The sequence below is a fragment of the Herbihabitans rhizosphaerae genome (genome assembly GCF_004216555.1).
Classification (GTDB): domain Bacteria; phylum Actinomycetota; class Actinomycetes; order Mycobacteriales; family Pseudonocardiaceae; genus Herbihabitans; species Herbihabitans rhizosphaerae.
Genome location: NZ_SGWQ01000004.1, coordinates 1 through 56083, shown reverse-complemented (window position 1 = coordinate 56083; position 56083 = coordinate 1). Strand labels below are relative to the sequence as shown.

The following is a 56083-nucleotide window of genomic DNA, read 5'->3' as shown; positions in this document are numbered from 1 at the left end:
GCGCTGCTGGGGCCGACGCTGGCGATCGCCGCCGCGATCCTGCTGCTCGGCTGGACCGTGCTGGCCTGGCGGCGCGGACAGCGCGAACTGGCCGGCGTGCTGGTGCGCGTGCTGGTGCTGCTCGGGGTGTGCCGCGCGGTGTCGCTGTTCAAGGAGGTGTACGAGCGCGTCCGGCCGCAGGACTACCCCGGCTGGAGCTTCCCGAGCGGGCATGTGGTGTCGGTGGCCGCCGTCGCGGTGACCGCCTGCGTGCTGTGCCGAAGGCTGTGGCCGCACCGGTTCGGCACCGCGGTCGTCGTGTGGTCGTCGGTGGCGATCGCGCTGGCCGCGCTGTGCCGGCTGGTGCTGGACGTGCACTGGCTCACCGACACCGTCGGCGCCACGATCGGCGTGCTCGGAGTCGGCTTGCTCACGTCCGTCGCACTGCGCCTGCTCCCGGCGTAATCTCGCGGCGTGAGCTCCTGTCGTGCCACCGCCGACCCCGTGACCGTCCGGGAACTGGGGACCATCGAGTACACCGCCGCCTGGGAACTGCAGCGCGAGATCGCCGCCACCCGGGCCGACGAGGCCGGACCGGACACGCTGCTGCTGCTGGAGCACCCGTCGGTGTACACCGCCGGCAAGCGCACCGAGGAGCAGGAGCGGCCGACCGACGGCACGCCGGTGATCGACGTCGACCGCGGCGGCAAGATCACCTGGCACGGGCCGGGCCAACTGGTCGGCTATCCGATCGTCAAGCTCGACGATCCGGTGGACGTGGTGGCCTACGTGCGCCGCCTCGAGGAAGCGCTGATCACCGTGTGCGACAAGCTCGGCCTGCGCACCGGTCGGGTCGAGGGGCGCAGCGGCGTGTGGCTCGCGGCCGGCGAGCAGCGCCCGGAACGCAAGATCGCCGCGATCGGCATCCGGGTACAGCGTGGCGTGACCATGCACGGCTTCGAGATCAACTGCGACGCCGACCTGAGCGCGTTCGACCGGATCGTGCCGTGCGGGATCGCCGACGCCGGTGTCACCTCGCTGTCCGAGGAACTGGGGCGGGACGTGCCGGTGGCCGAGGTGCTGCCGCTGGCCCGCGACGCCGTACTCGCGGCGCTGGAGGGCGACCTGCCGATCACCGACCGGTGGGTGTCGCGGGCCGAGCCGGAGAGCCCCGGCGTCACGTTCGCGGTGCGGACCTAGTCGTCCTTCTTGATCCGCAGACCGGTGAGCACCTGGGTGATCGCGTTGGACACTTCCGCACTGGCCTTCTTCGGGTCCGTGGCGTTGGCCAGGAAGGTAGCGCCCGAGGACAGCGCGCCGAACAGCATCCGCGCGGTGACCTCGACCGGTAGCTCGACGATCTCCTTCGCCTCGATCAGACTCTGGATCACCGTCCGGATGAGGCCGTAGCTGAAATGGTCCTCCGCCTCGCGCCAGCGCTCCCAGCCCATCACGACCGGGCCCTCGTGGATCACGATTCGCTGGTACGCGGGTTCGAGGCAGGCCTGCACGTAGGCCTCGACACCGCGCATCGCCCGGTCCCACGGCGAGCCGGGCCCGGCGACGGCGACCTCGCCGAGGCGCTTCAACACCGCCGTCTCCACCGCGCTGAACGCGGCCTCGAACAGCGCCTGCTTGCCGCTGAAGTGGTGGTACAGCGCGCCCTTGGTGACCCGCGCGCGCTTGGTCACGGCATCCAGCGACGTGGCCGCGTAGCCGCGCTTGGTGAACAGCTCTACCGCCGAGTCCACCAATGCCTGTCTGGTGGACTCGGAGTAGTCCGCTCGCCGCGACCGCAATGTCACCACGCTCACAACCGTACGACATACCGCCGGTACGTACCGATGGTACGTTGGCCTTGTCGGACCGTACCGACGGTATGCCGCAAACCGGCGGTATCACCAGAACTGCGGAGGGGAGGCAAGCCATGAGCTGGAACGACTACTACCGACGGCGCGACGCGCTCGACGCCGTCATTCAGCACGCCACCCGCAACCCGGGTGGTGGGCTGCCGTTCGACGAGGTACCAGGGGTTTCCGAGATCTTCAGTGGGCCGGACGAGCTGCTCGCCGCGCTGCACTACCGGTGGACGTTGAAGCTCACCGCGCGTGTCGACATGGCGCTGGCCGAGGCCGACCGCGACTCGTCGATCGACCGGGTCGAAGCGGTGACCGAGGCGTGGCACAAGGCCGCGGACGAGAACTCGGCACTGCGGGCGATCCTGGACACGAACTCCGACCGCGTCGGCGGCACGTTCGGCCGGGCGGTGCGCGCCGAGCAGCGGATGCTCGCGCTGACCGCGGGACTCGCCGAGATCACCGAGCCAGACGAGGAGATCACCCGGGTCGGCGTGGCGTTCAACGCGTTGCTGCACAGCGTGCCGCAGCGGCCCGCCCGACGTCGAAACCCGGTCGAGCAACTGCTGCGTCGGCTCGTGCCCAGCGCCTGATCGGCTCTACGATCTTCGGTATGACGCGCTGGAGCGAGGCCGACATCCCGGACCAGACCGGCAAGACCGTCCTGATCACCGGGGCCAACTCCGGGCTCGGCCTGCGCAGCGCGATCGTGCTGGCCGGCAAGGGCGCGAAGGTGCTGCTCGCCTGCCGGTCGCCCGAGCGCGGCGAGGACGCCGTGCACCAGGTACGTGACATCGGCGGCGAGGCCGAGCTGATCCAGCTCGACCTCGCCGACCTGTCGTCCGTGCGCGCGGCCGCCGCCGAGGTGCGCGACAAGACCGGCGACACGCTGCACGTGCTGATGAACAACGCCGGCGTGATGGCCACCCCGAACCGCAAGACCGCGGACGGGTTCGAGCTGCAGCTGGGCACCAACCACCTCGGGCACGCGGCACTCACCTGGCTGCTCGCGCCCGCGCTGCGTGCCACTCCTGGCGCGCGGGTGGTGACACTGTCCAGCGTCGCGCACCGCGGCGGCGGCTTGGACGTGGACGACCTGAACTTCGAGCGCCGCCGCTACACGTCCGGCAGCGCGTACAGCCAGAGCAAGATGGCCAACCTGCTGTTCGCCTTCGAGCTGGACCGGCGGGCCCGTGCCGCTGAGCTCGACCTGGCCAGCATCGCCGCGCACCCCGGTGTCACCGACACCGAGCTGGCCGCCAACTCGATGCGCTCGCGCGGCACCGGCATGGTCAACAACGTGCTGACCATGGCTTTCGACTTCGGCTACAAAGTGGTCAGCCAGTCGGTCAAGCGCGGCGCGCTCCCCCAGCTCTATGCCGCCACCGTGGCCGACGTGCGGGGTGGCGACTTCATCGGGCCGACCGGGCCTGGAGAGTTCTTCGGCACGCCCGGCCACGTCAAGGCGCGCCGCGCGGCCACCAGCACCGAGCTGGCCGGCACGCTCTGGGACCGCACCGCCGAACTCACCGGGATCACCCCCGACCCGGCGTGACGTGTGAGCCCGGACACTCAGGCCCTGGGCGTAACGTGACAGGCGTGACGGTGACCCCGGAGGGGCGGAAGTTGCTGCGGCTCGAGGTCCGCAACAGCGAGACGCCCATCGAGCGAAAGCCCTCGTGGATCAAGACCCGGGCCAAGATGGGGCCCGAGTACACCGAACTGAAGAGCCTGGTCAAACGCGAAGGCCTGCACACGGTGTGCGAGGAGGCGGGCTGTCCGAACATCTTCGAATGTTGGGAAGACCGCGAGGCGACGTTCCTCATCGGCGGTGACCAGTGCACCCGCCGGTGCGACTTCTGCCAGATCGACACCGGCAAGCCGGCGGCGCTGGACCGCACCGAGCCGCGCAAGGTCGCCGAGTCGGTCCAGGCGATGGGCCTGCGGTACTCCACGGTCACCGGTGTGGCCCGGGACGACCTGGCCGACGGCGGCGCGTGGCTGTACGCCGAGACCGTCCGCCAGATCCACGAGCTGAACCCGGGCACCGGCGTCGAGTTGCTGATCCCGGACTTCAACGCCGACCCCGACCAGCTCGCCGAGGTGTTCGGCTCGCGGCCGGAGGTGCTCGCGCACAACCTGGAGACCGTGCCGCGGATCTTCAAGCGGATCCGGCCGGGATTCCGGTACGAGCGCTCGCTGGACGTGATCACGCGCGCCCGCGAGTTCGGTCTGGTCACCAAGTCCAACCTGATCCTCGGCATGGGCGAGACGCCCGACGAGGTCACCGAGGCGCTGCAGGACCTGCACGACGCCGGCACCGACATCATCACGATCACCCAGTACCTGCGCCCGAGCCTGCGGCACCACCCGATCGACCGCTGGGTGAAGCCGGAGGAGTTCGTGCGGCACAAGGAGTCCGCCGAGAAGATCGGCTTCGCCGGCGTGATGGCCGGGCCGCTGGTGCGCTCGTCGTACCGGGCCGGGCGGCTGTACGCGCAGGCGAAGGCCCACCGCGGCGAGGAGGTGCCGGAGAACCTGCGGCACCTCGTCGAGTCGGGACCGGCACGCCAGGAGATCGGCTCGATCCTCAGCCGCTAGTCTGACCGCGAAATCAGGCCGTAGGGGGATCCGGGCGGGAACCGCAACGTGCGACGCTTCCTCCAACGACCGATGGCTTGACGGTCCGCCGCCGCGTGCGGCGACAACGGGGAGGATCAGACGGTGTCCGTGGTTGCCGATGTGTTGAACTGGCTCAGGGAGCTCCCGCCGGCGGGGGTGACCGCGGCCGCGGGTGTGCTCGTGTTCGGCGAGTGCACGCTCGGGTTGGGGTTCATCGCGCCAGGTGAGACCGGCCTGTTCATCCTCGGCACCACCGTGGACAGCACGCCGAAGTTCCTGATCATGTGGCTGGTCACGTCGATCTGCGCGATCGCCGGCCAGTCCGTCGGGTTCTTCATCGGCAAGTTCTTCGGGCCCAAGATCCGCAAGTCCAAGCTCGTGGAGAAACACGGCGCGAACGGCTGGGACAAGGCCACCGACGTACTGCGCAGGCGCGGCTCGTGGGCCGTGCTGATCGCGATCTTCCTACCGGTGATGCGAACGCTCGTGCCCGCGGCGGCGGGTGCGTCCGGGCTGCCGTTCCGCAAGTTCTTCCCCGCCGTGGCGGTCGGCGCGACGGCGTGGTGCGCCCTGCACATCGGTATCGGCGCCGCCGCCGGTGAGGCCGCCGAGCAGGTGGAGAAGGCGGTCGGCAACGCCAGTTGGATCATCCTCGGCGTGATCGCGGTGCTGGTTATCCTGTTCATCCTGCGCAAGCGGAAGAAGGCCAAGGCCGCCGAGGAGAACGACCAGACGCCCACCGGGGACGCGGCCGACGTCCCCACCGGTGGCGGCGCCGTGGTCGCGGCCACCGCCGCCGGCGAGGAATCCGACCCGAAGTTGAAGCCGACCCCGTAGCCGGTCAGCCGACCGTCACGCCGTCCAGCCCGCGCACGAAGTCCGCGCCGAACGCGCTGGACGGCGTGTGCGCGCCGGCCGGGGTCCCGCCCTTGCCGAGCCGCTCGACGACACGCACCACGGCGTCCGCGGTGAACGTGTAGGTGTTCGGCACGACCAGCGTCCTGGACACCGACCGGCCGTTCGCGTCACGTACCCGACCCCACAGCTCGGTGCGGCTGCCCGCCCTGCGCTTCTCGCTCGGGCCGGGTATCCGGCCGACCAGGTTCTTCGCGACCCGCTGGCCGGCCGACGAGCGCATGATCGGGCCGAAGAGCCGCTGACCGGCCGCGATGGCCTTGGGCGGGGCGGGCACCCTGGTGAACGTCGTGATGTTCGGGATGCCGGTGGACCGGTACGCGGTGGCCAGGTCGCCCCACGGGATCGACACCACGGTCTTCGGGCCGGACGGCAGCTCGGCGACCGTGCTGCGGTGCGCGACCGGCACGGTGACGAGCTTGCCGTCGACCCGCGCGCGACCGCCGGTGCCCATGCCCTCGACGGTGGTGCGCAGGGTGCCGGGGCTGATCCCGCCGCCGGCCACGAACGCCAGGTCCAGCTCGGTCGCGTCGGGCAACTCGCCGGCCAGCATCGCGGCGAGACAGTCGCTCGGCACCACGTCGAAGCCGGCACCCGGCAGCAGCACCACGCCGGCCCGCTCGGCGTCGGCGTTCCTGGCGAAGATCGCCTCGAACACGTCGACCTCGCCGGTGATGTCCACGTAGTGGGTGCCGGCGGCCAGGCAGCCGTCCACCATCGGCGCCGCCGTCGCGGAGAACGGGCCGGCGCAGTGCGCCACGGTCGTCATCCCGTCCAGCCCGTCGCGCACCGCGGTCGGGTCGCCCAGATCGAAGATCCGGTACTCCAGCCCCAGCTCGTCGGCCAGCGGAGCCACCTTCGCGGCCGTGCGCCCCGCCAGGACCGGCAGCTCGCCGCGCTTCACCGCCAGCTCCGCGACCAGCTTGCCCGTGTACCCGTTCGCCCCATACACCATCCACGCCATGTCCAAGAGCTTGCCTGACGCGAGGGTGAGTTACCAGTCGGTAGCACAAGCGGTTTTCCTAAACCGTTTAGCGGAAGGTGCCATAAACGGTGGTCATCGGCGGTGGCACATATATTGGAATCGGCGAAACCGGCGAATCAGCGAAAGTATGAGGACACATTCAGGTCACAGCCCAGGACCACGTACCCGTTGTGCGCGAAGGGCTTGAGCGGCGGCGAGCCCGGGAGAAAGACAACTCTGGCAGGTCACGACGGAATCGAGGAATGGTCGTGGTAGGCACGCACGGACGTAACGCTCCGCCGCCCTATTGGGAAACTAGACGTGGAGTATCGGTATCGCTCACGAGAGGAGAAGGTCCCGTGGCTCGACCAGTGGGGGTGGCAACCGTGCAGGACCGTTTCCATACCGAATCGAGACCGATCAGGATCGTCATCCTCGAGCGGATGGACCTGCTGCGGGCCGCGCTGGTCAGCCTGCTGTCCGACGAGGACGACATCGAGGTCGTCGCCGACGTCAAGCACCTCGACACGGTGATGCCCGTGGCGAGGCGGCTGCGGCCGGACGTCGCGGTGCTGGCCGACCTGCCGCATCCGCAGTGCCTGTCCACCGTTCGCGGGCTGCGCGACGAGGTGCCGGAGTGCGGGATCGTGGCGCTGATCGTGACCAAGCCGCCGGACCTGGTCAGCCACCTGATCGAGCTGGAGGTCGGTGGGCTGATCGACAAGGACGCGCCGCCCGTGCGGCTGCTGCAGGCCATCCGCAAGGTCGCCGACGGCGAATCGATGATCGACACGAATCTGGTGGTGGCCGCGCTGTCGGCGACCCGCAACCCGCTCACGCCCCGGGAGCGGCAGACGCTCCAGTTGGCCGCGGACGGCGCGAGCGGACCGGAGATCGCCAAGAGCCTGGCGTTGTCGCCGGGGACGGTGCGCAACTACCTGTCCAAGGCGATGTGCAAGACCGGCGGCCGGACCAGGATCCAGGCGATCCAGATCGCGACCGACGCCGGCTGGCTGTAACACGGGTAGCTAGGACACCACGATGTCCTGCGGCCGGCCCGCCACCCAGTGGCCCACGAGATCCCGGTACAGCGCCGAGGACGCCACCAGCGTCGTGTGGTCGCCGACCGTCCCCTCGGTCCCGTCGAGTACCAGGATCCGGTCGGCCCGCAGCGCCGAGCTGACCCGGTGCGCGATGACCACCAGCGTGCCGCCCCGGCGGGCGAACGCCTCCTCCACGGTCCGCTCGGCGATCGGGTCGAGGTGGCAGGTGGCCTCGTCCAGCACCACCAGCGGCGCCGCGGCCAGGTAGGCGCGCACCAGCGCGAACAGTTGCCGTTCGCCCGCGGACAGCTCGGCCGGCCGCACGTTCGCCGAGTAGCCGCCGAGCCTGGTCAGCAGCGCCGTCGCGCCGAGCGCCTCGACCGCGTCGTCGACCTGGCCGGTGGTCGCGTCGGGCGACAGGTAGGTCAGGTTCGCCCAGCAGGTGCCGGCGAACACGTACGCCTCCTGCGGGATCAGCACGCGCGCCGCCGGCGAGACCGCGTCGGCCGGGAGGCCGCCGTGCCGCACGGTCCCCTCATCCGGGCGGACCAGCCCGCACATCAGCGCGGCCAGGGTGGACTTGCCGATGCCGCTCGGGCCCACGACCGCGAGGTGCTCCCCCGGCGACACGGTCAGGCTCAGGTCGTGGACCACCGGCTCGGCGTGCGGGCCGTAGGCGAAGGTCACGCCGCGCAGTTCCACGTCGTGGCCGGCCGGGACACCGTGACCGGCGCGCGTGTCGGGCGGCGGTGCGCTCGCGTCGAGCAGCCGGCCGAGGGTCACCACGAACCGCAGCCCGCTGCCGCCCACGACGCCGACGAAGTTCTGCAGTGCCGGCTGGAGTCCGAACAGGACATACGTCAAGCCGCCCAGGATCGCGCCCGCGGTGAGCCCCTGACCGGCCAGCCACGGACCGGCGAACAGCAGGACCAGCAGCGGGCCCCAGCCGCCGATCACGAAACACGCGGTGCGCAACGCCGCGACGCCGGCGAGCGCGCGTTCGGCGGCGGCCTGCTCGGCGACCGCCTCGGCCACCATCCCCGAGGCGTGCCGTTCGCGGCCGGTGGCGACGACGTCGCGGGTGCCGCGCAGCACCGCCTGGGCGACGTCGGCCAGCCGTTCGTCCGCGAGTACCGACGCGCGCTGGCGGTTGGCGGCGAACCCCAGCGTGGCCAGGAACGCGACCAGGCCGAGCAGGAACGGCGGCAGGATCAGCAAAGCGACCGAAGGAGCGATCGACAGCAGGCCGACGAGCACGCCGATCGCGGTGACCACGAACCCGCGCACCGCGACCAGCAGTCCGGCATAGGTGTCCCGCACGATCTCGACCTGGCGGGTCAGCCTGGCCAGCGCACCCTGGTCGGCCCGCCCGGCGACACCGTTGCGCAGCGCGCCGCCCACCACCCGGCGCACCAGGTCGTCCCGGAACGGTTCGGTGAGATCGCCGAGCCGGTGGAACACCGCCCGAGTGCCGACCGCGCCGACCGCGGCGGTGACCAGCAGCACGCCGAGCCAGGCCAGCCCGGTGCCCGGCGCTCCGGCGAGGAAACCCTGATCGACCGCGCGGGCCACGACCAGCCCGGACACCGCGGCCGGCAACGCCTCGGGAACCGACGCGGCCACCAGCGCGAGCAGTGGGCGCCGCCGCAGCGACCTGGCCGCGACCCGCAGCTCCCGCCTCATCCGAAGACCTCCCGGTAGTCCGGCTCGTCACGCAACTGTTCGTGGGTACCGACCGCGCGCACCCGCCCGCCCGCCAGCCACACCACGAGATCGGCCCGCGCCGCGGTGGACGCCCGGTGGGTCACGACCAGCCGGGTGCGCCCGCCGTCTCCGATCAGGGTCTGGCCGATGCGCATCTCGGTCACGGTGTCCAGGCTGGACGTGGCGTCGTCGAGCACCAGCAGCCGCTCGGCCCGCCAGGCCCGGGCGAGCCCCAGCCGCTGCAGCTCGCCGCCGGACATCGGCGCGTCGGTCAGCGGGGTCGCGTAGCGGTGCGGCAGCCGGCTGACGAAGTCGTGCGAGTACGTGGCGCGGGCGGCGGCCTCGACCTGCTCGGGCGACCACCGCGACCCGATCGCGTCCGCCACGGTCGCGCCGACCAGCACCGGCCGGTCGAACGCGCAGCCGACGGCGGTGCGCAGCGCCTCGTGACACAGCTCGTCCAGCGGCACCCCGTCCAGCAGCACGGTTCCCTCGTCCGGGTCGCACAGCCGGGCGGCGACCGCCGTCAGCACGGACTTCCCGGCGCCGGATGGCCCGACCACGGCGACCGTCGAGCCGCCGGGCACCACGAGATCGACACCGTCCAGCAGCGGAACGTCGCCGGCGCGAACCGTCACGCCCCGAAACTCCAGCCGGCCGGTGCCCTCCGGGAGGGTCCGGCCGCCGTGCCGCACCGGGTCGAGATCCAGCACCTCGCCGACCCTGGCGGCACCCGCCTTGGACCTGGCCAGCCTGCCGAACATGCCGGTGAGACCGCCGAGCCCGGCACCGATCACCGCGTACTGACTCGCCGCGAACAACTCCCCCGGACTGATCCGGCCGGCACTGAGCGCGACACCGCCGGTGGCCAGCACGGCGACCAGCACCAGCGGCCCCACCACGGCGGCCTGCGCGCTCGACCGGGACAACACCCGCCAGCTCCGCACGCCCTGCCGGTGCAACTCGGGCAGGTGCTCCAGCACCCGCCGCTCCTCCAGCTCGACGGTGCCGGCGGCGGCGATCGTGCGGACACCGGCCAGCGACTCGGACAGCCGGCCGGCGATGCGCCCCTGGGCACGCAGATAAGCGGAGACGACCTCGGCGGTTTGCCGGGTGAACACCCGCAGGATCACGGCGACGAGTACGAGCCCGGCCAGGAAGGCGACCGCGAGCCACAGATCGATGAGGGCGAGCAGCACCAAACTGCCCACCGGTGGCAGCACCGCGGCGACGACGGCCACCACGCTCGGCCCGGCCTGTGCCGCCTCGGCCGCGTTGCCGGACACCCGGCTCACCAGGTCGCCGGTGTCGAGCCGGCGGCCACCGTGCGGGCCGACCGCCAGCACATGGCCGACCAGCCGGTCACGCAGCCACGCCGTCGTGCCGGCGACACACGCCGCACCCGCGTACGCGTCGATCAGGTCGGCCGCGACGCCGACGCCGATCAGCGCCGCGGCCAGCGCCAGCCAGCGAAGACTGTCCGCATTGGACACGATCGCGTCGACCGTGTTGCCGAGCACCACCGGCAGGGCCAGCAGGCTCAACGTTCCGGCCAACGCGGACAAACCGAGCAACGGGAGCCAGGAACCTGCCCGTCGAGCCGTCGCGCGGAAGGTGGACACGATTTACGCTCCTCATTAGGGGTGCGGCCCCGGACGACTACAGATCGTCCGGGACCGCGTCCCGCCTATCGCGGGTATCAGTGGCAGATCAGCAGGCTCAGGCCGCTGGTGCCGCCACACAGCGTCACGCTCAGGTTGCTCGGGCAGCTGTGGCCGCTGGCGCTGCTTCCGCCACCGTGACCGTGCTGCGGTGCAGCATCCATGCCCTGCAGGTCGAGAAGTGCCATCGTCGCTCCCTAGAACTGTCTTTCCAAACCCACGACGGTCGCCGTGGGCGTCTTGGGCGCGGGATCCCGCGCGAGGGTGAGCAAGGGCGCCCGCACCGGCTGGTCGTGCAGGGCGGCGCCCATGGCGAGCAGTACGCCGGCGGTGCCGGTGGCGAGGTCCATCGACAGCCGCAGCAGCGCGGTGCCCGGGAACGCCATGCCGCCGCCGTAGGGCAACGCGTGCCACGCGAGCGCGCGCACCTGCTTGGCCACCAGCGGATCGGTCACCGGTGACGGCGAACGGCCGGCCAGGTAGAGCACGACGCCGGCGCGTCCGGTGAACAGGCCCGGCAGGATGTACATGGTCGAGCGCGCGGCCATCTCGACGCCGCGGTTCGCCAGCGCGAAGTGTTCGTCCGGGCACCGGCGAAGGTACTCGTCGAGCACCATCCCGATCCCGATACTGCCGCCGTCGAGGTACGGCATGGTCCGCCAGCCCTCGTTCACCTCGAGCACGCCGTTGTCCCGCAGCACACAGCAGCGCAGGTCCTGCCGCAGGGCCACCCGGGCCCGCTCGAGGTAGGCGGTGTCGCCGGTGTCGTCGTAGAGGCGCAGCAGCAACAGCGCCGAGCCGGCCCGCCCGCGCAGCAGCCCCGCGAGTGGACTCCCGCCACCGCTGATCTCCGCGGAACTGTCCGACTGGAACTCGTAGTCCGGTACGTCGTCCGGCATGTCAGGGCTCAGCCGGTCGGCCACCCGCTCCGCCGCCCGGTGCGCGGCCTCGCGCAGCGCCGGCTCTCCGGTGCGATCGGCCAGGTGCAGCAGGTTCAGCCCCATGCCGGGCAGGCCGCCGACCAGATCCGAGCCGAGCGTCGTCCAGTTCTCCCGGAGGCAGATGTCCACCACGTCCAGCGCCTCCTGGCGGCGGCCGAGGTGTTCCAGGGCGAACGCGACGCCGTGCAGGCCGTCGTAGAGACCCAGCCGGCTGCCGGTCGGCGGGTTCGTCGCGTGACGCACCAGCCAGTCCTCCAGCTCCGGGTAGCGGCCCGCACCGGTGACCGACAGCGCGTGCAGCACACCGGCCGCGCCGTAGGCGAGCCCGAGCCCGCCGACCGCGAACTGTTGGGGGTCGCCGGGGAACAGCCGGTCCTCGCGTAACGGTGTCGCGCTGGCGACGATCGCGTCGGCCAGCTCGTTCCGCAGTGCGGGCCAGCCGTCCGAGTCCGGTTCCGTCTTCGGGCTCGGCGTGGACGGGGTGTTCGACGGCACGATCACGTCGACGGCGCGGGCGAGGAAGTCGGGCTCCACCGGGAAGTGCGTGGCGATGATCTCGGCGAAGTGCCGCGCCTTCACCCGGTGCAGGCCCAGCAGGTTGGTCATCGGCAGGAACAGCGCCAGCCGCAGACAGGCCAGCGCGTACCGGTCGATGTCGAAGCCGGTGGCCGAGCGCGGCGCGGCGAAGCCGGGGTTGCCGAGGCCAGGGCGTGTGGACTCGTCGACCGGCGCGGCCACCTCGAAGTCCACCAGTGCGGCCGTGCCGTCCGGGCGGACCATGACGTTGAACAGGTGCAGGTCGCCGTAGACGATGCCACGCTCGTGCACCGCGGCGATGGTCTCCTCGACCTGGCGGTGGATGTCGGTGGCCCAGTCGGTGAACTCGGCGAACCGCGCGGGGCCGGCGGCGGGATCGATCAGCGGGTAGCGCGTGACGAGCGCCTTGCCGAGCACGTCCCCGTCGACGTAGTCCATCACGAGGAACCTGTGCTCCCCCAACCAGAACAGGTCGTGCACGCGGGGAATCCCCGGGATGCCGGCCAGCCGCGTCAGCGTCTCGTACTCGCGCTCGAGGCGCCGCACCGCGTCGTGCCCCCAGGCGTCCAGCCCGGCATGCGGGCGGCCCTCCTTGAGTACGACGTCCTCGCCGGTGCGCTGATCCTTGCCGACGTAGATGCCGCCGCCGTTGGAGAAGTGCAGCACCCGTTCGATGGAGTACGGCAACTCGCCGACCGTGGTCGCGTTGCGCGCGGCCAGGTGTGGCGCCAGAAAGTCCGGCAGCGTGACCCACGACGGCACGTGGAAGACGGGATCGCGGCGGTCCGCGACAAGATTGCCGTCCGGGTCGGCGATGGCCTCCACCACCTCGCCGCTGTCGTTCACCGTGTACCGGTTGGCGAACGCACCGTAGCGCACGTACAGCGGGCCCTTCCCCCAACGGAGATCGCTGAGGATGTACGGGCTCTCCTGGCCGTCGAGCCGTCCACCCAACTCCCGCAAGATCGTCTCGCAGGCGGTGTCGTCGGCCGGGTAGATCGTCACCAGCTTGCCGCTGTAGCCGCGCGGGGCGTACTTCGCCACCCGTGCGGTGAGCGCGGACGGCGATCGGAGGAACTTGAACTCGATGCCCCGGGGTACGCAGTACTCCCACACGGCGTCCAGCACCACGCTCGCGTTGCCGGTGGTGGCCGAGGCGTGGATCTTCCAGCCCTGCAACGGAATCTGGTGCCCGTCCGGCGGGTCGACGACCAGCCAGTCGTCCTGCTCGCGCAGCCGCCAGCCGTCCGGCAGCGGGCGCCGGGCGGTCGGGAACGACTCGCCGGCGGTGTCCTCGGAATGCATCGCGTCGTAGAACGAGGGATCCGCTAGACAGAAAGGTTGATACTCCTGCTCCATCTGCCACCCCGAGGTTCGATCAACAGGCCGCAGTCATCCTGCGTCGAAGACCGGTGTGCCAGTCAGAGCACAACGTCACCGACCAGCCACGCACCTGTCATCACGCACCCGGTGACAAACGCTTGGCCGGGACGGGCGAGACGTGCCGCGGCGGAATCGAACGAGGCAGACGAGGCGACGCGCACACTCGTGATGAACGAACTCTGGAGTGGGCGCTGTAGGAATCGAACCTACGACCGCTCGGGTGTAAACCGAGTGCTCTCCCGCTGAGCTAAGCGCCCGAGGTGCGCCGGCGGCGGTGGCGGCGCACCGACAAGATCAAGCCGACAACGCGGTGACCGCCTTCTTCCAGGCCTCCTGGTCACGGGCCTCGCCGGGCTGGTTGATCTCGGCGAACCGGACAACGCCCTCGGTGTCGATCAGGAACGTGCCGCGGTTCGCGAGACCGGCGGCCTCGTTGAACACGCCGTACTCCTGGGCGACCTTGCCGTGCGGCCAGAAGTCGCTGAGCAGCGGGAACTCGTAGCCCTGCTGCTCAGCCCACGCCTTGAGGCTGAACGGGGTGTCCACGGACACGCCGACGACCTGGACGTTGTTGTCCGTGTAGGACGCCAGCTCGTCACGCACCTGGCACAGCTCGCCCTGGCAGATGCCGCTGAACGCGAACGGGTAGAACACGAGCAGCACGTTCTTGTCGCCCTGGTAGGACGACAGCGTCACCTGCTGCTTGTTGTAGTCGTTGAGGGTGAAATCCGGGGCCTTCGAACCGACCTCGACCGCCATTGCGCGTGCTCCTCCTGGGTGTCAGCTTGCCTGCGAATCACGCGGCCTCGCCGACAACCAGCGAGCCACCGCGACCCCAGCCTATGTCACCCGGACGCGCAGGGTCAGCGACGGCTCTTGGCGGATTTCGGTGCCACCAGCCGGGTTCCCGACCAGTCGTCGCCCACGTTGACGTTGGATGTCTGAGACAGTCCGGCGGTCGGCACGGCCTCGGCGATGTCCCGCGGCTCGACGTGCCCGTCACGGCCCGTCTTCGGGGTCAACACCCAGATCACGCCATCCTCGGCCAACGGCGGCCGGATGTTGATCAGCGTGTCGACAAGGTCTCCGTCGTCGTCCCGCCACCACAGCAGGATGACGTCCACCACCTCATCCGCGTCCTCGTCGAGCAGCTCTGCTCCACTGCGCTCCTCGATCGCGGTGCGGAGGTCGTCATCGACGTCCTCGTCCCACCCGACCTCCTGGACCACCATGCCCGGGTTGATTCCGAGCGTCTCGGCGACGCCGGTCTTTTCGGCGTCTCCCGCGGCGACCACGACTTCACTCCTCCAATGGGTTGACGCGGCCCCGCTCAACAGTGGCCGCGTGCCAACTACCGGTCCTTGGGTGGTAAGCGAACACTGGCGGTACCCACCTGCGCAACCGTGTGCAGCGCGACACGCCGGAACTTCGACCGCAACGTGGCTACTGACCAGTAAGGATGACGTCGACGGTGATCACGACGACGATGGTTCTACGGTGGTTGTGTACACCCACACGAGTCGTCAATGACCGACCAGTTGGCCAGGAGATCCCTTGTCCTCGAATCCAGGCACCGGCCCAGCTCAGCCCGAGCGCGTGCGGGTCATCCGCGACGGCATGGCCGCCCACCTTCCGGACATCGATCCGGACGAGACCGCCGAGTGGCTGGACTCCTTCGACGGTGCACTCGCCACCGGCGGCCAGCAGCGCGCCCGCTATCTGATGCTGCGGCTGCTCGAGCGCGCACGGGAGAGCCGGGTCGGCGTCCCGTCGCTGACCAGCACCGACTATGTCAACACGATCCCCACCGAGCAGGAGCCCTGGTTCCCCGGTGACGAGGAGACCGAGCGCCGGTTCCGCGCCTGGATCAGGTGGAACGCGGCGATGACCGTGCACCGCGCGCAGCGCCCCGGGGTCGGGGTCGGCGGGCACATCTCCACCTACGCCTCCTCCGCGGCGCTCTACGAGGTCGGCTTCAACCACTTCTTCCGTGGAAAAGATCACCCCGGCGGGGGTGACCAGATCTACGTGCAGGGCCACGCCTCCCCCGGCATCTACGCACGCGCGTTCCTCGAGGGACGGCTGTCGGCCGAGCAACTGGACGGCTTCCGGCAGGAGTACTCGCACGCCGGACCGGGCGGCGGGCTGCCTTCCTACCCGCACCCGAGGCTGATGCCGGGCTTCTGGGAATTTCCCACGGTGTCCATGGGCCTCGGCCCGATGAACGCGATCTACCAGGCGCGATTCAACCGGTACCTGCACGCCCGCGGCATCGCCGACACCACCGACCAGCACGTGTGGGCCTTCCTCGGCGACGGCGAGATGGACGAGCCGGAGTCGCGCGGGCTGATCCACGTGGCCGCGAACGAGGGCCTGGACAACCTCACCTTCGTGATCAACTGCAACCTGCAGCGGCTGGACGGCCCGGTGCGCGGCAACGGCAAGATCATCCAGGAGCTGGAGGCGTTCTTCCGCGGCGCGGGCTGGAACGTGATCAAGGTCATCTGGGGCCGCGAGTGGGACAAGCTGTTCCACGCCGACCGCGACGGCGCGCTGGTCAACCTGATGAACACCACGCCGGACGGCGACTTCCAGACCTACAAGGCCAACGACGGCGCGTTCGTGCGCGAGCACTTCTTCGGGCGCGATCCGCGCACCAAGGAGCTCGTCAAGCCGATGAGCGACCCGGAGATCTGGAACCTCAAGCGCGGCGGCCACGACTACCGCAAGGTGTACGCGGCCTACCAGGCGGCCACCGAGCACCACGGCCAGCCGACCGTGATCCTGGCCAAGACGATCAAGGGCTACAACCTCGGCCCGCACTTCGAGGCACGCAACGCCACGCACCAGATGAAGAAGATGACCCTGGATGACCTCAAGCTCTTCCGGGACACCCTGCGCGTGCCGATCAGCGACGAGGACCTGGAGCGCGACCCGTACCTGCCGCCGTACTACCACCCCGGCAAGGACGCGCCGGAGATCCAGTACATGCACGAGCGCCGGCGCACGCTCGGCGGGTTCGTCCCGGAGCGGCGCGGCAAGTCCAAGGCGCTGGTGCTGCCCGGCGACAAGGTCTACGACGTGATCCGGCGCGGATCGGGCAAGCAGGAGGTCGCCACCACGATGGCCTTCGTGCGCCTGGTGCGCGACCTCGCCAAGGACTCCGAGATCGGACCGCGGCTGGTGCCGATCATCCCGGACGAGGCGCGCACGTTCGGCATGGACTCGATGTTCCCGACGCAGAAGATCTACAACCCGCTCGGGCAGACCTACACCTCGGTGGACGCCGAACTCATGTTGTCCTACAAGGAAAGCGAGCAGGGGCAGATCCTGCACGAGGGCATCAACGAGGCCGGCTCGACCGCGTCGTTCACCGCCGCCGGCACGTCGTACGCCACGCACGGCGAGCCGATGATCCCGATCTACATCTTCTACTCGATGTTCGGGTTCCAGCGCACCGGCGACGGGCTGTGGGCGGCCGGCGACCAGATGGCCCGCGGGTTCATCCTGGGCGCGACGGCCGGCCGCACCACGCTGACCGGAGAGGGCCTGCAGCACGCCGACGGGCACTCGCTGCTGCTGGCGGCGAGCAACCCGGCGGTGATCTCCTACGACCCGTCGTGGTCGTTCGAGATCGCGCATATCGTCAAGGACGGCCTGCGCCGGATGTACGGCGAGAACGCCGAGGACATCTTCTACTACCTGACCATCTACAACGAGCCGTACCGGCAGCCCGCCGAGCCGGAAGACCTTGACGTGGAAGGACTTCTGCGCGGGCTGTACCGCTACCAGGTGGCACCGGAGGGGCCGGGCGCGCGGGCGCAGATCCTGGTCTCCGGCGTGACCATGCCGGACGCGCTGCGGGCGCAGGAGCTGCTGGCCGAGGACTGGGGCGTGCGGGCCGACGTGTGGTCGGCGACGTCGTGGGCGGAGCTGCGGCGCGACGCGGTGGAGGTCGACCGGCACAACTTGCTGAACCCGGACGCCGAGCCGCGGGTGCCGTACGTGACCGAGGCGCTGTCCGAGGCGGCCGGCCCGGTAGTGGCGGTGTCGGACTGGATGCGCGCGGTGCCGGACCTGATCCGCCCATGGGTGCCGACCGACATGTACTCGCTGGGCACGGACGGGTTCGGGTTCTCCGACACGCGTCCGGCTGCGCGGCGGCACTTCCTGGTGGACGCCCAGTCGATCGCGGTCGGCACGCTGGCCGCACTGGCCGCGCGTGGCGAGATCCAGAAGTCGCTGGTGTCCGAGGCGGCACGCAAGTACCGCATCGACGACGTCCAGGCAGCCGGCCCGCAAACCAGCGACTCCGGCTCGGCGTAATCGCGAGTTCCGCGCTCAGACACGGTGAGTCCCGCGCCCTGCATCGTGCAGGACGCGGGACTCGCCGGTGCAGGGCGCGGAACTCGCGGGTTCACGGGTGCAACGTCGCGCCCTTGAGGACCTTGTCGACGGCGTTGCGCTTGCCGTGCACGGCAATCCCGACCAGGTCCAGAGAATCGGTCGGAACGGCGCGCACGGCGGCGCGATTGTCGTCGTCGTTGCCCGTGGCGAACAGGTCGTGCGTGTAGATCGACATGGCCATGCCGCGGTCCAGCGCGCGCCGGCGCGCGTCGGCGAGCACGTCCTTGCCGCCGGTGAACACCAGCACGGGCTGCCGGAACATCGGCAGGTACTCCGCGCCGTCACCGTCCACATAGGACTCGCCGATCAGCTCGGCGTTCGTGGCGATCCCACTGACCAGGAACGCGGTCACGTTCAGCCGCTGCCAGCTCTCCAGGTCGTCCCGCAACACGACGGCGATCTTGGTGTCGAAGCGCATGTGCTCCAGCGTGCGCCCGCCGCCCGCCCCCGTCTTGTACGTTCTTGACATGGGCGCCGACGTTCGCGCGTGGCGGGTGGACGTTCCGGGCGTGGCCGAGGTGTTCCACGCCCGGTACACCGAGCACGCCTACCCGAGCCACACGCACGACGTATGGACGCTGCTGATCGTGGACGACGGCATGATCGGCTACGGACTGGAGCACGACGAGCACGACTCCACCCCGAACACCGTCACACTGCTGCCGCCGCACGTGGCGCACGACGGCAGAACCGTGACCTCCCAAGGGTTTCGCAAGCGCGTGCTGTACCTGGACGACACCGTGCTCGGCGACGAGCTGGTCGGCGCCGCGGTGGACCGGCCGACGCTCGCCGATCCACTGCTGCGCCGCCGGGTCGACCAGCTGCACCACGTGCTGACGCACCCCGGCGAGGCGTTGGCCGGCGAGTCCCGGCTGGCGCTGGTCGGCGAGGCGCTGCGGGACCGGCTCGGGCGGGCCGAGCACCCGCGGCCGCCCGACGACGGCGTGGCCGACGCGCTGCGCCAACTCCTCGACGAGCACGTGGTGGACGGGATCACGCTGGCCGACGCGGCCGGCTCGCTCGACACGCATCCGACGCACCTGGTGCGCTCGTTCGGCCGCGCCTACGGGCTGCCGCCGCACCGCTACCTGACCGGGCGCCGGGTCGAACTGGCACGGCGGCTGCTGCTCGCCGGTCAGCCGGCCGCCGACGTGGCGATCACCGCCGGCTTCTACGACCAGTCGCACCTCAACCGGCACTTCACCCGGATGCTCGGAACCACCCCCGCCAGGTACGCCGGCCTGGCACGCTGATCACATGGGGTCGATCGCGCTGTACTACCCGTGGATGCACTTCCAGTCCGACGACTGGGTGAAGCTCGCACTGCTCACCTGGGACGGCATCGTGCTGACCCGGCCGCCCGAGTTGCCGTCGCGGGACAGCGAGCTGGTGCGCCAGGTGCGCGCCGAGTCCGACCTGATCACCGACGCGACGCCGAGCGCGGCCGACCTGGACCTCGTCGGCGACACCTTCGGCTCGGTGCTCGACGCGCACAGCAAGGCGATGGTCGAACGCTTCGGCACGCAGGCCGCCCGGCCGGCGCGCAGCTACGGCAATCCGGCCAGCAACGCCGGCGGCTTCTATGCGCCGGCCGAGCCGGCGACGCCCGACGACCCGCGCACCTTCTGGGTCCACCACGACAGGTCCGCGCCGTCCGTAGGCAAGATGTCCGCCGAGCTGAGCACCCGGTTGATCAAGGCCAAGCTGGCCGTGGCCGAGCCGAACGGACGGCCGTGGCTGGGCATGCGGCCGGAGCTGGGGTCGATCTACCTCGCCGTGCTCGCCGACGCGATGAGCGCGAACAACGCGCTGTCCCCCGTGACCGACGACCTCCGGATGCACCACGCGCTCGGCGCGTTGGATCAGGTGGAAGGGCTGCTGCTCGGCGGACCCGACCGCACGCCCGCACTGGCGGACGCCGAAGCCGCGTACGTGCACCTCGCGCTGCGGGTGGTGATCGAGCCGGAGCGCCTCGCCCACGTCCCCACGGACAAGCTGATCAAGTTCCGAGCCGAGCACGGCGCGGAGCTGACCGCGTTCCGGGCGCACGTGGCGGGGCTCGGCGACGAGCTGCGCGCGATCGCCGCGGTGGAGAACGTCGAGGTGGCGCACGCTCATCTCAAGGCGCTGTACGAACGAGAGACCAAGCCGAAGCTCGACGACCTGCGCAAGGGCCTACGCGCGCTCGGCGTCGAGTCGGTCGCCGGGCCGCTCGCGCTCAAAGTCGACGCCGCGGCGGGCACCGTACTCGGCGGTCTCGCCGCCGCCGGTGGTCAACTGGCGGTGGCGGGCGCCGCCGTCGCGGTGACCGTGGTGCCGTACCTCGCCGGCAAGCACAAGGCGCGCCGCGAGCAGAAGAAGGGCTCACCTGTCGCGTACCTGCTGGCCGCCGATCGTCGCCTGGCCGGCGCGTCCCTGCTACGCCGCCGCTAGCTCACCCGCGGCACGCTGCTGCGCCGCCGCCCGGTACCAGCTGATCCACCCGTGGATCACCAACCCGGCGAACACCACGTAGACCACCGCGCTGAACCACAGGCCGGAGGAGATCTGCAGCGGCACGCCGACCGCGTCCACGATCAGCCACACCAGCCAGAACTCGACCAGCCCGATGCCCTGCAGCGCGAACGCAAGCACGGTGCCGATGAAGATCGCCGCGTCCGGCCACGGTGCCCAGGACGCGTCGGTGGCGTCCAGCAGCAGCGCGAACCCGATCGTGCCGGCGACCAGGAACACGCCGGCGATGATCAGCTCGCGCGGACCGGCGCGGCGGACGGCGACCCCGAACACCGGATCACGCCGACGCCTCCAGGCCCACCAGCCGTACACCGCGATCAGGCCGATCACCACCTGACGGATCGCCAGCCCGCCCAGGTGCGCCGAGGTGTAGACCGCGAACAGCAGCACCACGGAGGCGAGCTGCACCGGCCAGGTCCACAGCGTCCTTCGCTGCGCCAGGAACACCACGGCCAGCGCGAACACCTGGCCGAACAGCTCGGCGAAGCTGATCTTCTGCCCGAACAGCGTGAGACCGTTCTCCATCAGAACGTGCATCGCGTCCTCCGTCGCGCCGGCGCACACTCATCGGGCGCGACGGGAAGAACGCAGGCGCCAGCACGCGGCCGGCGGCGTACGCGTCCTCCCATCCGGACTGTCACCGTCGGCACCGGAGTTCCACCGGTTCAACCGCCTGCCGTGGCAGACGGGTCGCGGGCTTTCACCGCCGGTTCGGAATTTCACCGACCCCGGAGCGCACTTCTCCTTGCTGTGGCACAACAGTGCACCCGCCGATCATGTTCCCGGGCGGGTTTGTGACCAACCAGACGCGAGCGGGCCCGGCGGGGTGATCACCCCCACCGGGCCCGTCGAATCGTCGATCAGATCACCGCTGCGTGCGCGGCGCCTCCGCCTGCCGAACGGCACCGGGAGCCTGCTCGGCGCGCGGCTTGGGCGCGCCCATCTGGCCCTGGAACCGGTCGATCCAGCCGCCCCACCGCTCCTGCATCGGGCGGATCAGGCCGCCTCCGAAGCCGACGATGATCACACCGCCGACCGTGGCGAGCACGGTGATCAGCACCGGCATGGTCACCGTGGTGGCGATGTTGACCTGGTTCAGCGCCGCGATGATGCCGATGGCGATCAGGAACGCGTACGCGATGGTGCCGAGCATCGGCGCGAACGGCCGGTTGCCCAGCGAACTCGTGATCAGGTCCCGGACCACCTTGGCCACCGCGGCCGCCACGATCACCAGCACGACCGCGACCACGATGCGCGGCAGGAAGGCGATCACGTCGTTCAGCAGCACGCTGACCGGGTTGCTCGGCCCGAACACGCCGAACGCGAGCTGCAGGCCGATCAGCAGGATGAAGTAGTACGCGAGCTTGACGATGATGCCGCCGGCGTCCACTCCGGACCCGCGCAGCATGTTCGTCAGCCCGGTCTTCTCCATCATGCGATTGAATCCGAGCTTGTTGAGCACCATCGACAATCCCTTGGCGACTGCCTTGGCGATCAACCATCCGATGAACAGAATAATCAGGAATCCGAGCAGCTTCGGCACAAACGTGGCAATCAGCGCCCACGCCTGCCCGAGGCCTTCCTTCAGCTGGTCGCCCACGTTGCCTCCTAGGTCCAGCGACTGATGTTCAAGTCGCGACGAGCGTTTCTCAGGTTCTGATTGCCCGCAACTCGAAGGTGATGCCACGAATGGGGGATATCGCTGGCGAGAGGCTCGCGGACCGTCCATAGTGGAGGGACCGGTGGGGACCGGGGAACGGGCCGCCTGGCATCGCACACTTCCTCGAGGTGTCAGGCGGCCCTCCTTCTGCGCTATTCTCGCTGACCTTGGGGTACCCGTTCCGAGTGATTATCGGCGCATTCACCAGAATGAGGAGCACACGACGGCGTTCTCGAGTGGCGCGTATTTACCGGCTGTCGCACAATGAACGGTCCGTCCGTAGTCGCGGCACCGTTTCGCCGGCGACCGGGTCGACGTGCGATTCTGGCGGTATGAGCAGCGGGAGATCCGGCGAGCGGAGTGGTCGGCACAGCGGCCTGTCCGACAAGACGCTGGCCGCGCTCGACCGCGCGTCCGGCAAACTCGCCTCGGCCAGCATCGCCGCGATGGACGCCGAGTTCGCCTGGTTCGGCCGCATGCCGGCGGACCAGCGCGCGAGCGTCCTGCTGATCACCCAGAACGGAGTCTCCGGCTTCGCGGCCTGGCTGCGCGACGAGCGCGAGGCCCTGCGGCTGACCACCGACGTGTTCCGCGCCGCCCCACGCGACCTCGCCCGCTGGATCAGCCTGCGGCAGACCGTCGAACTGGTGCGGGTCGCGCTGCAGGTGTTCGAGCGGCAGGTGCCCGATCTGGCCGCCGACGACAAGGAGCGCGACATCCTGGCCGAGGCGGTGCTGCGGTACAGCCGCGAGGTCGCGTTCGCCTCGGCGATGTCCTACGCGTCGGCCGCCGAGAGCAGGGGTGCCTGGGACGCCCGGCTGGAAGCTCTGGTCGTGGACGGGATCGTGCGCGGCGAGGCCGAGGAGTCGGTGTTCTCCCGCGCGGCCGCACTCGGCTGGGACCCGGCCGCCCAGGCCACCGTGCTGGTGGGCAACTCGCCGTCCGACGACCCGCCGACCGTGGTGTTCGAGGTGCGCAGCCGCGCGGCGCGGCTGGCCAGGCCGGCGCTGCTCGGCGTGCAGGGCTCCCGGCTGGTCATCGTGCTCGCCGGACCGGCCGCGGACGGGCCGGACGAGCAGGTGCTGAGCCGGATCGCCTCGGCCTTCGGGGACGGCCCGGTGGTGGCCGGCCCGACCGTGGCCAGCCTCGCCGAGGCGCACCGCAGCGCGGCGGACGCGCTGTCCGGCCTGCGTGCCGTGGTCGGGTGGCCGACCGCGCCGCGCCCGGTCCGGTCGCACGATCTGCTGCCGGAACGCGCGTTGGCCGGTGATCCGGAGGCGGAATGGCAGCTGATCGACCGGATCGCCAAGCCACTGGAGGACGCCGGTGGCGCGCTGCTCGCGACGGTGGAGGCGTATCTGGAGGCCGGCGGCGTGCTGGAGAACTGCGCCCGCACGCTGTTCGTGCACCCGAACACGGTGCGGTACCGGCTGCGCAAGATCGGCGAGCTGACCGGACGGGACGCCACCGACCCGCGCGACTCGCACGTGTTGCGCACCGCGTTGACCGTGGGGCGCCTGGCCCGGTCACGCGGCCTGTGGTGAGCGGCACACCGCGTGACGAGTAGTGACAAACACTCGGATCGGACAACGATTCCCCCGGTGGAGGGGCCATCCGGCGGCAACGTTTGTAGGTGTTCCACAAACCAGCTCGGCCGACTTCGTCGGTCCCGGCATGCGTGCGCGCGGCCTTGACGGTGTTCAGTAGACCTGTGATCGCGCTTCTTGCCCCTGGCCAGGGCTCACAGACTCCCGGCATGCTCACTCCGTGGCTCGAGCTCGACGGGGCAGCGGACAGAATCGCGGCGTGGTCCGACGCGATCGAGCTCGACCTGAGCCGGCTCGGCACCACCGCCGAGGCCGACGAGATCAAGGACACCGCGGTCACCCAGCCGCTGGTCGTCGCCGCCGCCCTGCTCGCGGCCGGTGAGCTGCGCAAGCGGATCGAGATCCCGGCGGACACCCTGGTCGCCGGCCACTCGGTCGGCGAGCTGGCCGCCGCCGCGATCGCCGGGGTGCTCTCCGAGGACGACGCGGTGCGCCTCGCCGCGGTGCGCGGCCGTGAGATGGCCGCCGCCTGCGCGCTGGAGCCGACCGGCATGTCCGCCGTGCTCGGCGGCGACGCGGACGAGGTGCTCGCCGCGATCGACGCGCTCGGACTCACCCCCGCCAACCGCAACGGCGCGGGCCAGACCGTCGCGGCCGGCCTGCTGACCGCACTGGAGAAGCTGGCCGAGAACCCGCCGGAGCGCGCCCGCGTCAAGGCGCTGCCGGTGGCCGGCGCGTTCCACACCGAGTACATGGCCTCGGCCCTGGAAGCGTTGCGGGACAAGGCATCCGGCGTCACCGTGCGGGACGCCACGCTGCCGCTGCTGTCCAACGCGGACGGTACCGTGGTGCACACGGGATCCGACGTGCTGCGGCGGCTTGTCGCACAGGTCACCCGCCCGGTTCGCTGGGACGCGTGCATGGACACAATGGCTCAGCAGGGCGTCACCTGGAGCGTCGAACTGCCGCCGGCGGGCGCGCTCACCGGTTTGGTGAAGCGCGCGCTCAAGGGCACCGTGGCCGGCACGCTGGCCCTGCGCACGCCGGAAGACCTGGACAAGGTGGCCGACCTGATCAACGGGAGTGCTTCGTGACCCTCCGCCAGAACACCGGCCCAGCCGCGACGGCGATCCTGGGCCTGGGCAGCACGCAGCCGGATCGGGTCGTCACCAACGACGAGCTGTCCGAGATCATGGACACCAACGACAAGTGGATCCGCGATCGCGTCGGGATCGTGGAGCGTCGGTTCGCCGCCGACGAGCAGACCGTCGCGGACATGGCCGTGGTCGCCGGTTCCAAGGCGCTCGCCGACGCCGGCATGTCGCCGACCGACGTGGACACCGTGATCGTCGCGAACTGCACGTCGAAGGCGCCCATCCCGAACGCCGCCGCCCAGGTCGCCGACCGGATCGGGGTGAAGGCGGCCGCCGCGTTCGACCTCAACGCCGCGTGCGCGGGCTTCTGCTACTCGCTGGCCACGGCGTCGGACATGATCCGCTCCGGCTCGTCCAAGGGCGTGCTGGTGATCGGCTCGGAGAAGCTCACCGACGTGGTCGACCCGGTCGACCGGTCCACGGCGATCATCTTCGCCGACGCGGCCGGCGCCGCGGTCGTCGGTCCGTCCGACGACGCCAAGATCGGGCCGGTCACCTGGGGCAGCGCCGGCGACCAGGTCGACATGATCTACATGCGCGAGGGCAAGTACATCTTCCAGGAGGGCCAGTCGGTCTTCCGCTGGGCGACCACGAAGATCGCGCCGGTCGCCATGAAGGCGCTGGAGCTCGCCGGTATCGAACCGTCCGATGTGGACGTTCTGGTGCCGCACCAGGCGAACCTGCGGATCGTGGAGGCGATCGCCAAGCGGCTGCGCGCCAAGGGGGCGCGGGAGGACATGATCGTCGCCGACGACATCGTGCACTCCGGCAACACGTCCTCGGCGTCGATCCCGATGGCGCTGGACCACATGCGCTCCGCCGGCACCGTCCACAGTGGACAGGTCGCGCTGATCGTCGGGTTCGGTGCCGGGCTGTCCTACGCCGGGCAGGTCGTGATCCTGCCCTGATCACCAAGGCTTCCGGCGCGGTCGAATCGCGCCGGTAGATGACCAAGAACAAGGAAGGAAGGTCCATGGCCGAGAACAAGTTGAGCAACGAGGAAGTCCTGGAAGGCCTCGCGAAGATCGTCGAGGAGGTCGCCGGTGTCTCCGCCGACGAGGTGACCGCGGAGAAGTCCTTCGTTGACGACCTGGACATCGACTCGCTGTCCATGGTGGAGATCGCTGTCCAGGCCGAGGACCAGTTCGGCGTGAAGATCCCGGACGACGAGCTGGCCAACCTGAAGACCGTCGGCGACGCCGTCAACTACGTGTCGAGCAACGCCGCGTGACCAACCCGCCCCCGGTGTGCCGGGGACTGTCGGAGGAAGCATGAGCAACGTCGACGTCGTGATCACCGGGGTGGGCGCCACAACGCCCCTCGGCGGTGACGTCACGTCCACTTGGGACGGACTGCTGGAGGGGCGCAGCGGCGTCCGGCAGATCGAGGCGGAGTGGGTCGACAAGTACGACCTGCCGGTCCGCATCGCGGCGCCGCTCGCCGTCGAGCCGACCGAGGTGCTGCCTCGCGTGCAGGCTCGCAGGCTGGACCGCTGCGAGCAGGTCGCCATGATCGCGGCGCGCGCGGCATGGGCCGACGCCGGATACTCCGAGCCGTCCGAGGACAACGAGCCGGTCGACCCCGACCGGCTCGGCGTGGCGATCGGCACCGGCATCGGCGGTCCGGTGACCCTGCTCCACCAGCACGACCTGCTGAGGGACTCGGGTCTGCGCAAGGTGTCGCCGCTGACCGTGCCGATGCTCATGCCGAACGGTCCCGCCGCGCACGTCGGCATCGATCTGCGCGCGCGGGCCGGCGTGCACTCCCCCGCGTCGGCGTGCGCGTCCGGCGCGGAGGGCATCGCCAGGGGCTGGGAGATGATCCAGGCCGGACACGCGGACGTGGTGGTGGCCGGTGGTGCCGAGGCGTGCATCCACCAGATCACGATCGCCGGGTTCGCCCAGTCGCGGACGCTGTCCACCCGCAACGACGATCCGGCTCGCGCGTCCCGCCCGTTCGACATCGACCGCGACGGGTTCGTGCTCGGTGAGGGCGCCGGCGTGGTGGTGCTCGAGCGGGCCGACCACGCGGCGGCGCGAGGCGCTCGGGTGTACGGGCGGCTGGCCGGCACCGGCATCACGTCGGACGCGTACCACATCACGGGCAACCACCCCGAGGGCATCGGCCAGATCGCCGCGATCGAGAAGGCCGTGCGTGCCGCCGGGCTGTCCAAGTCGGACATCGGGCACGTCAACGCGCACGCCACCTCCACGGTGGTCGGCGACGTCGGCGAGGCGGCCGCGGTGAAGAGCGCGCTCGGCGACCAGGTCGTGCTGACCGCGCCGAAGGGCGCGCTCGGGCACCTCGTGGGCGGCGCCGGTGCGGTCGAGGGCATCATCACGCTGCTGTCGATCTACCACGGCGTCATCCCGGCGACGCTGAACCTGGAGAACCTCGATCCCAAGGTTCAGCTGGACGTGGTCACCGGTGAGCCGCGCAAGGTCGAGCTGACCGCGGCGATCAACGACTCGTTCGGGTTCGGCGGGCACAACGTGGCACTCGCGTTCACCGCCGCGTGAGAAGGACTGTGTCTCGAAGGCTCACCTACCCCATCCACGGAAGGTGACCCACCGGGCGCGTCCAGGTGGATGAGCTGAGCTACATCGGGTCGTGTGATGGGAGCGACTCGTATTGGGCACGCTTTAGCACTTCTCGTGCTGGGGTGAGGCGCCGGCGGACCCGGCGTCGATCTTCCACGCGTTGTTCTCCACGGTCAGCGCGAATACGACACGCCAGCGGATGCACCGTTCGGGAAGTTCGAGCGGTGCGTCCGCCGGGTTCTGCTTGCTGATGAAGCCGAGCAGGATCCGCGCGTCACCCTGGCCGCCGTGAATGCGGTACATGATGATGCTGCCGTCGGTGGTGGACTTGAAGTCCGAGCGCCACTTGGGCTCAGGCTGCGAGGCCGCGCGCTCCCTGGTGACCACCGATCGCCACAGGTCGTACTGCCGGCTGTTGATCGCGTCGAAGTAGGACTGCAGGAGCTTGCGTGCCGTCTCGAACATGGGATGGTCGGCCGCGTCCGCCGTCGCCTGCACGGCGGGTGAGCCGGGCAGGGCGCTGTCGGGCATGAAGCTGGTACTGGGCAGCACGGGCGCGGCGGCGGTCTTGGCCGGCTGCTGGCGGTAGATCTCCCTGCCGATCACGCCGACGGCGGCCGCAAGTGCGATCACGACGACCAGCAGCGGACCCACCCAGCGCGCCCTGGGCGCCTGCCCCGGCTGGTCGGACTGGTAGGACGGCACGCCCGAAAGCGTGCCACACGTCCGTCTCGCTGTGGGACGGCCCGACGTCGGGTGTCAGCCGACTCGATGCAGCCAGGTGACCGGAGCGCCGTCGCCGGCCCTGCGGTACTCCTCGAGCGCGTCGTCCCAGGAGGCGCCGAGCATCTCGTCGACGCCGTGTGCGAAGGCCTCGCCGCTCCTGCTGGACGCGGCGAGCGTGCGGAGCTGGTCCTCGCCGACGACGATGTCACCGTTGGCGCTGGTGCGGGCGCGCCACAGGCCCAGGGTGGGCGCGTAGCAGAACCGCTCGCCGTCCACGCCGGAGCTCGGCTCCTCGGTGACCTCGAACCTGATCATCGGCCAGGCTTTGAGCGCGGTGACAAGCTTCGCGCCGGTGCCGGGCTCGGCCTTCCACGAGCACTCGGAGCGCAGCTGACCCGGGGCCGCCGGTTGGGCGGTCCACTGAAGATCGGCACGCACACCAAGGGTGCCCGAAATCGCCCACTCGACGTGCGGACATACCGCAGACGGCGACGAGTGGACGTACACCACGCCATGGGTGTTTCCACGAGTGCTCACTGCTGACCTCCGCTGTTCGACGAGGGAACGTCTTCCCCTACGCCTCGCCGGGGCGGATCTGCGTCAACGGTGCCACACGCGGGTGACCCGGCCTCATTGTGCCAGCTCACTGAGCACTATGGCCACACGAGGTGCACAAACACCTCGCGTCACGCACGTTTCACCCGAAAGCTTTGTCGAAAGCTTCATCGATAGCTTTTCCAAAAGCTTTCGCAAAAGCTTTCAGGGTAGCTTTACCGATAGCTTTCGCAGAACCAAGCACGGGGAGCCGTCGCCGAGGGAGGTAGCGACGGCGGCTCCCCGTGGCCCACCCGTCAGCGTGCGGCCGGGCGTGCGCCCAACGCGGTGGCCGCGGCGACGATGTCCCACCAATCCGGTGCCCTTGTCGAAGCTGGAGGTCTGCGGCCCGACCGCCTGATACGGCGCCCCGTTCGCGTACTTGTACGCCGTCGACTTCAGCGAGTCCAGCGTCTCGTGCCGCACGCTCGGCGCCGGACACGTCGCCGCCGTGCACGAGCACGGGTCACCGGGGGGCCGCCACCGCGGCCAGCGACGTGGACAGCGCGCGACGGGAACGGGCGGACATGAAGCCTCCTTGCCCCAAGCAGCCGCCGGTACGTGCACTCTACGAGGGACGCCTGATCGGGTGACACAGGCAACATGAAGGTGATTCGGCAGGGTGCTCCGACCACCACGGTCCCCACGGGACTACGGTGTTTCCTCGGGGCCGCGCTGTCACGCGCGGTGGTGCCCGGATTCGCAGAAGGCGCCCTGGGTGGGGACTGGAGGTGTGCTGTGCGATTGGTCCGGCTCGGCGACATGACCTCCGAGGTGGGTGCCGACGTGCGCGCCGCGCTGGCGTCGTGGGGGCGCGCGGACTCGGTGGTCGGTGGTGTGGCGTTGCTCGGCGCACGGCCGCCCGGGTGCCCGCGCCCGGTCGACGCGATCCTGGTGCTCCCCCGCGGCGTGGTGATCGTGGTGGGAGTCGACCTGCCCGATCCGGCGATGCGCCTGGAAGCACCGCTCACCGGACAGTGGCGCACCGACGGCTGGCCGCTGGTGCGCCCGGACGGCCCGGTCAACCCCGCCGTCGAGGCGATCGAGGCGTCCAGCGCGATCGTCGCGCGGCTGCAGTCCGAGCGGGTCGAGCCGCTCCCGGTGACCACGGTGATCGCGGTCGGCCCCTACGTGTCACAGGTGTCGCAGCCGACCGCGGACCTGGTGCGCGGCGTGCGCGTGCTGCACCCGGAGCCGACCACACTGCTCAGTGCCGCGCGCCAGCTGGCGACCTACGAGCGCCCGTGCACGGTGGAGCGGGCCCGCGGTGTGCTCGCCGCCCTCGTCCCGGACGCGCCCGAGCAGCCGGTGGCCGACCTGCTCACGGAGGGATTCTCCGACGCGGTGTCCGCCGACCTGTCGATCGCCAGCACCACGTTGATCACCAAGGTGTCCGACGAGGACAGATTCCCGCCGAGCCGGCCGGCGGTCGAGCACAAGGGCAGGGGCGTGCGCTGGCTGCCGATCGCCGCGGTCGCGCTGGTCGGGCTGCTGCTGATCGGCGGCATCGCGGCCGCAATCGCCTCCGGTGGCGGCGAGCCGCCGGCAAGCCCGCCGACCGGTCAGTCACCGGTCAACGCGCCCAAACCCGTGCCGCCGCAACCGGTCGCGATCGCCGTCGACGGGCTGGACTTCCTGCCCCGCGGCGAACTGCGTGGCAACGACTGCGCCACGCACGCCGTCGGCGACCTGCGCACCTGGCTGGAGCGCAACATGTGCGACCGCATGATCCGATCGCGGTTCGAGGTCACGGTGGACGGCCGGCGCGCCGCCGTGCACGTGGTGCTCGTGCTGTTCCCCGACGACAAGTCGGCGATCGAGTTCCGCAAGACCGCGGACACTCCCGGCGCGGGCACGGTGCCGGACGCGGCGGCCGAGGGTCTGCCATGGCCGGACGACGCGCGGCCGTCGTTCGACTCGGCCGCGTACGGCAGCGTGGTGCAGGGCACCGGCGCCCGGCTCGCCCTGGCCGCGTGGGTGGATCAACCGTCCACTTCGGACGATCCGGTGCTCAAGTCGCTCGCCGGGCGTGCACTGAAGATGCCGCTGGCCGGCTAGTCCCCCGCGTCGTCGACTCGTCGGTTGTCGCCGGTGACCGCCGGGCGCTGCGGGATCTTGTCCGCGTCGGCCGGATCCACCTTCTCCAGCGAGCCGTCCGCGGCGGCCTGTGCGACGGCGCGCATCGCGGCCTGCGCCGACCGGATCTGCGCCTGCTCGTGCCCGGCGCCCATGTCACTCAACTCGAGCAGCACGCTCGCGCTGCCGCGCAACCCGTACGCGTTGCGCGCGATGCCCTCGTAGTCGCCGCCGGGGTACTGGCTCACGTTGCCGCCGCCCCCGTCGATCGCGCGTTGCGCCACCACGGTGACCTGCTTGGCCGCGTTCACGGCCTCCGGCGTGACATCGGGGTGCGTCGGCCACATCACCGATGCGGTGACAGGACGGTAATCGCCCTGCATGTGGTAGTCGATCACGATCTCCGGCTTGAACTCGGCGTAGGCGCGCTGGATGTGGCCGGCCTCGGTCGCCGGGTTGTCGTCCGGCGCGACGTCCGGGTTGTGGTACCGGTTGAGGTCGTACCCCTTGCCCTTCTCACCGAACTCGGGATCGGCGTCCGGCGCGTAGTTGTACCGCCAGTCCCGCTGGTGGCCGTCCGGGTTGTCACGCACGATCACCTCGATGGTGACCTTGGAGCGCAGCCCTTCCTGGTCGGGCGCGCCCACCTCGCGCAGGAACTCCACCGCCGCCGGAGTGCCGAGCGGCTCGTCACCGTGCTGCTGGGTGACGTACTGGATCCGCAGCAGGCCTTCGCCGACCCGCGCGGCCCACACCGGCCGGTTCTCGTTGCTCCTGCCGATGTCGCGCACCGTGATCCGCCCCGCGCTGGTCTCGGCCAGATCGGCGAGCATCTCGGCGAGCTTCTCGTTGGACGGCCGGGGATCGACGTCCTGTGTCACTGCGGCGTCGGCGGGCAGGGTGAGCGTGGCGGCCGTGACCGCGGTCAGTGCCGCCAACACGGAGAAAGTGCGCATACCAGACAACGTGACACCGCACACACTTCGCCACAACCGTCGATCGCATGGACTTGCTCAGCGCGCCACCAGGTAGCCGAGCACGAGCGCGCCGCTCCCGACGACAAGACTGACCACGACGTTGGCGAGCGCGGCCCGGTAGGCCCGCGTCTCGATCAGCCGCACGGTCTCGTAGCCGAACGTGCTGTATGTGGTCAGCGCGCCGCAGAAACCCGTGCCCAGCAAGGACATCACCGGCTGCGGCAGCGCGCCGCCCACGCCGGCGAGCGTGCCGAGCACCAGGCAACCGAGCACGTTCACCGACCAGGTGCCCCACGGCACCGTCGACTCGTGCCGCGCCTGCACGGTCCGGTCGATCAGATAGCGCAGCGGTGCGCCGACCGCCGCGCCGAGCATCACCAGCAGCGCGGTCACCGCAGCGCCCGCCCCAGCATCAGTCCACAGTAGACAGACAGCAGCGCGCCGATCAGCGTGCTGGCGACATACCCGGCCGCCGTCCCCCACGCGTGCGCGGCGACGAGCTGGCGGGTCTCCTCGACGTAGGCGGAGAACGTGGTGAACCCGCCGAGCACGCCCACCCCGGCGAACGGGCGCAGCAGCGGGTGCGCCTGTTCGGTCTCCGCGACGAACACCATCAGCACGCCGATCAGCAGGCAGCCGGCGAGGTTGATGCCGAACGTCGCCCACGGGAACGCCGCGCCCGGGTGCGGAAACGCCGCGGAGATCCCGTAGCGCGCGACCGCGCCGAGCGCACCACCCGCGGCGATCGCGGCCGGCACGTGCCACCGCTCGCGAGTCAGCTCATCGCGCTGGTACTCGTCATGCAGGTCGACGTCGGGGTCGACGGCCTCGAACGGCCGACCGTCCTGTGTGGACACTCACGCCTCCGGCAGGTTCGCCGGCGACGGTCGGGCCCACTCCCCCAGATCGCGGATCGCTTGCCGCACAGACGGATGCGGGCCGAGGAACGGGTTCACGCCCCGGGTGGCCAGCGCCGCGGTCCGCAGGGTGCGCAACATCGCGGTGGCCACGGCGTCCGGGTAGGCGCGGTGCCCGTAGAGCCGCCGGGCCCAGGCGGGCAGCAGCGAGTACGCGAGGTGGCCGATCACCGGCTCGTACACTGGCAGCCCGAGGCGCAGCCTCCCGGTGACCGGCGGCCGGTGCAGGTAGTCATAGATGCCCTGGGAGTCGTCGGTGTGCCGCAGCGCCGGGCGCGTCGACGCGAGGTAGGCGTCCATGGCGGTGACCGAGCCGGGCACCGCCGCGGGGTCGAGGCCGACCAGCGCGGCGGTGGCGCGCTGCTCGTCGAGGTACCGGTCGGCCTGCGCGTCGGTCAGCGGATAGCCGGCCCGGCGCGCGACGTCGAGGAACGAGTGGACCTCGGCGCAGTGCACCCACAGCAGCAGATCGGGCTCGTCGACGCGGAACGTGCGCCCGGTGTCGGGATCGGTGGCCCGCAGCGAGGCGTGCACCCGGCGCACCCGCGCGGCGGCCGCCTCGATCTTGTCGCGCCGGCCGTACACGCCGACGGTGACGAACTCGGCGGTGCTCACCAGGCGGCCGAGCGGGTTGGTGCGGTAGTCGGAGTTCTGCACGACGCCGGCGACCGTGCGCGGGTGCAGCGCCTGCAGGTACAGGCTCGCGATGCCGCCCAGCCACATCGACGGATCGGCGTGCAGCTGCCAGGTCACCGAGCGCGGCCCGGCCAGCCCGTACGTCGTCTCCCCGATCGTCTCCGCGGACGCGACGGCGTGGCTCATGCCCCCAGGATGACACGATCACGCCGTGCGATTCGGAATCTTCCTGCTTGCCGGCCGGTTTCCCGGGCAGACCGACGCGGAGGCGCTGCGCCGGGCCGCCGACGCCGTGGTGACCGCGGAGCGAGCCGGGTTCGACGACGCGTGGATCGCCGAGCACCACTTCATGTCCTACGGCGTGTGCCCGTCCGCGATCACCTTCGCCGCCACGCTGCTCGGCCGCACCGAGCGGATCACCCTGGGCACCGCGGTCAGCGTGCTGTCCACCACGCACCCGGTCGCGCTCGCCGAGCAGGTGGCGCTGCTGGACAACCTGTCCGGCGGCCGGGTGCATCTGGGCGTCGGGCGTGGCGGGCCGTGGGTCGACCTGGAGGTGTTCGGCACCGGGATCGCCCGCTACGAACGGGATTTCGCCGAGTCGCTCGATCTGCTGCTGCGCGCACTCACCGACGAGCGGATCTCGGCGGACGGGCCGGCGTTCCGCTTCCGCGAAGTGCCGATGGTGCCGCGCCCGCACACCGTGCCGCACCCACCGGTGACCGTCGCGTGCACCTCTCAGTCCACTGTGGACATCGCGGCGGCGCGCGGACTGCCGATGCTGCTCGGCATGCAACTGGACGACGAGGAGAAGGCCGCCATGGTGCGCCGGTACGCGGCGCGCGCGGCCGAGGCGGGGCACGATCCGGCCGCCGTGCCGCACGTGTCCGCGGTGCTCGCGCACGTGGCGGACAGCGCGGACGAGGCCCGCGCACAACTGCTCGGCGCGATGCCGGGCTGGTTGCGCACGGGCCTCGCCGGCTACGTCACGGTCGACGGCCGGCCCCGCACGATGCGGGACCCGCACGAGTACGCCGAGCAGCTCTGCTCGCTGCACCCGGTCGGCACGGCTGACGAGTGCGCCGCCGCACTGTTGGACAGCGCGGAGCGAACCGGCATCCGGCACGTGATCGCCATGGTGGAAGGCACCGGCGACCACGCGCTGACCAAGCGCACGATCGAACGACTCGGCTCAGCTATCAGCAGTCGCGCAACTCGGGGCTCTGGTTGAGCAGTTGGTTGCGCGGGGAGATGAACGCCCGATACTCGTCACTGTCCACGGCGGACGGGCGGAACGCCGCCACCCGGTGACAGTTCTGGAAGGCCAGCTTCACGCCGAAGTGGCGCTCCAGGCCACCACGGATCGAGTCGGACGCCAACGCGCGCAACAACTGCCCACGCTCGACCTCGCTCGGCGGTGGCGTCTCGTTGTCGGCGAACGGCGCGGTTCCGGCGTTCAGGTCGGTGACCACCGAGCTGAACACCTTCCACGCGTAGGGCAGCGAGTCGCGGACGCAGGCGACGAACTCCGCGTCGTCCACCTGACCGGCTTCGGCGCGCTGCAGCAGTTCCGGCGAAACATCGAGTGACACGGACATCCACTCCTTCTGTCGCGATCGAAATTCAAGTGCTATCGGCTATGCGGGTATATGACAACCGTCGTCACTGAGTCGGCGTAGCCAGCCGCCAGGCGAGTACTCCGTCCGGGCGGTCCGGTACCGCCGTGAATCCGGCGTCGGCCAGCTCCGCGTCGAGCCGGTCGTCGGACATCACGTACGAGTCGAACTCGGCGGTCTCCTCGCGGACGATCTCGCCGCCCTCGTGCGTGCGGTAGGTCATCGCCCACAGAACCCGTTGCGTGTCAAGGACTCTCGCACGCATCACGGTGTCGTAGTACCGCCGCCCGAGCCGCCTGCCCTCGGCCACCGTCGGCGGGACGTCGACCGGCTCCTGGATGAACTGCGCGTCCGCGATCACCAGCCCGCTCGGGGTCAGCATGCCGGCCCAGTGCCGCCACAGCCGGGCCCGTTCGTCCGGGCCGAGGTGGGTGAGCACGTTCAGCACGACCACGGCGTCCACCGGTGCGCCGACCCGCGCGGTCAGCCCGTCCTCGGGCAGCACGGTCACCACGTCGGCGGCCTTCGGCAGCCCGGTGAGCCGGGTGGCCAGCGCCGCGCGCATGGCCGGCGACGGCTCGACGGCGAACAGCTCGCCGCCGTCGGGCAGCAGCGCCAGGATCTCCTGGGTGAACCGTCCGGTGCCCGGGCCGATCTCCACGATCGTGCGCGCGCCGGGCAGCAGCGCCCGCAGGCCGGCGGCCAGTGTGTCGTGGATCGACGACGGGAAGATCAGATCGTAGTACTGGGCGTTCACCTGGTAGCCGGCATCCGACATGTGGACGAGCCTACACGTTACTGGAAATCGTTGTCGATACTTACCAGGGAACGGACCCGTTCACCAATGCGTCGAATCGTCGATCAGCCCCGAGGGTGGTGCGGCCCGCGGGCAGAGGGGAACTGTGATGACGGCGCCGAACAACCAACCGCCCTGGCCGAACCAGATGACCGGCGGGCACTACTGGGCATCGCCGCCGCCCCCGCCACGGCGGCGTGGACGTCTCGTTCTCGGCATCGCCGCCGCCGTGGTTCTCGCACTCGCCGCCGGTCTGGTCACCTGGCTGACCTGGCCGTCGCCGCAACAGGAGCAGGACCCGAAGCGGGCCGATCGCACCGCGTTCGACCAGGCGCTGAGCGAGCTGGCCGCCACGCCCGCCGTCCGGTTCCGCAACGACCGGTTCGACATGAAGATGACCGACTCGGGCTACGGCATCGGCACGATGAGCCTGCTCAACCAGAAGTTCGGCGTGATGACCGTCGACGGCAGGCTGTTCATCAAGCCGCCCAAGGGTTTCCTGCCTCCCGGCGCCGGACGCTCGGTCGAGCCCACGGCCATCGAGGGCAAGTGGATCACCGGCGAGGACGCGCTGTTCGGCCCGATGCTCGAACAGGTGCTGTCGCCGAGCGCGCTGGCCGGTGACTTCAAGGCGGCACTGGACGACACAGGCGACGACAAGTTCCCGCGCGCCGACGCCCCCGGCACGACCGTGGACGGCAAGCCCGCGCTGACGGTGACCACCGCCGAGGGCCGGCTGGACATCACCAAGGACGAGCCGCACCGGGTTCTCCGCTTCACCAAGACCGCCGAACTGCCACCGGGAATGCCGCAGGTGCCCGGCATGCCGCAAATCCCCGGCATGCCCAGCATTCCCGGCCGGCCGACGCCCACGTCCGAGACGCCGAACGAACCGGAGTGGCTCGCCGCCCAGCAAGCCTCACCAGGCGAGACCGACCTCACCGGTCTCGAAGGCCCCGAACTCGACGCGACCTACGACGAGCTGCGCACCGAGGCGCGGCAGTTGGCCAACGCCGTCGACACCAGCATCCAGTTCGACCTCCAGGGTTCGGCGACCGTCAACTGCGGCGGGGGCGGCTGCGGGGTCACCGCGACCGTGAACAACACGGTCACCGCGAAGGGCACGATCTCCGGCGGCCAGGTCGCCGCCACCATGACCGCGACCGTGCAGATCGACGGCCGCCCGGCCGGCAGTTGCGTCGGCTCGGCCGTCATGGCGCCCAACAGCGGCGGTCAGATCAGTTGCTTCAACCCGGGCGCCGGCGGCGTGTTCACCGCGGTCGAGGCGCAGAAGCGGGCGGCCGCCCAGGCGCAGTCCGCGGCGTCCGGCGGCCGGCCGGTGCCGTACACGATCATGACCACCGGCATGGCCGACATCGTCGCCACCGCGCAGGTCAACGTGCAGCAGATCATCGACAAGCTGGACCGCGACCAGCGCGACGGCTGCGGGCCGAACAGCTTCCTGCCCGGCACCCGGGTGCTGATGGGCGACGGCGGCGCGAAGGCCATCGAGGCCGTGCGCGTCGGCGACCAGGTGCTCGCGGCCGATCCGGCGACCGGTCGGCAGGGGCCGCATCCGGTCACCGACACGATCACCGGCGCGGGCGCCAAGAAGATCGTGGACCTGCGGATCGGCGACAGCACAATCTCCGCGACCGACAACCACCCGTTCTGGCTGCCCGGCGCCCGCGCCTGGGTGACCGCCGCCGACCTGCGGCCGGGCAGCGCCTTGCGCACCTCGTCGGGCACCTGGACGCAGATCACCGCGGTGCGCACGCGCGCGCTGGACACCCGGGTGCACAACCTCACGGTCGACGGGTTGCACACCTACTTCGTGCTCGCCGGTGACACGCCGGTCCTGGTACACAACGACTCGGCGCCGAGGCCGAAGAAGTGCAAGACACCCACCAGCACGACGTCGGTGAAACCCAGCGGCACGCCGACCACGACGACCACGATGCGCGGCGCGTGCGGCGTGAAGCTGGACAAGTCGATCACCGTGGCCAGCGGTCAGGTCGGCAAGCGCGCCTGGCGGATCGACGTGGAGAACGGGGCACCCGGCGAACGTCCGGGCAGCCTGCACGTGCAGCTGGACAACGTCACCGGCGCCACCCGCTACGAGTACGACTCCGCGACGGGCAAGTTCTTCACCGCCGACGGCATCCCGCTGCCGAATAAGATCCAGAAGGACATCGACCAGAAGGCGCAGGCGGGTATCCGCAAGGCGCTCGAGCAGTACCTCTGCGAGAAGAAACCATGATCGCCAGCCGGCCCGCGGCGCGCTATCTGGACCACGTGGACGCCGCCATCCCGCTCCCCGAGCGCCTCGAGGAGCGGGTGCGGCGTGCCTGGCGGGTACTGGAGCCGGACGTGCTGCTGTGCACGCCGACCCAGTACGACCCGGCCAACGCCGGCCGCTACTTCGACGCGACCGCGATCGAGTGGGAGTTCAACAAGATCCGGGTGGACGTGGACGACCTGCCGGCCGACTCGTGGCGCGAGACCGCGTTCCTGCGCGCGTACGCGGTGGCCGTGCGCGCGCTGCGGGCGGCGCTACTGGCCGATCCCGGCCGACCGTTCCGCGCGATCATGACCGTGAACGACGATCAGCTCAGCGCCGCGACGGTCTGGTTGTTCACCGAGCGCGAGGGTCAGTGGCCGGCGGACGGCTGGGCCGACTCGACCGGCACGCCGGTGGTGATCCTCTCCGGGGGCGATGTGGGCGTCTGACGCGGCGGCGTGACCCTGGTCAGCGCGACCCCGGCGAGCACGATCGCCATGCCGATGATCACTCGCACGTTCAGCGCCTCGTTCAGGAAGACCGTGCCGAGCAGCACGGACACGACGGGCAGCAGATAGCCGACGGTCGAGGCGGCAACCGCGCCCTCGTCGGCGAGCAGGCGGTAGCTCAGCACGAACGCGAACCCGCTGGAGAACACGCCGAGCACGATCACCGCGATGGCCGCGGTCCAGTCCAGGTGCACCGGTGCCGTGCCGCCGAACGGCATGACCAGCGTGATCATCCCGGTCGCGAGGATCATCTGACCCGCCGACAGCACCACCGGCGAGGTGCCCGTGGCGGACAGGTACTTGCCCTCGTAGACGAACACCACGCCGTAGCTGATCGAGGCCATCAGCAACGCGAACGCGCCCCAGGAGATCAGCCCGGACGCCTGCCACGGCGCGAAGATCAGCAGCGTGCCGGCGAGCCCGACGAAGAAGCCTATCGTGCGCATGGTGGTCGGCTTCTCGGTGCGCCACAGCCAGGCGACCAGCAGCGCCCACAGCGCGGACGTCGAGTTGATCACACCGGTGACACCGGAGTCGACGGTCTGCTCGCCGATCGCGAACAGCAGGAACGGCATCGCGTTGTGGAACAGCGCCGCACCGGCGAGCAGCAGCCAGATCCGCCGGCCGCGCGGGAACCGGTCGCGGTAGGCGAACACCAGGACGGTCAGCACGAGCGAGCCGAGCAACAACCGCCCGAACACGAGCTGCACCGGCGAGAGCGCCTCCAGCCCGAGCTTGATCCACAAGAAGCTGGATCCCCACATCAGCGCGAGCGCACCCATCCGCAACAGCGTTCTCGCCTCGCCCACCCGCACTCCTCCCGTCGCGCCCGGCGTCCAGTCTCACCGCGGCGAACCGTTAGGACAAGCGACTAATTCTGAGTGCACCTGTTAGCAAACCTGTAAGGTTGATCGCATGTTGGACGTCCGGCGGCTCCAGGTGCTGCGTGCCGTGGTCAGCAGCGGGTCGATCTCGGCCGCCGCCCGCAACCTCGGCTACACCCCGTCCGCGATCAGTCAGCAACTGTCCACTTTGGAACGGGAGGCCGGCGCCGCCGTGCTGGAGCGGGTCGGTCGCGGTGTCCGCCCGACGCCGGCCGGCACGCTGCTCGCCGAGCACGCGGAGATCCTCGGCCGTCAGGTCGCGGAGGCGGAGGCGGCGCTCACCGAGCTGAAACAGAGCCGTGGCGGGCGGCTGTCGGTGCGCTACTTCGCCACCGCCGGCGCGTCGCTGGTGCCGCCCGCGGTCGCGGCGCTGCGGCGCGCGCAGCCGGATCTGCACCTGGACTTGAAGCTGGTCGAGCCGGACGATCCGCTGCCGCTGGTCGCCTCCGGCGAGGCGGACGTGGCGATCGTGGTGTTCCCGCGCCCGGAGCCGCCGCCTCGGGGTGTGCGGCTGGTGCACCTGCTCGACGACCCGTACCGCGCGGTGGTTCCGGTCGGGCATCCGTTGTCCCGCAAGCGAATCGTCGACCTCGCCGATCTCGCGGACGAGCCGTGGATCGGCAACGAGTGGCCGCCGGGGCCGTGCCTGCACGTGCTCGTGGAGGCGTGCGCCGCGGCCGGGTTCTCGCCGACCATGGTGGTCGAGTCGGAGGACTATCAGACCGCGCAGGGGTTCGTCGCCGCCGGCCTCGGCGTGACCGTGATCCCGGTACTCGCGCTGGGCAACCGCAATCCCAAGGTCGTCGTGCGCCGGCTGCGCAACCCCGAGCCGGTGCGCGTGATCCACGCCGCCGTGCGCGAATCGGCACTCGAACGCCCCGCCGTGCGCACCCTGCTCGCCGAACTCCGCGCCGCCGCAGTGGCCTGACGCCGGGTTTGCCGGTCTTGAAGACCACACCGCCCCCGGTTTGCCGGTCTTGAAGACCTACAAACCGGGGGCGACGGAGCCGGGTGTCACAGCGCTTTGAGGTCCTCCGTGATCTCGCCGACGGAGGACTTGGCGTCGCCGAACAGCATGGTGGTGCGCGCGTCGTAGTACAGCGCGTTGTCCACGCCGGCGAAGCCCGGGTTCATCGACCGCTTGAGCACGATCACCGAGCGCGCCTGGTTCACCTTCAGGATCGGCATGCCGTAGATCGGCGAGCCGGGGTCGGTGTCCGCCGCCGGGTTGGTCACGTCGTTGGCACCGATCACCAGCGCCACGTCGGTGCGCGCGAACTCGCCGTTGATGTCCTCCATCTCGCGCAGCCGCTCGTAGGGCACGTCGGCCTCGGCGAGCAGCACGTTCATGTGCCCCGGCATCCGGCCGGCCACCGGGTGGATCGCGTAGTAGACCTCGACTCCCTTGTCCCGCAACAGATCCGCCATCTCGCGCACGGCGTGCTGCGCCTGCGCGACGGCCATGCCGTACCCGGGGACGACGATCACCTGGTTGGCGTAGGCGAGCTGGATCGCGGCGTCCGCGGCACCCGTGGAGCGCACCGTCCGGTCGCCCGCGTCGACCGCGCCGGCCACCGCCGTGCCACCGAACCCGCCGGCCACGATCGCCGGAATCGAGCGGTTCATCGCCTTGGCCATCAGGTTGGTCAGGATCGAACCCGACGCGCCGACGATCATGCCGGCGACGATCAGCGCGGTGTTGTCCAGCGCGAGCCCCATCGCGGCGGCGGACAGCCCGGTGAACGCGTTCAGCAGCGAGATCACCACCGGCATGTCCGCACCGCCGATCGGCAGCACCACGGTCACGCCGAGCACGCCGGACGCGACCAGCAGGCCGATCATCAGCCACTCCGACCGTCCACCCGCGACGACCGCCACACCGCACCCGAGCGCGATCACCAGCAGCGCCAGGTTCATCGGCTGCTGCAGCTTGCCGATGCCGATCGGCCGGCCGGGAAGGAGTTCCTGGAGCTTGCCGAACGCGATGTTGGAGCCCCAGAACGAGATCGACCCGACCAGCGCGGCGAACAGCGACGCGATCGCCACGTACGCCGGCTCGTGCTCGAAACCGTGGTCCTGCCGGAACTCCACCCACGCGATCAGCGCGACCGCACCGCCGCCGACGCCGTTGAACAGCGCCACCATCTGCGGCATCGCGGTCATCTTGACCTTACGCGCGGCGGGAACTCCGACCGCGGTGCCGATCGCCAGGCCGAGCACGATCAGCCACCAGTTGCCCATGCCCTCGGTGATCAGGGTGGCGATCACGGCCACACCCATACCCGTTGCGGCGAGCCAGTTTCCGCGCACCGCGGTGCGCGGGCCGGTCAGCCCCATCAGGCCGTAGATGAACAGTGCGAACGCGATGATGTACAGGCTCTGGACGACCGTCTGGCTCACGTTTCGGTCCTCTGGGGACGGTCCTTCTCCTTGAACATGGCCAGCATCCGGTCAGTGACCAGGAATCCGCCGACCACGTTGATGGTGCCGAACGCGATCGCGACCACGAGCAGGATCTTGTTCAGCGCACCCTCCGCGCCGATCCCGAGCACCAGCAGCCCACCGAGCAGCACGATGCCGTGGATGGCGTTGGTGCCGGACATCAGCGGGGTGTGCAACGTGTTGGGCACCTTGGAGATCACCGCGAAGCCGACGAATCCGGCGAGCACCAGGATCGCCAGGTTCTCCACCAGCATTCAGTCCCCCTCCCTTCGGGTGACGCACGAACCGGACACGATCTCGTCGTCGAAGTCGACGGCCAGCGCGCCGTCGGCGTTCACCAGCAGTTCGACCAGCGCGGACACGTTGCGCGCGTACAGCTCGCTGGCGTGCTCGGGCATCTCCGACGGCAGGTTCAGCGGGGCGACGATGGTGATCCCTTCGGCGTTGACCACCTCACCCGGCACGGACAGCTCGCAGTTGCCGCCGGACTCGCCGGCCAGGTCGATCACGACGCTCCCCGGCCGCATGTCGCGCACGGCGCCGGCGGTCACCAGCGTCGGCGCGCGCCGTCCCGGCACTTGTGCGGTGGTGATCACGACGTCGAAGCCGGTGATCGACTTGGTCAGCCGTGCCTGCTGTTCGGCACGCTCCTCGTCGGTCAGCTCACGGGCGTAGCCGCCCTCGCCGGTCGCGTCCAGGCCCAGATCCAGCCACTGCGCGCCGACCGAGCGGACCTGGTCGGCCACCTCGGGCCGCACGTCGTAGCCGGTGGAGTGCGCGCCGAGCCGTTTCGCGGTGGCCAGCGCCTGCAGCCCGGCCACACCGGCGCCGAGCACCAGCGCCTTGGCCGGCGGCACGGTTCCGGCCGCGGTGGTCAGCATCGGGAAGAAGCGCACGGAGTGCTGCGCGGCCAGCAGTGTCGCCCGGTAGCCGGCCACGTTGGCCTGCGAGGACAGCGCGTCCATGGACTGCGCGCGGGAGATCCGGGGGATCGACTCCATGGCGAACGCGGTGACGCCCGCCTCGGCGAGCCGCGACGCGTTCTCCGGCTCGGTCAGCGGCGCGAGGAAGCCGATCAGCACTCCCCCGTCCCGCAACCGGCCGATCTCCTCGGGGGTCGGCGGCGCCACCTTCACCACGATGTCGGCCGACCACGGCTCACCGAGCGTGGCACCCGCCTTCTCGTAGGCGGCGTCCGGAATCAGCGCGCCGGCGCCGGCCCCGGGCTCGACGGTGACCCGCAAACCCTTGGCGCGCAGGCGTTCTACGACTTTGGGCACCATGGCGACCCGCCGCTCACCCGCGGCGGATTCGACTGGCACTCCGACGACAACAGAGTCGTTCACACCCGGTGTTCTACCACTCGCGGTGACCGCGCGTCTTCCACCGACCGGCGGCCGTGTCCAGATCTTGGCCTAAACAACAACAGGGAGACAGATTTATGAGCGCCAGACAGCCATTCCCAGAGCGATCAACCGAAGCTGCTTCTCGGCGGACTCGACGACCTCCCGCTCGTCGTCCGCCTGATGCGGGTCCACCTCCAGCAGGGCCAGCACGATCGACATCATCGCGGCGACCATCAGATCGGCGGCCATGCGCAGGTCGTCGGCGGAGAACGCGGTCAGCGCCGGCATCCGCGCGAAGTCGGTGGCCAACTCGCTGGAGATCAGCTTCAACTCGGTGGCGATCGCCCTGCGCACGTCCGGCACGCCGCCGTAGCGCTCCCGGCTGACGTACCGGAACTGGGCGTCGTGCGCGCGCACCTGCTCCAGCAGGGTGGTCACCGAGCTCTTGATCAGGTCACTGGTGGAGCGCCGCCCGCGCGCCTGGCGCAGCCCGCGCCGCAGCGTGCGCATGCACTCCTCGGCCAGCGCCACGCCGAGGTCTTCCATCGACGCGAAGTGCCGGTAGAACGCCGTCGGCACGATCCCGACCTCGCGCGCGACCTCGCGCAGGCTGAGGCTGGCCAACGTCCGGTCGGCCAGCAGCCGCAGCGAGCCGTCCAGCAGCGCCTGCCGGGTGCGCAGCTTACGCGCCTGCCGGCTGCCGGTGGCCCCTTCGACGTCGGACGACATGCGGTTGAGAGTACGCACGTGCACCACTTTGCTCATGCCGTCACCTGTTTTCCACGTCACAGACTCCCTTGCTTGACAGCGTGCCCGAGTCGCGCTGCACTTGTCAGTGTACAGCTGTACACCGAATCTACATTGGACTCGACTCGAGGAGGGCGCCGCGGATGCCCGGACTGAAGCTGCTGGAAGCTCTGACGACGCCGCACGGCCTCGACCGCTACCTCGAACTGGTCAACCCGATGCTCACCGTGCGCGAACTCCGCGCTCGGGTGACAGACGTTCACCGGTCCACCTCGGACACGGTCACCCTCACGCTGCGCCCCACCCGGCAGTGGCGCGGGTTCAAGGCCGGCCAATTCGTCAAGGTGACGGTAACCATCGACGGCGTGCGGCGCACCCGCTGCTACTCGCCGTCGTGCTCGCAGTACCGGGCCGACGGCAAGATCGAGCTGACCATCAAGGCGCACCCGGAGGGCCTGGTCTCGCAATACCTGCACCGCGCGGCGCGGCCGGGACTCGTGATCGGGTTGTCCCCGGCGGACGGCACGTTCTCGCTGCCGGACACCCGGTCGGACCCGCTGGTGCTGATCTCCGGCGGCAGCGGGATCACGCCGGTGCTGTCCATGCTGCGCACGCTGGTCGACGAGGGGCACGCCGGCGAGGTCGTGTTCCTGCACTACGCGTACACCGAGCACGACGTCCCGCTGAAACGCGAGATCGAGCGGCTCGCCGAGGGCCGGCCCAACATCCGGCTCGCGTTCGCCTACACCGACGCGCCCGGCACCGGCGATCTCAACGGGTTCTTCTCGGTGAAGCACCTGCGGGCCGTCGCGCCGAGGTTCGCCGAGGCGCAGACGTACCTGTGCGGCCCGCCCGGGCTGATGAAGAGCGTGCGCCAGCGGTACAAGCAGGCCGGCGTGAGCGAACGACTGCACACCGAGGACTTCGCGCCGGCACCGGTGGCCGCGGTCGGCACCGCCGGCGGCACCATCCACTTCGGACGCTCCGGTACCAGCGCGACCAACACCGGTGCCTCACTGCTCGAGCAGGCCGAGGCCGCCGGACTGACGCCGGAACACGGCTGCCGCATGGGCGTCTGCTTTTCCTGCACCCAGATCAAGAAGACCGGATGCGTGCAGAACCTGCTCAACGGGAGCACCTCGTCCGAGGAGGACGAGGAGATCCAGTTGTGCATCAACACTCCGGTCGGCGACGTGACCATCGAAATCTGACACAGTCCACAATGGAGGACGATCATGGCTGACACCCCCGTCCGCCTTACGCCGCAACAGTTCGAGCAGCTCGGCAAGGAGCTCGACGAACTGCGCCAGCGCGTGATGGCCGACCTCGGTGAGCAGGACCGCAAGTACATCTACGACATCATCAAGACCCAGCGCGGGCTGGAGGTGGCCGGACGCGGGCTGCTGTTCCTCGGCTTCTTCCCGCCGGCCTGGATCGCCGGCGTCGCGGCGCTGTCGGTGTCCAAGATCCTGGACAACATGGAGATCGGGCACAACGTCATGCACGGCCAGTACGACTGGATGCGTGACCCGGCACTGAACTCCAAGATGTTCGAGTGGGACACCGCGGCGCCCGCGGAGAACTGGCGGCACTCGCACAACTACATCCACCACACGTACACCAACATCCTCGGCAAGGACCGGGACATCGGCTACGGCATCCTGCGGATGGACGAGGACCAGGAGTGGCGGCCGTACTACCTGGGCAACCCGGTCTACGCGTTCCTGCTGATGCTCCTGTTCGAGTGGGGCGTGTGGGCGCACGACCTCGAGATCGACCGCCAGCTCAAGGGCGAGACCAAGTGGTCGGACTACAAGGGTGTGCGCAAGCGCATGTGGCACAAGGGAATCAAGCAGGCGCTCAAGGACTACGTGCTGTTCCCCGCGCTCACCGGTCCGATGTTCGTGTCCACGCTGGTGGGCAACGCCACGGCGAACCTGATCCGCAACATCTGGGCGTTCAACATCATCTTCTGCGGCCACTTCCCCACCGGGGTGGAGAGCTTCACCGAGGAGGAGACGGAGAACGAGACCAAGGGCGAGTGGTACCACCGGCAGATGCTCGGCTCGGCCAACATCACCGGCGGCTCGCTGTTCCACGTCATGGCCGGCAACCTCTCGCACCAGATCGAGCACCACCTGTTCCCCGACATGCCGGCGCGGCGGTACCCGCAGATCGCGCCCGAGGTGCGGGCGATCTGCGAGAAGTACGGGCTGCCGTACAACACGGGCGGGCTGACCAAGCAGCTCACCTCGGTCGCGGCGAAGATCTTCAAGCTGGCGCTGCCGAGTCGCAAGAAGCCGACCACGCCGCCGTCCAGTAACGTGAGGCCATTGAAGTCCGTTGCGGCGTAGGGGAAGCCACCATGGTCAGCAAGTCGGAGAACACCAAGGACACCGTGCAGGTGCTCACCGAGTCCGCCGCCTCGCACGTCGGCCGGATCGCCACGATCATCACCGGTGCGGTGCGCGACGTGGCCAGGGAGGTCGGTGACTGGGCCACCGACATGTTCGAGATGCGCGACGCCGCGCGCCGGTCCCAGGAGGACGACGACGCGCGGCGCGCACCCCGGTCGGAGAAGTAGCTAGCCATGTTTGGCAGGTTCACCTACCCCATCCACGGAAGGTGACCCGCCGGGCGCGTCCAGGTGGATGAGCTGAGCTACATCGGGTCGTGTGATGGGAGCGACTCGTATTGGGCATACTCGAGCGGACGCCAACACACGTCCCGGACGCGGGTGTCCCGCATCAACCGAGCGCCGCCTGGGCGTGCCCTACGGAACCACCCACGCAACTTCAAACAGGCACCGTCCTTAGCGGCCCGACGTTGCGTAGGCGCGGCGGGCCCAGGCGTACCCGGCCAGCAGTAGGCCGGTGCACCAGAGCACGGCGGCCAGTCCGCTGTTTCCGATCGGCGTGCCGGTCAGCAGTCCGCGCATGGTCTCGATGATCGGCGTGAACGGCTGGTTGTCGGTGAACCACCGGATACCGGCCGGCATGGTGGACGCCGGGGCGAACGCGCTGCTCATGAACGGCAGGAACAGCAGCGGGAAGGCGGCGAAGCTCGCCCCCTCGACGGTCTTCGCCTTCAGCCCGAACGCGATCACCATCCAGGCCATCCCGAGAATGAGGAACGCGGAGAGCAGGACCGCGAGCACCCATTCACCGAATTCGGCGTTCGGCTCGAAACCCATCAGCAACGCCACCAGCGTGATGACCGTGACGCCGGCCAGGGTCCGGATCAAGGCTCCGCCGGCGTGCCCGGTGAGCACCGAGGCACGAGAGATCGCCATGGTGCGGAATCGGTCGATGATTCCCTGAGTCATGTCGTTGTTGACGGTGATCGCGGTCATGCTGACGCCGTACGCGATCGTCATCGTGAGAATTCCCGGGAAGACGTACTGGACGTACTCGACGCCGACGTTGAACGCTCCGCCGAAGATGTAGACGAACATCAGCAGCATGATGATCGGGAAGAACACGGCGTTGAACAACGTCGACATGTTCCGGACCGAATGCCGCAACTGCCGGCGCAGCATCGTCAGCGAATCACTCATCGGGTGAATGGTGGCCGTGGACATCAGACGGTTTCCTTTTCCTGCTGGGTGTCAAGGGTCGGGTGGCCGGTGAGGGCGAAGAAGACGTCGTCGAGGTCGGGTGTGTGCACTGCCAGCGAGGCGTTCTCGACCCTCGCGTCCCGCAGGCGGTCGAGCAGCGCGCGGACCGAGGCGACGTCACCGTCGCTGGGCACCTGCAGGGTCAGTGCGGCCTCGTCCACCCGCCCGCCGTCGAGCACCCGCGCCGCCGCGCGCAGCGCCAGCGTGTCGGCGAACCGCAGCTCGACATGGCCACCGGGGATCAGCTGCTTGAGCTGAGCCGCGGTGCCCTGGGCGACCAGCTTTCCGTTGTCCAGCACGGCGATCCGGTCGGCGAGCTCGTCGGCCTCGTCGAGGTACTGAGTGGTGAGGAAGATCGTCACACCGTCCGCTGCGAGGCCACGGATGATCTCCCACATGGTGCGCCGGCTGCGCGGGTCGAGCCCGGTGGTCGGCTCGTCGAGGAAGATCACCCTCGGGTCGCCGACCAGCGTCATGGCCAGATCCAGCCGGCGCCGCATGCCGCCGGAGTACTGCGCCGGCGATTTCTTGGCGGCTTCGGCCAGGTCGAATCGCTCCAGCAGATCCTCGGCGCGCCGGCGGCCCTCCCGTTTTCCGAGATGGTTCAGCTCGGCCATCAGCCGCAGGTTCTCCCGGCCGGTGAGCATGTCGTCGACAGCGGAGAACTGTCCCGTGACGCCGATCGAGGCGCGCACGAAATTGGGATCGGTCGCGAGGTCGTGCCCGTCGATCCACACTTCACCGGAATCGGCGGGAATGAGCGAGGACATGATCTTCACGGCTGTGGTCTTTCCCGCGCCGTTCGGGCCGAGCAGCGAGTAGATAGAACCGGCGGGAACGACGATATCGATTCCGTCGAGTACGAGCTTGTCGCCGAACGACTTGCGCAGGCCGGTCGCCTCGATGGCGGGTCGGATTTTCATGTCGACTCTTTCTTCGATGTTTCGAGACAGGGGTAACCGGAACCAGCACCCTCAGGTGCGGCTCGGAGCGAAGTGTTTTGTGCGTGCGTCAGCGCCGCGATAAACGCCTATCGCGTCTTATCGGTGCGATCAGAAATCAGATGTCGAGATCCTCGACGGCCGGGTATTCGGCCGCCTTGGCCACCATGTCGTACAACTGGTCGGGCACCAGGTCGCGCAGTTCGTCGAGCGTGTCGACGACCTCCAGCACGGCCTCTCCCGCCGTGGAGCCCCAGCTCTGCTGTGTCATGCCGAGCACGGCTCGCCAGTCCGTCCAGCTGATGTCCTTGCCTTCGGCGGTCTTCCAGCTCCAGTCCTCGGACCGCTCGATGTGGACGGCGTACCGCCCCTTGCGCGTCCGGTAGACCTTGAACTCCTCGACTCGCCCCTTCACCTGGTGACCCAGTTCGGCGATCAGGACACCGGCGAAACGCTGTTTCCGGCCTTTGCCGGGGCCCACCCGAACGGTGATCTCCTCGAAGCCGCTCTGACGGCCCTCCTCGATCTCGAGGTAGCGCCGCAGTGCCGCCGAGATCGCCGCGGACAGGCTGCCGCCCGTCAACTCCTGCGCCCGCTGATACAGCGGCAGGTCGTCGTCGGACACATAGATCGTCTTGTTCGGCACGTCGGCATCGTAACCTCCCTTCGGTGGGAGACTATACGTATACATGTACGTAGACGTCAACGCCGCAGCTGGCAACGGTGAACACGCCCATACCCGACGATCAGCGGGTCCAGCCGATCGCGTGACCTACCTAACCTCCGGTGAGGCCCTCGATACAGGGAGGTACGCACATGTTCCGACGGACAGTTGGCGCACTGGTGATTGGCCTGATCGCGCTGGTCGGCGTGGCGGTGACGCCGACTGCGGGCGCCACCGAAGCGCGCCCGGCCGTGATCACCATTACCTACGACGACAGCCAGGCGCAGGAGTACACCGCCGAGATCACCAAGGCGATCCAGAACTGGAACGACAGCGTCGACAACGTGGAGATCAAGAAGGCCAGCGGCGGACAGGCCACCGTCACCTTCATCTCCGACCCGGGCTGGCCTCGGGCGGAGATCGGACCGGCTATGCCCGGCGACAGCCTGCGCATCTGGATGGGCAAGCAGGCCGTGGACGAAGGGCACGACATCACCAGGATCGCGGCCCACGAGTTCGGCCACAGCCTCGGCCTGCCCGACACCAAGCCCGGGCCGTGCTCGCAGCTGATGTCCGGCAGCACCGGTGGCGTGGACTGCAAGAACGCGTTCCCGGACGCGCAGGAGAAGGCCGCGGTGGAGAGCAACTACCAGAACCTGCGCGCCGCGTCCCACGCCCCGCGCGTCGTGGTGGTCGGCTAGTTCTCGTTCTCGGCGATGACCACCTGGTAGCGGTCCGGATCGCAGAGTGGAAGTTCCCGGCGGGGGCCGGGGGTGCCGTCACGGATCTCCCCCGGTTCCCAGCCGGCATCGACGAGCCGCGCCCGCAGCGCGGCGAGATCGTCGGTGTAGGCGTAGAAGAACACGCCCTGACGCTCGTGCTCGATCGGATCACTGGCCAGGGCGAGCATCAGGTTCGCGTCACCGTTGGACAGCCACACCCACGTCGTCCGGCCGTTGTGCTCGTGGGTCTCGTCGACCGTCAGCCCGAGCATCTCGTAGAACGCGATCGACGCCTTCAAATCGGCCACGTGCACGAACGGCACCAAGCCGGTCACCTTGTCGGTCATATCAACGAGGGAACCATAGCTTCGATCAGGTGTGGGCCCGGCTCGGCGAGTGCGCGAGAGAACTGCTCGGCGAGTTCCTCCGCCGTGGTCGCCCGACTGGCCGCGACGCCCATGCCCTGAGCGATCGACACGAAGTCGAGGTCCGGGCGGGACAGGTCGAGCAGATCGTTGGCCTTCGGGCCGGCCCCCTCCGCGCCGACACGCTGCAATTCCATCCGCAGGATCGCGTACGCACCGTTGTTGATCAGCACGGTGGTGACGTTCAGGTTCTCCCGCGCCATGGTCCACAGCGCCGAGATCGTGTACATCGCGCTGCCGTCGGCCTGCAGGCACACCACCGGACGGTCGGGCGCGGCCACCGCGGCACCGACGGCAACCGGCAGGCCCTGGCCGATCGCCCCGCCGGTCAGCGTGAGCACGTCGTGGCGCGGTGCGCCGGCCGTGGTCATCGGGATCATCAGGCCCGAGGTGTTCGCCTCGTCGGACACGATCGCGCCCTCGGGCAGCAGCGCGCCGATCACCGGCGCCCAGTTCTGCGGTGTCAGCTCACCGGCCGGCAGCTCGGGGCGTGACGCCTCGGCGAGTACCGGCTTCTCTTGTGCCGCAACGAGATCGGCCACGCTCTCCAGTGCGCCCGGCACGTCCGAGCCCAGTTCGGCGAGCACGTGCACCTGGCAGCCCTCGGGCACCAGGCCGCTCGGCTTGCCCGGGTAGGCGAAAAACGACACCGGCGCCTTCGCGCCGACCAGCACGAGGTGCTTGATGTCGGTGAACTGCCACTGCACCTGCTCGGCGAGGTAGCCGAGCCGCTCGATCGGCGGCAGCCCGGCGCCGCGCTCGATCCGCGCGGGGAACGTCTCGGCGAACAGCTTGGCGCCGGTGGCCTGGGCGATCCGGCTGGCCGCGAGCAGGCCGCGCTCGCGGGTGGCGCCGTGGCCGAGCAGCACGATCGTCGGCTCGCCGGAGCCGAGCACCTTGGCCACCGCGTTCACGGCCTGGTCGTCCACAGTGGACGGTGCGGGCGCGGTGGCGCCGGCCACCGCCACTCCCCCGTCGCCCCAGGACACGTCCGCCGGCAGCACCAGGTTCGCGATCTGACCGGGCGGGCTCATCGCGGCGGCCACCGCGTCGGCGGCGTCCTGGCCGACCGCGCCCGGGTCGGAGGACCAGCGGGTCCAGCCCTTGGTCCAGCCGGACAGCGCGTCCACATCGGACTCGAGCGGCGCGTCGAAGCCCTTGTGGTAGGTGGCGTGGTCGCCGATCACGTTCACGATCGGGGTGTGCGCACGCCGCGCGTTGTGCAGGTTCGCCAGGCCGTTGGCCATGCCGGGGCCGAGGTGCAGCAGCGTCGCCGCCGGCCGGTCGGCCATCCGCCCATAGCCGTCGGCGGCGCCGGTCACCGAGCCCTCGAACAACGCCAGCACGCCGCGCATCTCGGGTACCGCGTCGAGCGCGGCGACGAAGTGCATCTCCGAGGTACCGGGGTTGGAGAAGCACACGTCGACGCCGGAGTCCACCAGCGTCCTGATCAGCGACTGTGCGCCGTTCATCTTGTTGTCTCCCAACGGTTCTACTCCGCTTCAACGTCTTGTCTACAAATCCGGCGTTCCTACCAGCCGCACCTAAGGGGCGCCGTGACGGCGGCCAATCACGGTGACAGACCAATCGTGACCGTCTCCTCGAAACGCGACAATACTGGGAAATTCCGGGGAGGCGGGCTAGAACAAGACGCCGGGGTTGAGCACGTCGTTCGGGTCGAACGCCTGCTTGATCCGCCGCATCAGATCGATCTTGACAGGGTCGGTCAGTTCGAGGAAGTGCGCCTTCTTCTCGTGGCCGATGCCGTGCTCGCCGGAGATCGCGCCGCCCAGCTCCATACCGGCGGCGAACAGGCCGTGCAGCACGCGGGACCGGATCTCGGCGTCTTTCTGGAACACCGCGAGGTGCACGTTGCCGTCGCCGGCGTGCCCGCAGCCGACCACGAACGTGCCGTTGGCCTGGGCGATCTCGGTGACCTTGGCGAAGAACTCGGGCAGCGCGGCGCGTGGGAGCACGGTGTCGATGATGTCGTCCGCGCCGGCCGCCTTCGCGGTGAAGAAGGCCTTCTCGCGGGCGTCGATCAGCCGCCGCGCGGACGGGCCGGGCAGCACGTAGACGTCCAGCGCACCCAGCTCGCCGAGTTGGGCGCCGACCTGCTCGACGTCCTCGTCCAGCCGCTCCTGGGACCGGTTCTCCAACATGATCACCAGGTACGCCTGCGCGGATTCCCTTATCTCGTCCGGGATTCCGAGCTGCAGGTCGTTGGTATGAGTGATCGCGCCCATCGTCATGCCGTCGATGTACTCGAGAATGAGCGGGCCGACCCCGCTGCCGACGATCTTCGGCACCGCGCGGGTGACCGCGTCCAGATCGCTGAACGGCGCGAGCACCGTGTTGGTCAGCGGCAGGCGCGGCTGGAGCTTGAGGATCGCCTCGGTGACGATCGCGAGCGTGCCCTCCGAGCCGATGATCAGCTGGGTCAGGTCGTAGCCCGTGCTGGCCTTCACGAACCGCCCGCCCGTGGTGATCGTCTCGCCGGTGCCGAGTACGGCGGTCAGCCCGAGCACGTGGTGGCGCGTGACGCCGTACTTGATCGCGCGCATGCCGCCGGCATTGGTGGCGACGTTGCCGCCGAGGCTCGCGGACAGCTCGCCCGGGTAGACCGGGTAGACCATGCCGACCTCGGCGGTGCGCGCTTCCAGTTCGTGCAGCGTGACGCCGGGCTGGACGATCGCGACGTGGTTCTCGGTGTCGATCTCCAGGATCGAGTTCATGCGTTCGAAGGAGATCAGGATGCCGTTCTCCCGCGGAACGGCCGCGCCCGAGAGCCCGGTCCCCGATCCGCGCGCGGTCAGCGGGATGCGGTTCTCGTTGGCCAGCTTGACGATCGCGACCACTTCGTCCGATGTGGACGGTCGGATCACGTAGGCGGGGGTGACGCCCTCGGCGCCCAGTGCTTCGTCGTGCGTGTAATCCTCGCCGATCGCGTCGCCGGTGAGCACGTGTTCCTTGCCGACGATCTCCGCCAGCGCGATGTCGACGTCCACCATGGGCCACCTCCAGGACTCCCCACGAGCCTAGTACCCACCACCGAACATGAGAAGCGCTCAGCTTTGGCGGCAGTCTCGTGTGCACTGCTTGGCGGTCATCGCATCGGCGAACAGATCATGATGCAGACCGTTGAAATACACATCCGTGTGAATCGACTCCCCGCACGACGCGGTCAACATGTGCAGTCTGCGCACCTCACCGAGATCAGCCGCACTGATCGGCATCCACACCCCGTCGACCTTCGCGTACAAATCCCGGTGCCGCACATGCAACCGGATCCCCTTGTCCAACCACCCCGCCACCGCCCACGGATCAAACAACGCGGCACGCGGCCGCCTGCGCGCCCGATACGCCGGATCGCTTGGCCCACAACCATTCCCGCGATACTCGTCATAGACATGCCAATGCACGACCGTGTACTGCCACTCATCCGACGGCAACGTGTCATCGTGCCCCTTCACCACACCCGCCCCGCACACACCCGACACGTCCGACGCGGCCCACAAATCATCGGCGCCGGCACAAACCGCACCCCGCACAACGCCTCGTACTCGTTGCGCACATCCGCCATGCCGGCCACCATCTCCTCATCGGTGACCGCATGATCAACCCGCCCACGCATGCTCGTCACCCAGATGAAGTACAACCGGCTCTTCTGCCGCATCTCCCTGCTCCCGACCTTCAGTTCGAATGTCGGCGACGCTAGGACGACGCACGTTCAGATAGCCATGAGTTTGCTATGATTTGCTTGAACCTAGCCCGTTAGGTTGACGAACTTTGACATGTCTTACCTGTTCAGAGCACTCTGATGGCGTCGAAGCAAACTGACGCACAGTCAGGGAGAACCGATCATGCGACTCACGTTTCTCGGCAAAGAGACCCAAGGCGGAGGCTCGCCGACGTTGTTCGCCACCGATCGTCAGAGCTACGTGGTGCAAGGCTGGAAGGTCTCCGAGCGGACCGACTGCGTGGAGATCCCGCAGCGGCTGTTGGGACACCTGGAGCCGGGTACGTGCGTTGGCGGGTCGCTGCGCGACACCGGAAGAGGCAGCTTCGTGCTCTCGGGACAGCCGGTCACGGACCACCAAGTTCTCAAGCAAATCGCGATGCCCGATCACGAGACCTGCGTCGAGGTCACCAAGAAGCCAGCACCAACGGAAGGGAGCGGGACTGTTGCAGCTACTGCAGGGTGACGCGTTCGATGAGCTGTTCCGCAGCTTCGACAACGAAGCGTTCCACCTCGAAGTGCAGGACTCCTACGACACCCCGGAGGAATTCGAACCATTCCAATTGTTTCTGACTGGGCGGCCTGACGACTTCGCATGGCATCAGCCTTGGTTGAACCTTGTTCGCGAAGCCGCGGACGCCGGCAAAGCCATCACGCGGGTCCGAGTGGTCACCGTGCCACACGGCGACTACACCCGCTGGGGCCTCACCGTCGCCGAACACAACATCGCCGCCGGCGAGGACATCCGATGGCTGCCCCGACATCAGATCACCAGCGACCACCTACCGGCCGACGACTACTGGCTCTTCGACGACAAGCTCGTCGTCTTCACCGTATTCGAACCCAACGGACAATTCGCCGGCGGCGCGGCAACGACCGACCCGACAATCGTGTCCCACTGCCGCACGATACGAGACCACGTGTGGAAGGCGGCAATTCCGCACAGCGACTATGTGGTCGGCGGCGATGCCCCGGCACAGAGAGACGCGCGGTGACGAACTCCGTCCACCAAGCACGGGAAGCACTCGGCCACCGCCTGCGTGATCTCCGCAAGGACGCGGGGCTCAGCGGGCGACAACTCGCGATGCTCGCCGGGTGGCACAGCTCCAAGATCTCCAAAATCGAATACGGCAAGCAATCGCCGTCCGAGAACGACATCGCGACCTGGTGCCAACACACACAGGCCGACGATCACCTGGCCGATCTCATCGCCACCGCACGGCACATCGAGGCCATGTATGTCGAATGGCGCCGGACCCTGCGCGCTGGCACGAAACGCCGCCAGCGCGCTTCTGTTGAGCTGGAAGCGCGAACCAGGTTGATGCGGTGGTACGAACCACAACTGGTACCAGGGCTCCTGCACACCGCCGAATACGCTACCGCAGTGATGGCTCGGGTGATCGATTTCTACGAGATTCCCGACGACCTCGACGCCGGTGTCGCCACACGCATGGAACGCCAACAGATTCTGTACCACGGCGATCACCGGTTTCACTTTGTGCTCGCTCATCAAGCGCTGCACACGATGGTCGGCGATGCAGCCGTGATGATCGGTCAGCTCGACCGGCTGCTCGCGGTCATGTCTCTACCACGCGTCACACTCGGCGTTATCCCGCCCGGCACACACTATCGCGTGCCTTCCAATCAGTTCATCATGTTCGACAGCCATGTGGTGCAGGTCGAGTCAATCTCAGCTGAACTCACGATCCGACAGCCACGAGAAATAGCCCTTTACCACAAGGCCTTTGACGAACTCGCATACCAAGCCGTCTACGGACAACAAGCGCGCACACTCATCTCTGCCGCATTGGATAGTCTACGAGAAAGCGAATAGTCCGGATGGCCGGAGTAGCCGCGTGAACCTGTACCTCATGATCTGTGGCGCCGGACCCGCCGACCACATCGCACACATGATCGACCTCGCCAAGGCCCGAGACTGGGACGTGTACAGCGTGGCCACCCCCTCAGCCGTGGAACACTTTCTCGATCTCGACGCACTCGA

58 protein-coding genes, 1 tRNA gene and 1 riboswitch (1 of these 60 cut by a window edge) are annotated in these 56083 nt (G+C 69.6%); of the genes, 27 read left to right on the top strand and 32 right to left on the bottom strand.

Annotated features, from left to right (window positions below; all coding sequences use genetic code 11):
- Together EV193_RS13555 and lipB are read left to right on the top strand one after the other, a co-directional pair.
- Positions 1-444, top strand: the 3' portion of a protein-coding gene (locus EV193_RS13555; protein ID WP_242613364.1) for a phosphatase PAP2 family protein. 168 nt of this gene lie to the left of the window's left edge; the window shows 444 of its 612 coding nt (coding positions 169-612); its start codon lies off the left edge, out of view; it ends in the stop codon at positions 442-444.
- Positions 445-453: 9 nt separating this feature from the next.
- The gene (gene lipB, locus EV193_RS13550; protein WP_130344473.1) at positions 454-1179 is read left to right on the top strand and encodes a lipoyl(octanoyl) transferase LipB; all 726 of its coding nucleotides are present in this window, start codon (positions 454-456) and stop codon (positions 1177-1179) included.
- On the opposite strand, the gene EV193_RS13545 is transcribed toward lipB, so the two are convergent.
- Positions 1176-1778, bottom strand: coding sequence for a TetR/AcrR family transcriptional regulator (locus tag EV193_RS13545; RefSeq protein WP_130344895.1), 603 nt, complete (start codon positions 1776-1778; stop codon positions 1176-1178). The two genes, lipB and EV193_RS13545, sit on opposite strands and share 4 nt — an antisense overlap.
- Before the next feature lie 128 nt (positions 1779-1906).
- Between EV193_RS13545 and EV193_RS13540 the strand changes: the two genes are divergently transcribed.
- The 4 genes from EV193_RS13540 to EV193_RS13525 all read left to right on the top strand — a co-directional run bounded on the left by EV193_RS13540 (position 1907) and on the right by EV193_RS13525 (position 5294).
- Entirely contained in the window at positions 1907-2428 is a 522-nt protein-coding gene (locus EV193_RS13540; protein WP_130344472.1) for a hypothetical protein, read from the top strand.
- Positions 2429-2448: 20 nt separating this feature from the next.
- Positions 2449-3390, top strand: a complete 942-nt coding sequence (locus EV193_RS13535; protein WP_130344471.1) for an oxidoreductase — start codon at positions 2449-2451, stop codon at positions 3388-3390.
- Positions 3391-3434: 44 nt separating this feature from the next.
- A complete protein-coding gene (lipA, locus tag EV193_RS13530; RefSeq protein ID WP_130344470.1) occupies positions 3435-4436 on the top strand; it encodes a lipoyl synthase in 1002 nt (333 codons plus the stop codon).
- A 123-nt stretch (positions 4437-4559) separates the two neighbouring features.
- Positions 4560-5294, top strand: coding sequence for a DedA family protein (locus tag EV193_RS13525; protein ID WP_130344469.1), 735 nt, complete (start codon positions 4560-4562; stop codon positions 5292-5294).
- Positions 5295-5298: 4 nt separating this feature from the next.
- Here EV193_RS13525 and EV193_RS13520 read toward each other — a convergent pair whose 3' ends face one another.
- Positions 5299-6336, bottom strand: coding sequence for a saccharopine dehydrogenase family protein (locus tag EV193_RS13520; protein ID WP_130344468.1), 1038 nt, complete (start codon positions 6334-6336; stop codon positions 5299-5301).
- Positions 6337-6779: 443 nt separating this feature from the next.
- Here EV193_RS13520 and EV193_RS13515 point away from each other — a divergent pair, with 443 nt between their 5' ends.
- Positions 6780-7355, top strand: coding sequence for a response regulator transcription factor (locus EV193_RS13515; protein ID WP_165401346.1), 576 nt, complete (start codon positions 6780-6782; stop codon positions 7353-7355).
- Between the two features lie 9 nt (positions 7356-7364).
- On the opposite strand, the gene EV193_RS13510 is transcribed toward EV193_RS13515, so the two are convergent.
- The 7 genes from EV193_RS13510 to EV193_RS13480 all read right to left on the bottom strand — a co-directional run bounded on the left by EV193_RS13510 (position 7365) and on the right by EV193_RS13480 (position 14900).
- The gene (locus tag EV193_RS13510) at positions 7365-9062 is read right to left on the bottom strand and encodes an ABC transporter ATP-binding protein (RefSeq protein WP_130344466.1); all 1698 of its coding nucleotides are present in this window, start codon (positions 9060-9062) and stop codon (positions 7365-7367) included.
- Positions 9059-10705 carry an ABC transporter ATP-binding protein gene (locus EV193_RS13505; RefSeq protein ID WP_130344465.1) on the bottom strand — a complete coding sequence of 549 codons (1647 nt, stop codon included), beginning with the start codon at positions 10703-10705 and terminating at the stop codon, positions 9059-9061. Before EV193_RS13505 ends, EV193_RS13510 begins: the two co-directional genes overlap by 4 nt.
- A gap of 77 nt (positions 10706-10782) precedes the next feature.
- A complete protein-coding gene (locus tag EV193_RS13500) occupies positions 10783-10932 on the bottom strand; it encodes a SapB/AmfS family lanthipeptide (protein WP_130344464.1) in 150 nt (49 codons plus the stop codon).
- Between the two features lie 9 nt (positions 10933-10941).
- Entirely contained in the window at positions 10942-13581 is a 2640-nt protein-coding gene (lanKC, locus tag EV193_RS13495) for a class III lanthionine synthetase LanKC (protein WP_130344463.1), read from the bottom strand.
- 209 nt (positions 13582-13790) lie between these two features.
- Positions 13791-13862: transfer RNA gene (locus EV193_RS13490), tRNA-Val, on the bottom strand.
- 37 nt (positions 13863-13899) lie between these two features.
- Positions 13900-14364, bottom strand: a complete 465-nt coding sequence (locus tag EV193_RS13485) for a peroxiredoxin (RefSeq protein WP_130344462.1) — start codon at positions 14362-14364, stop codon at positions 13900-13902.
- 104 nt (positions 14365-14468) lie between these two features.
- Entirely contained in the window at positions 14469-14900 is a 432-nt protein-coding gene (locus EV193_RS13480; RefSeq protein ID WP_130344461.1) for a DUF3052 domain-containing protein, read from the bottom strand.
- 322 nt (positions 14901-15222) lie between these two features.
- Between EV193_RS13480 and aceE the strand changes: the two genes are divergently transcribed.
- Entirely contained in the window at positions 15223-17931 is a 2709-nt protein-coding gene (aceE, locus tag EV193_RS13475) for a pyruvate dehydrogenase (acetyl-transferring), homodimeric type (RefSeq protein WP_130344894.1), read from the top strand.
- 91 nt (positions 17932-18022) lie between these two features.
- On the opposite strand, the gene EV193_RS13470 is transcribed toward aceE, so the two are convergent.
- Positions 18023-18481, bottom strand: a complete 459-nt coding sequence (locus tag EV193_RS13470; RefSeq protein ID WP_130344460.1) for a DUF2000 domain-containing protein — start codon at positions 18479-18481, stop codon at positions 18023-18025.
- On the opposite strand from EV193_RS13470, the gene EV193_RS13465 reads away from it, so the two are divergent.
- Positions 18480-19265 (top strand): helix-turn-helix transcriptional regulator, encoded by a 786-nt coding sequence (locus EV193_RS13465; RefSeq protein ID WP_130344459.1) that lies wholly within the window; start codon positions 18480-18482, stop codon positions 19263-19265. The genes EV193_RS13470 and EV193_RS13465 overlap by 2 nt on opposite strands.
- A 4-nt stretch (positions 19266-19269) precedes the next feature.
- Positions 19270-20445, top strand: coding sequence for a DUF6236 family protein (locus tag EV193_RS13460; protein WP_130344458.1), 1176 nt, complete (start codon positions 19270-19272; stop codon positions 20443-20445).
- Here EV193_RS13460 and EV193_RS13455 read toward each other — a convergent pair.
- Positions 20431-21063 (bottom strand): nicotinamide mononucleotide transporter family protein, encoded by a 633-nt coding sequence (locus tag EV193_RS13455; protein ID WP_130344457.1) that lies wholly within the window; start codon positions 21061-21063, stop codon positions 20431-20433. The two genes, EV193_RS13460 and EV193_RS13455, sit on opposite strands and share 15 nt — an antisense overlap.
- A 76-nt stretch (positions 21064-21139) precedes the next feature.
- A riboswitch (FMN riboswitch) is annotated at positions 21140-21267 on the bottom strand.
- Between the two features lie 124 nt (positions 21268-21391).
- A complete protein-coding gene (locus tag EV193_RS13450) occupies positions 21392-22126 on the bottom strand; it encodes a mechanosensitive ion channel family protein (protein ID WP_130344456.1) in 735 nt (244 codons plus the stop codon).
- A gap of 392 nt (positions 22127-22518) precedes the next feature.
- Between EV193_RS13450 and EV193_RS13445 the strand changes: the two genes are divergently transcribed.
- The 5 genes from EV193_RS13445 to EV193_RS13425 all read left to right on the top strand — a co-directional run bounded on the left by EV193_RS13445 (position 22519) and on the right by EV193_RS13425 (position 27406).
- Positions 22519-23730: a PucR family transcriptional regulator gene (locus tag EV193_RS13445; protein WP_130344455.1), complete on the top strand. Its 1212-nt coding sequence runs from the start codon at positions 22519-22521 to the stop codon at positions 23728-23730.
- Positions 23731-23882: 152 nt separating this feature from the next.
- Entirely contained in the window at positions 23883-24827 is a 945-nt protein-coding gene (locus tag EV193_RS13440) for an ACP S-malonyltransferase (RefSeq protein ID WP_278044178.1), read from the top strand.
- Complete coding sequence (locus EV193_RS13435) at positions 24824-25795, top strand: beta-ketoacyl-ACP synthase 3 (protein WP_130344453.1); 972 nt, start codon at positions 24824-24826, stop codon at positions 25793-25795. Before EV193_RS13440 ends, EV193_RS13435 begins: the two co-directional genes overlap by 4 nt.
- 65 nt (positions 25796-25860) lie before the next feature.
- The gene (locus EV193_RS13430) at positions 25861-26118 is read left to right on the top strand and encodes an acyl carrier protein (RefSeq protein ID WP_130344452.1); all 258 of its coding nucleotides are present in this window, start codon (positions 25861-25863) and stop codon (positions 26116-26118) included.
- Between the two features lie 40 nt (positions 26119-26158).
- A complete protein-coding gene (locus EV193_RS13425; protein ID WP_130344451.1) occupies positions 26159-27406 on the top strand; it encodes a beta-ketoacyl-[acyl-carrier-protein] synthase family protein in 1248 nt (415 codons plus the stop codon).
- A gap of 123 nt (positions 27407-27529) precedes the next feature.
- Here the strand turns inward: EV193_RS13425 and EV193_RS13420 are convergent, their stop codons facing one another.
- Complete coding sequence (locus tag EV193_RS13420; protein ID WP_130344450.1) at positions 27530-28132, bottom strand: hypothetical protein; 603 nt, start codon at positions 28130-28132, stop codon at positions 27530-27532.
- 54 nt (positions 28133-28186) lie between these two features.
- Positions 28187-28690 (bottom strand): DUF3145 domain-containing protein, encoded by a 504-nt coding sequence (locus EV193_RS13415; protein ID WP_130344449.1) that lies wholly within the window; start codon positions 28688-28690, stop codon positions 28187-28189.
- 795 nt (positions 28691-29485) lie between these two features.
- On the opposite strand from EV193_RS13415, the gene EV193_RS13410 reads away from it, so the two are divergent.
- Entirely contained in the window at positions 29486-30805 is a 1320-nt protein-coding gene (locus EV193_RS13410; protein ID WP_130344448.1) for a hypothetical protein, read from the top strand.
- On the opposite strand, the gene EV193_RS13405 is transcribed toward EV193_RS13410, so the two are convergent.
- From EV193_RS13405 to EV193_RS13390, 4 genes are read right to left on the bottom strand one after another with little or no spacing between them, the layout of a single operon-like run.
- Positions 30802-31779: a M14 family zinc carboxypeptidase gene (locus tag EV193_RS13405; protein ID WP_130344447.1), complete on the bottom strand. Its 978-nt coding sequence runs from the start codon at positions 31777-31779 to the stop codon at positions 30802-30804. The genes EV193_RS13410 and EV193_RS13405 overlap by 4 nt on opposite strands.
- A 57-nt stretch (positions 31780-31836) precedes the next feature.
- On the bottom strand, positions 31837-32193 hold the full coding sequence (gene crcB / locus EV193_RS13400; RefSeq protein WP_130344446.1) for a fluoride efflux transporter CrcB: 357 nt from the start codon (positions 32191-32193) through the stop codon (positions 31837-31839).
- Entirely contained in the window at positions 32190-32657 is a 468-nt protein-coding gene (gene crcB / locus EV193_RS13395; RefSeq protein ID WP_130344445.1) for a fluoride efflux transporter CrcB, read from the bottom strand. Before crcB (EV193_RS13395) ends, crcB (EV193_RS13400) begins: the two co-directional genes overlap by 4 nt.
- Entirely contained in the window at positions 32658-33539 is an 882-nt protein-coding gene (locus tag EV193_RS13390) for an oxygenase MpaB family protein (RefSeq protein WP_130344444.1), read from the bottom strand. It abuts the gene before it with no gap.
- 25 nt (positions 33540-33564) lie between these two features.
- On the opposite strand from EV193_RS13390, the gene EV193_RS13385 reads away from it, so the two are divergent.
- Positions 33565-34584: an LLM class flavin-dependent oxidoreductase gene (locus tag EV193_RS13385; protein WP_130344443.1), complete on the top strand. Its 1020-nt coding sequence runs from the start codon at positions 33565-33567 to the stop codon at positions 34582-34584.
- On the opposite strand, the gene EV193_RS13380 is transcribed toward EV193_RS13385, so the two are convergent.
- Both EV193_RS13380 and EV193_RS13375 read right to left on the bottom strand, forming a co-directional pair.
- Positions 34553-34945: an SCO5389 family protein gene (locus EV193_RS13380; protein WP_130344442.1), complete on the bottom strand. Its 393-nt coding sequence runs from the start codon at positions 34943-34945 to the stop codon at positions 34553-34555. The two genes, EV193_RS13385 and EV193_RS13380, sit on opposite strands and share 32 nt — an antisense overlap.
- Before the next feature lie 70 nt (positions 34946-35015).
- On the bottom strand, positions 35016-35747 hold the full coding sequence (locus EV193_RS13375) for a class I SAM-dependent methyltransferase (RefSeq protein WP_130344441.1): 732 nt from the start codon (positions 35745-35747) through the stop codon (positions 35016-35018).
- 127 nt (positions 35748-35874) lie between these two features.
- Here EV193_RS13375 and EV193_RS13370 point away from each other — a divergent pair, with 127 nt between their 5' ends.
- Positions 35875-38025, top strand: coding sequence for a polymorphic toxin-type HINT domain-containing protein (locus EV193_RS13370; protein ID WP_165401345.1), 2151 nt, complete (start codon positions 35875-35877; stop codon positions 38023-38025).
- A complete protein-coding gene (locus EV193_RS13365) occupies positions 38022-38495 on the top strand; it encodes a hypothetical protein (RefSeq protein WP_130344439.1) in 474 nt (157 codons plus the stop codon). The genes EV193_RS13370 and EV193_RS13365 overlap by 4 nt, the downstream gene beginning before the upstream one ends.
- Here the strand turns inward: EV193_RS13365 and EV193_RS13360 are convergent.
- Entirely contained in the window at positions 38417-39364 is a 948-nt protein-coding gene (locus EV193_RS13360) for a DMT family transporter (protein ID WP_130344438.1), read from the bottom strand. The genes EV193_RS13365 and EV193_RS13360 overlap by 79 nt on opposite strands.
- Before the next feature lie 106 nt (positions 39365-39470).
- Between EV193_RS13360 and EV193_RS13355 the strand changes: the two genes are divergently transcribed.
- Positions 39471-40367: a LysR family transcriptional regulator gene (locus EV193_RS13355; RefSeq protein ID WP_130344437.1), complete on the top strand. Its 897-nt coding sequence runs from the start codon at positions 39471-39473 to the stop codon at positions 40365-40367.
- A gap of 86 nt (positions 40368-40453) precedes the next feature.
- Here the strand turns inward: EV193_RS13355 and EV193_RS13350 are convergent, their stop codons facing one another.
- The 4 genes from EV193_RS13350 to EV193_RS13335 all read right to left on the bottom strand — a co-directional run bounded on the left by EV193_RS13350 (position 40454) and on the right by EV193_RS13335 (position 43956).
- On the bottom strand, positions 40454-41839 hold the full coding sequence (locus EV193_RS13350) for an NAD(P)(+) transhydrogenase (Re/Si-specific) subunit beta (RefSeq protein WP_278044177.1): 1386 nt from the start codon (positions 41837-41839) through the stop codon (positions 40454-40456).
- On the bottom strand, positions 41836-42135 hold the full coding sequence (locus EV193_RS13345; RefSeq protein WP_165401344.1) for an NAD(P) transhydrogenase subunit alpha part 2: 300 nt from the start codon (positions 42133-42135) through the stop codon (positions 41836-41838). Before EV193_RS13345 ends, EV193_RS13350 begins: the two co-directional genes overlap by 4 nt.
- The gene (locus tag EV193_RS13340) at positions 42136-43203 is read right to left on the bottom strand and encodes a Re/Si-specific NAD(P)(+) transhydrogenase subunit alpha (protein ID WP_278044176.1); all 1068 of its coding nucleotides are present in this window, start codon (positions 43201-43203) and stop codon (positions 42136-42138) included.
- Positions 43204-43320: 117 nt separating this feature from the next.
- Positions 43321-43956: a TetR family transcriptional regulator gene (locus EV193_RS13335; RefSeq protein ID WP_242613360.1), complete on the bottom strand. Its 636-nt coding sequence runs from the start codon at positions 43954-43956 to the stop codon at positions 43321-43323.
- Positions 43957-44117: 161 nt separating this feature from the next.
- Here EV193_RS13335 and EV193_RS13330 point away from each other — a divergent pair, with 161 nt between their 5' ends.
- From EV193_RS13330 to EV193_RS13320, 3 genes are read left to right on the top strand one after another with little or no spacing between them, the layout of a single operon-like run.
- Positions 44118-45185 (top strand): ferredoxin reductase, encoded by a 1068-nt coding sequence (locus EV193_RS13330; RefSeq protein ID WP_130344434.1) that lies wholly within the window; start codon positions 44118-44120, stop codon positions 45183-45185.
- 24 nt (positions 45186-45209) lie between these two features.
- Entirely contained in the window at positions 45210-46328 is a 1119-nt protein-coding gene (locus EV193_RS13325; RefSeq protein ID WP_130344433.1) for a fatty acid desaturase family protein, read from the top strand.
- A gap of 11 nt (positions 46329-46339) precedes the next feature.
- Positions 46340-46558 carry a hypothetical protein gene (locus EV193_RS13320; protein WP_130344432.1) on the top strand — a complete coding sequence of 73 codons (219 nt, stop codon included), beginning with the start codon at positions 46340-46342 and terminating at the stop codon, positions 46556-46558.
- Between the two features lie 228 nt (positions 46559-46786).
- Here EV193_RS13320 and EV193_RS13315 read toward each other — a convergent pair whose 3' ends face one another.
- The 3 genes from EV193_RS13315 to EV193_RS13305 all read right to left on the bottom strand — a co-directional run bounded on the left by EV193_RS13315 (position 46787) and on the right by EV193_RS13305 (position 49177).
- Entirely contained in the window at positions 46787-47530 is a 744-nt protein-coding gene (locus EV193_RS13315; RefSeq protein ID WP_242613359.1) for an ABC transporter permease, read from the bottom strand.
- Between the two features lie 23 nt (positions 47531-47553).
- Complete coding sequence (locus tag EV193_RS13310; RefSeq protein ID WP_130344430.1) at positions 47554-48513, bottom strand: ABC transporter ATP-binding protein; 960 nt, start codon at positions 48511-48513, stop codon at positions 47554-47556.
- Positions 48514-48649: 136 nt separating this feature from the next.
- The gene (locus EV193_RS13305; RefSeq protein WP_130344429.1) at positions 48650-49177 is read right to left on the bottom strand and encodes an EXLDI protein; all 528 of its coding nucleotides are present in this window, start codon (positions 49175-49177) and stop codon (positions 48650-48652) included.
- 170 nt (positions 49178-49347) lie between these two features.
- Between EV193_RS13305 and EV193_RS13300 the strand changes: the two genes are divergently transcribed.
- Positions 49348-49896 carry a snapalysin family zinc-dependent metalloprotease gene (locus EV193_RS13300; RefSeq protein ID WP_130344428.1) on the top strand — a complete coding sequence of 183 codons (549 nt, stop codon included), beginning with the start codon at positions 49348-49350 and terminating at the stop codon, positions 49894-49896.
- On the opposite strand, the gene EV193_RS13295 is transcribed toward EV193_RS13300, so the two are convergent.
- From EV193_RS13295 to EV193_RS13280, 4 genes are all read right to left on the bottom strand, one after another.
- On the bottom strand, positions 49893-50264 hold the full coding sequence (locus EV193_RS13295; RefSeq protein ID WP_130344427.1) for a VOC family protein: 372 nt from the start codon (positions 50262-50264) through the stop codon (positions 49893-49895). The two genes, EV193_RS13300 and EV193_RS13295, sit on opposite strands and share 4 nt — an antisense overlap.
- Positions 50261-51814: an acetolactate synthase large subunit gene (locus EV193_RS13290; protein ID WP_130344426.1), complete on the bottom strand. Its 1554-nt coding sequence runs from the start codon at positions 51812-51814 to the stop codon at positions 50261-50263. Before EV193_RS13290 ends, EV193_RS13295 begins: the two co-directional genes overlap by 4 nt.
- A gap of 168 nt (positions 51815-51982) precedes the next feature.
- On the bottom strand, positions 51983-53353 hold the full coding sequence (locus tag EV193_RS13285) for an FAD-binding oxidoreductase (protein WP_130344425.1): 1371 nt from the start codon (positions 53351-53353) through the stop codon (positions 51983-51985).
- 57 nt (positions 53354-53410) lie between these two features.
- The gene (locus EV193_RS13280; RefSeq protein ID WP_130344424.1) at positions 53411-53893 is read right to left on the bottom strand and encodes a hypothetical protein; all 483 of its coding nucleotides are present in this window, start codon (positions 53891-53893) and stop codon (positions 53411-53413) included.
- A 312-nt stretch (positions 53894-54205) separates the two neighbouring features.
- On the opposite strand from EV193_RS13280, the gene EV193_RS13275 reads away from it, so the two are divergent.
- From EV193_RS13275 to EV193_RS13265, 3 genes are read left to right on the top strand one after another with little or no spacing between them, the layout of a single operon-like run.
- Positions 54206-54547, top strand: coding sequence for a hypothetical protein (locus tag EV193_RS13275; protein WP_130344423.1), 342 nt, complete (start codon positions 54206-54208; stop codon positions 54545-54547).
- Positions 54528-55076 carry a DUF6879 family protein gene (locus tag EV193_RS13270; RefSeq protein ID WP_130344422.1) on the top strand — a complete coding sequence of 183 codons (549 nt, stop codon included), beginning with the start codon at positions 54528-54530 and terminating at the stop codon, positions 55074-55076. Before EV193_RS13275 ends, EV193_RS13270 begins: the two co-directional genes overlap by 20 nt.
- Positions 55073-55915 (top strand): helix-turn-helix domain-containing protein, encoded by an 843-nt coding sequence (locus tag EV193_RS13265; protein ID WP_130344421.1) that lies wholly within the window; start codon positions 55073-55075, stop codon positions 55913-55915. The genes EV193_RS13270 and EV193_RS13265 overlap by 4 nt, the downstream gene beginning before the upstream one ends.
- The last annotated feature ends 168 nt before the right edge of the window (positions 55916-56083 follow it).

Coding starts and splice junctions, on each gene's coding strand:
- EV193_RS13540 (WP_130344472.1), top strand. CDS start 1,907: ATGAGCTGGAACGACTACTACCGACGGCGCGACGCGCTCGACGCCGTC.
- EV193_RS13535 (WP_130344471.1), top strand. CDS start 2,449: ATGACGCGCTGGAGCGAGGCCGACATCCCGGACCAGACCGGCAAGACC.
- EV193_RS13520 (WP_130344468.1), bottom strand. CDS start 6,336: ATGGCGTGGATGGTGTATGGGGCGAACGGGTACACGGGCAAGCTGGTC.
- EV193_RS13515 (WP_165401346.1), top strand. CDS start 6,780: ATGGACCTGCTGCGGGCCGCGCTGGTCAGCCTGCTGTCCGACGAGGAC.
- EV193_RS13510 (WP_130344466.1), bottom strand. CDS start 9,062: ATGAGGCGGGAGCTGCGGGTCGCGGCCAGGTCGCTGCGGCGGCGCCCA.
- EV193_RS13500 (WP_130344464.1), bottom strand. CDS start 10,932: ATGGCACTTCTCGACCTGCAGGGCATGGATGCTGCACCGCAGCACGGT.
- lanKC (WP_130344463.1), bottom strand. CDS start 13,581: ATGGAGCAGGAGTATCAACCTTTCTGTCTAGCGGATCCCTCGTTCTAC.
- EV193_RS13485 (WP_130344462.1), bottom strand. CDS start 14,364: ATGGCGGTCGAGGTCGGTTCGAAGGCCCCGGATTTCACCCTCAACGAC.
- aceE (WP_130344894.1), top strand. CDS start 15,223: ATGGCCGCCCACCTTCCGGACATCGATCCGGACGAGACCGCCGAGTGG.
- EV193_RS13465 (WP_130344459.1), top strand. CDS start 18,480: ATGGGCGCCGACGTTCGCGCGTGGCGGGTGGACGTTCCGGGCGTGGCC.
- EV193_RS13470 (WP_130344460.1), bottom strand. CDS start 18,481: ATGTCAAGAACGTACAAGACGGGGGCGGGCGGCGGGCGCACGCTGGAG.
- EV193_RS13460 (WP_130344458.1), top strand. CDS start 19,270: ATGGGGTCGATCGCGCTGTACTACCCGTGGATGCACTTCCAGTCCGAC.
- EV193_RS13455 (WP_130344457.1), bottom strand. CDS start 21,063: ATGCACGTTCTGATGGAGAACGGTCTCACGCTGTTCGGGCAGAAGATC.
- EV193_RS13445 (WP_130344455.1), top strand. CDS start 22,519: ATGAGCAGCGGGAGATCCGGCGAGCGGAGTGGTCGGCACAGCGGCCTG.
- EV193_RS13430 (WP_130344452.1), top strand. CDS start 25,861: ATGGCCGAGAACAAGTTGAGCAACGAGGAAGTCCTGGAAGGCCTCGCG.
- EV193_RS13425 (WP_130344451.1), top strand. CDS start 26,159: ATGAGCAACGTCGACGTCGTGATCACCGGGGTGGGCGCCACAACGCCC.
- EV193_RS13405 (WP_130344447.1), bottom strand. CDS start 31,779: ATGCGCACTTTCTCCGTGTTGGCGGCACTGACCGCGGTCACGGCCGCC.
- EV193_RS13390 (WP_130344444.1), bottom strand. CDS start 33,539: ATGAGCCACGCCGTCGCGTCCGCGGAGACGATCGGGGAGACGACGTAC.
- EV193_RS13375 (WP_130344441.1), bottom strand. CDS start 35,747: ATGTCGGATGCCGGCTACCAGGTGAACGCCCAGTACTACGATCTGATC.
- EV193_RS13370 (WP_165401345.1), top strand. CDS start 35,875: ATGACGGCGCCGAACAACCAACCGCCCTGGCCGAACCAGATGACCGGC.
- EV193_RS13365 (WP_130344439.1), top strand. CDS start 38,022: ATGATCGCCAGCCGGCCCGCGGCGCGCTATCTGGACCACGTGGACGCC.
- EV193_RS13355 (WP_130344437.1), top strand. CDS start 39,471: ATGTTGGACGTCCGGCGGCTCCAGGTGCTGCGTGCCGTGGTCAGCAGC.
- EV193_RS13345 (WP_165401344.1), bottom strand. CDS start 42,135: ATGCTGGTGGAGAACCTGGCGATCCTGGTGCTCGCCGGATTCGTCGGC.
- EV193_RS13335 (WP_242613360.1), bottom strand. CDS start 43,956: ATGTCGTCCGACGTCGAAGGGGCCACCGGCAGCCGGCAGGCGCGTAAG.
- EV193_RS13330 (WP_130344434.1), top strand. CDS start 44,118: ATGCCCGGACTGAAGCTGCTGGAAGCTCTGACGACGCCGCACGGCCTC.
- EV193_RS13325 (WP_130344433.1), top strand. CDS start 45,210: ATGGCTGACACCCCCGTCCGCCTTACGCCGCAACAGTTCGAGCAGCTC.
- EV193_RS13320 (WP_130344432.1), top strand. CDS start 46,340: ATGGTCAGCAAGTCGGAGAACACCAAGGACACCGTGCAGGTGCTCACC.
- EV193_RS13315 (WP_242613359.1), bottom strand. CDS start 47,530: ATGAGTGATTCGCTGACGATGCTGCGCCGGCAGTTGCGGCATTCGGTC.
- EV193_RS13310 (WP_130344430.1), bottom strand. CDS start 48,513: ATGAAAATCCGACCCGCCATCGAGGCGACCGGCCTGCGCAAGTCGTTC.
- EV193_RS13300 (WP_130344428.1), top strand. CDS start 49,348: ATGTTCCGACGGACAGTTGGCGCACTGGTGATTGGCCTGATCGCGCTG.
- EV193_RS13295 (WP_130344427.1), bottom strand. CDS start 50,264: ATGACCGACAAGGTGACCGGCTTGGTGCCGTTCGTGCACGTGGCCGAT.
- EV193_RS13290 (WP_130344426.1), bottom strand. CDS start 51,814: ATGAACGGCGCACAGTCGCTGATCAGGACGCTGGTGGACTCCGGCGTC.
- EV193_RS13285 (WP_130344425.1), bottom strand. CDS start 53,353: ATGGTGGACGTCGACATCGCGCTGGCGGAGATCGTCGGCAAGGAACAC.
- EV193_RS13275 (WP_130344423.1), top strand. CDS start 54,206: ATGCGACTCACGTTTCTCGGCAAAGAGACCCAAGGCGGAGGCTCGCCG.